The 57,032-nt window shown below is 64.7% G+C and carries 44 protein-coding genes and 1 tRNA gene (1 of these 45 only partly in view); 23 read left to right on the forward strand and 22 right to left on the reverse strand.

Going from position 1 to position 57,032, the window contains the following annotated elements:
• Position 1 precedes the first annotated feature (1 nt).
• Positions 2–78 (forward strand) — tRNA-Asp (locus tag CD932_RS15945).
• Positions 79–423: 345 nt separating this feature from the next.
• On the forward strand, positions 424–2,346 hold the full coding sequence (locus tag CD932_RS15950; RefSeq protein ID WP_176461008.1) for a SurA N-terminal domain-containing protein: 1,923 nt from the start codon (positions 424–426) through the stop codon (positions 2,344–2,346).
• Between the two features lie 142 nt (positions 2,347–2,488).
• Here the strand turns inward: CD932_RS15950 and CD932_RS15955 are convergent, their stop codons facing one another.
• Entirely contained in the window at positions 2,489–3,196 is a 708-nt protein-coding gene (locus CD932_RS15955; RefSeq protein ID WP_094443794.1) for an arylesterase, read from the reverse strand.
• On the opposite strand from CD932_RS15955, the gene CD932_RS15960 reads away from it, so the two are divergent.
• Positions 3,195–3,950, forward strand: a complete 756-nt coding sequence (locus CD932_RS15960) for an ABC transporter ATP-binding protein (RefSeq protein ID WP_094443795.1) — start codon at positions 3,195–3,197, stop codon at positions 3,948–3,950. The two genes, CD932_RS15955 and CD932_RS15960, sit on opposite strands and share 2 nt — an antisense overlap.
• Before the next feature lie 2 nt (positions 3,951–3,952).
• Here CD932_RS15960 and CD932_RS15965 read toward each other — a convergent pair whose 3' ends face one another.
• Positions 3,953–5,494 (reverse strand): NAD(P)H-hydrate dehydratase, encoded by a 1,542-nt coding sequence (locus tag CD932_RS15965; RefSeq protein ID WP_094443796.1) that lies wholly within the window; start codon positions 5,492–5,494, stop codon positions 3,953–3,955.
• 127 nt (positions 5,495–5,621) lie between these two features.
• On the opposite strand from CD932_RS15965, the gene CD932_RS15970 reads away from it, so the two are divergent.
• Positions 5,622–9,206, forward strand: coding sequence for a hydantoinase B/oxoprolinase family protein (locus tag CD932_RS15970; protein WP_094443797.1), 3,585 nt, complete (start codon positions 5,622–5,624; stop codon positions 9,204–9,206).
• Here the strand turns inward: CD932_RS15970 and CD932_RS15975 are convergent.
• Complete coding sequence (locus tag CD932_RS15975; protein ID WP_094443798.1) at positions 9,188–10,117, reverse strand: AraC family transcriptional regulator; 930 nt, start codon at positions 10,115–10,117, stop codon at positions 9,188–9,190. The genes CD932_RS15970 and CD932_RS15975 overlap by 19 nt on opposite strands.
• Before the next feature lie 176 nt (positions 10,118–10,293).
• Between CD932_RS15975 and CD932_RS15980 the strand changes: the two genes are divergently transcribed.
• Both CD932_RS15980 and CD932_RS15985 read left to right on the forward strand, forming a co-directional pair.
• Positions 10,294–11,346, forward strand: a complete 1,053-nt coding sequence (locus CD932_RS15980) for an NAD(P)-dependent alcohol dehydrogenase (protein WP_094443799.1) — start codon at positions 10,294–10,296, stop codon at positions 11,344–11,346.
• 170 nt (positions 11,347–11,516) lie between these two features.
• Complete coding sequence (locus CD932_RS15985; protein WP_254926623.1) at positions 11,517–12,827, forward strand: HD-GYP domain-containing protein; 1,311 nt, start codon at positions 11,517–11,519, stop codon at positions 12,825–12,827.
• Here the strand turns inward: CD932_RS15985 and CD932_RS15990 are convergent.
• Together CD932_RS15990 and CD932_RS15995 are read right to left on the reverse strand one after the other, a co-directional pair.
• Entirely contained in the window at positions 12,822–16,004 is a 3,183-nt protein-coding gene (locus CD932_RS15990; RefSeq protein WP_176461009.1) for an ATP-binding protein, read from the reverse strand. The genes CD932_RS15985 and CD932_RS15990 overlap by 6 nt on opposite strands.
• Before the next feature lie 144 nt (positions 16,005–16,148).
• Entirely contained in the window at positions 16,149–17,828 is a 1,680-nt protein-coding gene (locus CD932_RS15995; protein WP_094443801.1) for an ATP-binding protein, read from the reverse strand.
• Between the two features lie 133 nt (positions 17,829–17,961).
• On the opposite strand from CD932_RS15995, the gene CD932_RS16000 reads away from it, so the two are divergent.
• The gene (locus CD932_RS16000; RefSeq protein WP_094443802.1) at positions 17,962–19,002 is read left to right on the forward strand and encodes an HD domain-containing phosphohydrolase; all 1,041 of its coding nucleotides are present in this window, start codon (positions 17,962–17,964) and stop codon (positions 19,000–19,002) included.
• A gap of 43 nt (positions 19,003–19,045) precedes the next feature.
• On the opposite strand, the gene CD932_RS16005 is transcribed toward CD932_RS16000, so the two are convergent.
• The 4 genes from CD932_RS16005 to CD932_RS28890 form a co-directional block, all read right to left on the reverse strand.
• Entirely contained in the window at positions 19,046–21,238 is a 2,193-nt protein-coding gene (locus tag CD932_RS16005; protein ID WP_094443803.1) for a hybrid sensor histidine kinase/response regulator, read from the reverse strand.
• A complete protein-coding gene (locus tag CD932_RS16010; protein ID WP_094443804.1) occupies positions 21,235–21,597 on the reverse strand; it encodes an Hpt domain-containing protein in 363 nt (120 codons plus the stop codon). Before CD932_RS16010 ends, CD932_RS16005 begins: the two co-directional genes overlap by 4 nt.
• Before the next feature lie 21 nt (positions 21,598–21,618).
• Entirely contained in the window at positions 21,619–22,227 is a 609-nt protein-coding gene (locus CD932_RS16015) for a response regulator (protein WP_094443805.1), read from the reverse strand.
• A gap of 104 nt (positions 22,228–22,331) precedes the next feature.
• A complete protein-coding gene (locus tag CD932_RS28890; RefSeq protein WP_176461010.1) occupies positions 22,332–22,508 on the reverse strand; it encodes a hypothetical protein in 177 nt (58 codons plus the stop codon).
• A 62-nt stretch (positions 22,509–22,570) separates the two neighbouring features.
• Between CD932_RS28890 and purL the strand changes: the two genes are divergently transcribed.
• On the forward strand, positions 22,571–26,608 hold the full coding sequence (purL, locus tag CD932_RS16020; protein ID WP_094443806.1) for a phosphoribosylformylglycinamidine synthase: 4,038 nt from the start codon (positions 22,571–22,573) through the stop codon (positions 26,606–26,608).
• Positions 26,609–27,284: 676 nt separating this feature from the next.
• On the forward strand, positions 27,285–27,740 hold the full coding sequence (locus tag CD932_RS16025) for a tellurite resistance TerB family protein (RefSeq protein WP_094443807.1): 456 nt from the start codon (positions 27,285–27,287) through the stop codon (positions 27,738–27,740).
• A 93-nt stretch (positions 27,741–27,833) separates the two neighbouring features.
• Here CD932_RS16025 and CD932_RS16030 read toward each other — a convergent pair whose 3' ends face one another.
• Positions 27,834–28,574, reverse strand: coding sequence for a hypothetical protein (locus CD932_RS16030; RefSeq protein ID WP_094443808.1), 741 nt, complete (start codon positions 28,572–28,574; stop codon positions 27,834–27,836).
• Here CD932_RS16030 and CD932_RS16035 point away from each other — a divergent pair.
• The gene (locus CD932_RS16035; protein ID WP_141213271.1) at positions 28,569–28,961 is read left to right on the forward strand and encodes a toxin-antitoxin system YwqK family antitoxin; all 393 of its coding nucleotides are present in this window, start codon (positions 28,569–28,571) and stop codon (positions 28,959–28,961) included. The genes CD932_RS16030 and CD932_RS16035 overlap by 6 nt on opposite strands.
• Positions 28,962–28,976: 15 nt before the next feature.
• Here the strand turns inward: CD932_RS16035 and nadB are convergent, their stop codons facing one another.
• The gene (nadB, locus tag CD932_RS16040) at positions 28,977–30,590 is read right to left on the reverse strand and encodes an L-aspartate oxidase (RefSeq protein ID WP_094443810.1); all 1,614 of its coding nucleotides are present in this window, start codon (positions 30,588–30,590) and stop codon (positions 28,977–28,979) included.
• Between the two features lie 205 nt (positions 30,591–30,795).
• On the opposite strand from nadB, the gene CD932_RS16045 reads away from it, so the two are divergent.
• The 6 genes from CD932_RS16045 to CD932_RS16070 all read left to right on the forward strand — a co-directional run bounded on the left by CD932_RS16045 (position 30,796) and on the right by CD932_RS16070 (position 37,920).
• Complete coding sequence (locus CD932_RS16045; RefSeq protein WP_094443811.1) at positions 30,796–32,184, forward strand: TIGR03013 family XrtA/PEP-CTERM system glycosyltransferase; 1,389 nt, start codon at positions 30,796–30,798, stop codon at positions 32,182–32,184.
• A complete protein-coding gene (prsK, locus tag CD932_RS16050) occupies positions 32,181–34,238 on the forward strand; it encodes an XrtA/PEP-CTERM system histidine kinase PrsK (protein WP_254926624.1) in 2,058 nt (685 codons plus the stop codon). The genes CD932_RS16045 and prsK overlap by 4 nt, the downstream gene beginning before the upstream one ends.
• 38 nt (positions 34,239–34,276) lie before the next feature.
• A complete protein-coding gene (gene prsR / locus CD932_RS16055) occupies positions 34,277–35,626 on the forward strand; it encodes a PEP-CTERM-box response regulator transcription factor (protein ID WP_094443812.1) in 1,350 nt (449 codons plus the stop codon).
• Between the two features lie 101 nt (positions 35,627–35,727).
• Complete coding sequence (locus CD932_RS16060) at positions 35,728–36,171, forward strand: hemerythrin domain-containing protein (protein WP_094443813.1); 444 nt, start codon at positions 35,728–35,730, stop codon at positions 36,169–36,171.
• Between the two features lie 27 nt (positions 36,172–36,198).
• Entirely contained in the window at positions 36,199–37,116 is a 918-nt protein-coding gene (locus CD932_RS16065) for a hypothetical protein (protein WP_094443814.1), read from the forward strand.
• Positions 37,117–37,350: 234 nt separating this feature from the next.
• Positions 37,351–37,920, forward strand: coding sequence for a DUF1439 domain-containing protein (locus tag CD932_RS16070; RefSeq protein ID WP_094443815.1), 570 nt, complete (start codon positions 37,351–37,353; stop codon positions 37,918–37,920).
• Positions 37,921–37,970: 50 nt separating this feature from the next.
• Here the strand turns inward: CD932_RS16070 and lpxO are convergent, their stop codons facing one another.
• Positions 37,971–38,870, reverse strand: coding sequence for a lipid A hydroxylase LpxO (gene lpxO / locus CD932_RS16075; RefSeq protein ID WP_094443816.1), 900 nt, complete (start codon positions 38,868–38,870; stop codon positions 37,971–37,973).
• 154 nt (positions 38,871–39,024) lie between these two features.
• Between lpxO and CD932_RS28295 the strand changes: the two genes are divergently transcribed.
• The 3 genes from CD932_RS28295 (at position 39,025) to CD932_RS16085 (ending at position 41,497) form a co-directional block, all read left to right on the forward strand.
• Entirely contained in the window at positions 39,025–39,309 is a 285-nt protein-coding gene (locus tag CD932_RS28295; RefSeq protein WP_141213272.1) for a hypothetical protein, read from the forward strand.
• Positions 39,306–40,886, forward strand: coding sequence for a methyl-accepting chemotaxis protein (locus CD932_RS16080; protein ID WP_094443817.1), 1,581 nt, complete (start codon positions 39,306–39,308; stop codon positions 40,884–40,886). The genes CD932_RS28295 and CD932_RS16080 overlap by 4 nt, the downstream gene beginning before the upstream one ends.
• 77 nt (positions 40,887–40,963) lie before the next feature.
• Positions 40,964–41,497, forward strand: coding sequence for a CPBP family intramembrane metalloprotease (locus CD932_RS16085; RefSeq protein WP_094443818.1), 534 nt, complete (start codon positions 40,964–40,966; stop codon positions 41,495–41,497).
• A gap of 23 nt (positions 41,498–41,520) precedes the next feature.
• Here CD932_RS16085 and CD932_RS16090 read toward each other — a convergent pair whose 3' ends face one another.
• From CD932_RS16090 to CD932_RS16100, 3 genes are all read right to left on the reverse strand, one after another.
• Positions 41,521–43,974, reverse strand: a complete 2,454-nt coding sequence (locus CD932_RS16090) for a TonB-dependent receptor (protein ID WP_094443819.1) — start codon at positions 43,972–43,974, stop codon at positions 41,521–41,523.
• Between the two features lie 65 nt (positions 43,975–44,039).
• On the reverse strand, positions 44,040–44,999 hold the full coding sequence (locus tag CD932_RS16095; protein ID WP_094443820.1) for a FecR domain-containing protein: 960 nt from the start codon (positions 44,997–44,999) through the stop codon (positions 44,040–44,042).
• Positions 44,999–45,505, reverse strand: a complete 507-nt coding sequence (locus tag CD932_RS16100) for a sigma-70 family RNA polymerase sigma factor (protein WP_094443821.1) — start codon at positions 45,503–45,505, stop codon at positions 44,999–45,001. Before CD932_RS16100 ends, CD932_RS16095 begins: the two co-directional genes overlap by 1 nt.
• Before the next feature lie 163 nt (positions 45,506–45,668).
• Between CD932_RS16100 and purT the strand changes: the two genes are divergently transcribed.
• Positions 45,669–46,892: a formate-dependent phosphoribosylglycinamide formyltransferase gene (gene purT, locus CD932_RS16105; RefSeq protein ID WP_094444431.1), complete on the forward strand. Its 1,224-nt coding sequence runs from the start codon at positions 45,669–45,671 to the stop codon at positions 46,890–46,892.
• A gap of 45 nt (positions 46,893–46,937) precedes the next feature.
• Here the strand turns inward: purT and CD932_RS16110 are convergent, their stop codons facing one another.
• From CD932_RS16110 to CD932_RS16135, 6 genes are read right to left on the reverse strand one after another with little or no spacing between them, the layout of a single operon-like run.
• Positions 46,938–47,606 (reverse strand): ABC transporter permease, encoded by a 669-nt coding sequence (locus CD932_RS16110; RefSeq protein ID WP_176461011.1) that lies wholly within the window; start codon positions 47,604–47,606, stop codon positions 46,938–46,940.
• Positions 47,603–48,877, reverse strand: coding sequence for a glycosyltransferase (locus CD932_RS16115; RefSeq protein WP_254926625.1), 1,275 nt, complete (start codon positions 48,875–48,877; stop codon positions 47,603–47,605). The genes CD932_RS16110 and CD932_RS16115 overlap by 4 nt, the downstream gene beginning before the upstream one ends.
• Positions 48,871–49,770 (reverse strand): hydrolase 1, exosortase A system-associated, encoded by a 900-nt coding sequence (locus tag CD932_RS16120; protein ID WP_254926626.1) that lies wholly within the window; start codon positions 49,768–49,770, stop codon positions 48,871–48,873. The genes CD932_RS16115 and CD932_RS16120 overlap by 7 nt, the downstream gene beginning before the upstream one ends.
• On the reverse strand, positions 49,742–50,599 hold the full coding sequence (locus tag CD932_RS16125; RefSeq protein ID WP_094443823.1) for a hydrolase 2, exosortase A system-associated: 858 nt from the start codon (positions 50,597–50,599) through the stop codon (positions 49,742–49,744). The genes CD932_RS16120 and CD932_RS16125 overlap by 29 nt, the downstream gene beginning before the upstream one ends.
• Entirely contained in the window at positions 50,599–50,856 is a 258-nt protein-coding gene (locus tag CD932_RS16130; RefSeq protein WP_094443824.1) for an acyl carrier protein, read from the reverse strand. Before CD932_RS16130 ends, CD932_RS16125 begins: the two co-directional genes overlap by 1 nt.
• 13 nt (positions 50,857–50,869) lie before the next feature.
• On the reverse strand, positions 50,870–51,622 hold the full coding sequence (locus CD932_RS16135) for a hypothetical protein (protein ID WP_254926627.1): 753 nt from the start codon (positions 51,620–51,622) through the stop codon (positions 50,870–50,872).
• Positions 51,623–51,782: 160 nt separating this feature from the next.
• Here CD932_RS16135 and CD932_RS16140 point away from each other — a divergent pair, with 160 nt between their 5' ends.
• The 3 genes from CD932_RS16140 to CD932_RS16150 are packed head-to-tail and all read left to right on the forward strand — an operon-like array spanning position 51,783 to position 56,502.
• Positions 51,783–53,390: an acyl-CoA ligase (AMP-forming), exosortase A system-associated gene (locus CD932_RS16140; RefSeq protein WP_094443825.1), complete on the forward strand. Its 1,608-nt coding sequence runs from the start codon at positions 51,783–51,785 to the stop codon at positions 53,388–53,390.
• Entirely contained in the window at positions 53,387–54,625 is a 1,239-nt protein-coding gene (locus tag CD932_RS16145) for a pyridoxal-dependent decarboxylase, exosortase A system-associated (RefSeq protein WP_094443826.1), read from the forward strand. Before CD932_RS16140 ends, CD932_RS16145 begins: the two co-directional genes overlap by 4 nt.
• Positions 54,622–56,502 carry an asparagine synthetase B gene (locus CD932_RS16150; protein WP_094443827.1) on the forward strand — a complete coding sequence of 627 codons (1,881 nt, stop codon included), beginning with the start codon at positions 54,622–54,624 and terminating at the stop codon, positions 56,500–56,502. Before CD932_RS16145 ends, CD932_RS16150 begins: the two co-directional genes overlap by 4 nt.
• On the opposite strand, the gene CD932_RS16155 is transcribed toward CD932_RS16150, so the two are convergent.
• Positions 56,420–57,032: the 3' portion of a polysaccharide deacetylase family protein gene (locus tag CD932_RS16155; RefSeq protein WP_094443828.1), read on the reverse strand. The gene runs 323 nt beyond the window's last position; 613 of the gene's 936 nt are visible here — the last part of the coding sequence; its start codon lies beyond the right edge, outside the window — the gene reads right to left on this strand; its stop codon occupies positions 56,420–56,422. The genes CD932_RS16150 and CD932_RS16155 overlap by 83 nt on opposite strands.

Genomic DNA, 57,032 nt, shown 5'->3' on the forward strand with positions numbered 1-57,032 from the left:
AGGAGTGGTAGTTCAGTTGGTTAGAATACCGGCCTGTCACGTCGGGGGTCGCGGGTTCGAGTCCCGTCCGCTCCGCCAGAATATGAAAGCCCGCGCTGCATGCATATGCCGCGCGGGTTTTTTGTTTATGCGCCCGATTATCTCCAGGTGCGGCCATGCAATTGGTGCCGCCTGTTTTGATAATCAAATCAGCCTCGTTTTAAATCCGGTTCTAGCTTTGTGCGGTGTAATCGAGGCGCCGCAAAGGCCGCCTGGCGACGGGGCGCGCGTCCCGATTTACCCTTGCTATAGCGCTAGGGGCATTGTAGAATCAGGAAGTAAAGGGGAAGTGGGCTTGTGTCCCGTCCATTCCGCCGAAGAAATCAAGGCGAACGCATGTTCGCCTTTTTTTATAGTGATCCACTCATCCCGAATTGGCTGACCATGTTTGAATTTATTCGTACCCATCGACGCTTGATGCAGTTTCTGCTGATGCTGATCATCGTTCCGTCCTTTGCACTGGTCGGTATCAGCGGCTACCAAAGCTTCGGCGACAGCGCGAACACCATCGCCAAGGTCGGCGACCAGGTCGTGACGCAGCAACAATATGAAGAAGCGCAACGCCAGCAGATCGAGCGCTACCGCCAGATGATGGGCGAGCAGTTCGACCAGAAAATGTTCGATACGCCACAAGCGCGCCAGAGCATCCTCGACAACCTGATCGCCGAGCGCGCGGTCGCTGCCGAAGTCGGTCGCAGCAAGCTGGTCATCAGCGACGCCGTGCTGCAAAAGGAAGTCCTGGAAATTCCCGGCCTGACCCTGCCGGACGGTAAATTCGACCTGGAACGCTACAAGGCCATGCTGGCCGCCCAGGGCATGACGCCGCAGATGTACGATGCGCGCCGCCGCAGCGACCTGGCCCTGCAGCAACTTGCCGGCGCCGTGCAGAACAGCGCGTTTGCGCCGAACACCGTCTCGCAGCGCCTGTCGGACATCACCGCGCAAGAGCGCGAAGTGCAGGAACTGCTGCTGCCAGTGGCCCAGTTCGTGCCGCAAGTCAAAGTGACCGACGCGATGGTCAAGGATTTCTACGACAAGAACGGCAAGTTCTTTGAAGTCCCCGAGCAGGCGAAAATCGAATACGTGGTGCTCGACGGCGCCGCCGTGGGCGATCAGGTCGATGTCAGCGACGCCGACGTCAAAAGCTACTACGACAAGAACCAGAAGGCCTACACCAGCGCGGAAACGCGCAACGCCAGCCATATCCTGATCACGGTCAAGAAAGACGCGTCCGCCGCCGACAAGGCAGCCGCCAAGGCCAAGGCCGAAGCGATCCTGGCCGAGGTGCGCAAGGCGCCGGCAACGTTCGCCGCCGTGGCCAAGGCCAAGTCGCAAGATCCGGCCTCGGCCGAGTTGGGCGGCGACCTCGGTCCGGTCGTCAAGGATGCACTGCCGAAACCGCTGGAAGAAGCCGCCAACAAGCTCAAGCAGGGCGAAATCGGCGACGTCATCACCTCGGACTACGGCTATCATGTGTTGACGGTCACCAGCATACAGCCGCAGCACGTCAAGACCCTGGACGAAGTGAAGGGCCAGATCACGGCCGACCTGCGCAAGCAATTCGCCGCGAAAAAATACTCGGAAATGGCCGAGCAATTCACCAACACCGTGTACGAGCAATCGGACAGCCTGAAACCGGTGGCAGACAAGCTGAAGCTGAAAGTGGAAACCGTCGCCAACCTGTCGCGCACCCCATCGCCAGCCCTGGGCGCCGCGCCGTACAACAACGCCAAGTTCCTGGCCGCCATCTTCTCGAACGACTCGCTGAAAGACAAGCGCAATACGGAAGCGGTGACTGTGTCGCCGAACACCCTGATCGCCGGCCGCGTGGTGGAATTCAAGCCAGCGACCAGGCGCCCCCTGGCCGAAGTTGACGCCATGATCCGCCAGCGCGTGACACTGGAAGAAGCGGCCAAGCTGGCTAAAAAAGCCGGCGAAACCAGGCTGGCGGCGTTGAAGACCTCAGGTGACGCCACCGGTTTTGGCGCCGCGCAGTGGGTCTCGCGCAGCAAGCAGGGCGGCGTGAACCGCGCCGCGATTGCGCAAGTGATGAAAGCTGACACCAGCAAGTTGCCAGCCTATGTGGGTGTGGAACTGCCGGCCCTGGGCTATGGCATCTACCGCGTTGGCAAGGTGCAGCAGCCAGCCGAAGTGGACGCCGCCCGCCGCCAGCAAGAGAAAGACCAGATCAGCGGCATCCTGGCGCAACAGGAAATGTTTGATTACGTCGAGTACCTGAAACACAAGGCGAAGGTGAAGATCGTCAAGCCGGTCGCCGCCGCAGCGCCGGTTGCCGAAGCGCCGTAAGCTTCAGCTGCCACAAAAAAATAGCCGCTTTCGAGCGGCTATTTTTTATTAAAACGTCGTTGGCGTTACTGGCTACGCAGACATAAAACTGGGGTCTGACCCCAGATCTCTGCTGCGTGCCGGAATAAAGCCAACAACCTGCTTATTTCGCGCCCAACAACGGCGACAACTGCGGCCATATATTTTTCAAGATGGTCGGATGCGCCTCGGCATTCGGATGCAGGCGGTCGGCCTGGAACCATTGCGGCTTGTCCGCGATGCCTTCGAACATGAAAGGCACCAGCGGCGCCTTCCATTCTTTCGCCAGCTTGCCGTAGAGGCCATAGAACTTGTCGGCGTAGTCGCGGCCGTAGTTCGGCGGCATGCGCATGCCGACCAGCACCACCTGTGCGCCGGTTTTCCTGGCCGCGTCGCCCATGGCGCGCAGGTTGGCCTCTGCGGCCGCCACCGGCAGGCCGCGCAGGCCGTCGTTGGCGCCCAGTTCGATCAGCACCACGTCGGGCTGGTGCCTGGCCAGCAAGGCCGGCAGGCGCGCGCGCCCGCCGCTGGTGGTCTCGCCGCTGATGCTGGCGTTGACGATGCGCGTGTCGTTCTTTTGCGCTTTCAGGCGCTGTTCCAGCAGCGCCACCCAGCCCGTGCCGCGCGCCAGTCCATACTCGGCAGAGAGGCTGTCGCCGAGCACCAGCAGCGTTTTTGGTGCAGAATAGGCGTTCGTCACGGTCGACGCCAGCAGCAGGGCTGCCGCAGGAAGCCAGGCCAGGGTGCGCCGCCGCGTGCGGTTCGTTGCAACCCCCGACCTCCTGGTTTGCTCACTTATTTGTTCACGAAATTTTTTAAGATAGATCAGCATGCCCGAATTCCCTAAAGCGACTTCCACCAATTTCATTCCCCATGCAGCTTCCGGCCTGCGGCCGGCGGCGTCCACAGCGAACCAGAGCGGCCAGCAAGCCATCAAGGTGGTGGGGCTGGCCAAGCGCGTACCCGATGCCGATGGTGAGCTCACGATCCTGCATCAACTTGATTTTACCGTGCAAACGGCCGAGACGCTGGCCATCGTCGGCGCCTCCGGTTCCGGCAAGTCCACCTTGCTGGGCTTGCTGGCCGGCCTTGACACTCCCAGCGCCGGCAAGGTGATCCTCGACGGCACCGATATCTTCGCCCTCGACGAAGACGGCCGCGCCGGCTTTCGCAAGGAAAAACTCGGTTTCGTGTTCCAGTCGTTCCAGCTGCTGGCGCACCTGACGGCGCTGGAAAACGTCATGCTGCCGCTGGAACTGCGCGGCGACCCGCACGCAAAGGACAAGGCGCAAGCCATGCTGGGACGGGTCAACCTGGGCAGCCGGCTGAAACACTACCCGAAATACCTGTCCGGCGGCGAGCAGCAGCGCGTGGCGCTGGCGCGCGCGTTCGTCACGCAGCCGCCGCTGCTGTTTGCCGACGAACCTACGGGCAGCCTGGACGCGGCTACCGGCGAAGCGGTGATCCAGCTGATGTTCGAACTCAATCGCGAGCGCGGCTCGACCCTGGTGCTGGTCACGCACGACACCTCGATTGCGGCGCGTTGCGGACGCACCATCACCATCGCGGCGGGACGACTGGTATAAAGTCAGGCTGACAGCGCGTTGATCAACTTGCGTATCGCCGGTATCAACTCGCCAGCCGTCAGGCCGATCGGCCCCGTGCCCGACGCCACCAGCGCATCGGCCGCCGCGCCATGCAGCCACACGGCGCCGAGCGCCGCTTCCCATTCGGGCCAGCCTTGCGCCAGCAGGCTGCCGCACAGGCCCGCCAGCACGTCGCCGGTGCCGGCCGTGGCCAGCGCAGGGCTGCCGGTGACATTGATCACCACGCTGCCATCCTGGGCCGCGATCACGGTGCCCGAGCCTTTCAATACGACGATCACGCCCAGTTGCGCCGCCAGTTGCCGCGCCGAGGCCAGGCGGTCGGCCTGCACCTCGGCCACCGTCATGTCGAGCAAACGCGCCGCTTCCAGCGGGTGCGGCGTCAAGATGGTGGCGCCGGCGCCGCTGCGCGTGGCCAGCGCCGATTGCAGCTCCGGTTCGGCCGCCATCAGGTTCAGCGCGTCGGCATCAAACAGCAGTGGGCTGTCGCTGTCGATGGCGCGCTGCAGCAGCTCGACGCTGTCGCTATCGCTGCCCAAACCGGGGCCGGCCACCAGTGCGCCGAACGCCAGGCCCATGAAATCCATGTCCTGCGCGCGCCGGCACATCAGTTCGGGCTGGCCGCCGTCATACGCCAGCGGCGTGTCGGGAAAACCGATGGTGACGCGGCCCGCGCCCGCATGCAGGGCCGTGCGCGCCGCCAGGATCGGTGCGCCCGACATGCCGGTGGCGCCGCCCAGCACGGCCACGCTGCCGTAGCTGCCCTTGTGCGTGTTTTGCCGGCGCGGCTGCAGGTGGCGCGCGAACAGGTGCAAGCCGTTCAGTTGTGCGCTCGCCTGTGGCAGCAGGGCTGGCGCGATGGCCAGCGCCGCCACTTCCACTTCGCCCGCATGGTCGCGGCCATCGGCCGTGTGCAGGCCCGGCTTGTCGCCGATAAAGGTGATGGTGTGGCTGGCGCGGATGGCCATGCCGTCCACGACCCCCGTATCGGCATGCAGGCCGCTCGGCACGTCGAGCGCCAGCACCGGACAATTTTGCTGGTTGACCAGCTGCGCCATCTCGCGGCACACGCCAGCCAGCGGGCGCGTGGAACCGATGCCGAACAGGCCGTCGACGATCAGATTCCACGGCGCGGCGTTGATGGCGGCGGTGGCCATGCTGGTGGCGCCGTCGATAAAGCGCGCGGCGCTGTTGCGCGCGCGCGCGGCGGCCTGCGCCCGTTCGGGAGAAGTCGATGCTGCTTCCGGCGCCAGCCACACCAGCACTTCGATGCCGCTGCCGGCCAGGTGGGCCGCCGCTTCCAGCGCATCGCCGCCGTTGTTGCCGGGGCCGGCCAGCACCAGCACGCGTCTGTGGGCAGTGTCGCCGTCCGACAAGTGGTTCAGTATTGTCAAGGCGGCGCTGGCGGCGGCCTGGCCGGCGCGCGCCATCAGGGTGCCTGGCGGCAGCGTGGTGGCGGCGGCCGCTTCAATCGCGCGGATCTCGGCGATGCTGTAGAGCGCAGTGGCGGTGGCAAACAGGGTCATGGGGAACTTTCCTAAGTCAATATCAAGTCAACATAAGGCCGATTGGCGCGCAATGCAAGGCGCACGCGTGCAAAACGCCAGGCAAGCTTGCCGCTACAATAGGCTTCTCTCATGGTGGAGGCAACATATGGACTGGCAATTCTGGATCGATCGCGGCGGCACTTTTACCGATATCGTGGCGCGCCGCCCCGACGGCAGCCTGGCCACGCACAAGCTGCTGTCCGAGCAACCGGGGCAGTATCTCGGCCAACCGCGCGACGCCGCCCTTGCCGGCATGCGCCAGCTGATGGGCGTGGCAGCCGGCGCGCCGCTACCGGTGGAGCGTATCGCCTCGATCAAGATGGGCACCACGGTGGCCACCAATGCGCTGCTCGAACGCAAGGGCGAAGCGACGGTGCTGGCGATCACGCGCGGCTTTCGCGACGCGCTGCGCATCGCCTACCAGAACCGTCCCAAACTGTTTGCACGCCATATTGTGCTGCCCGAACTGCTGTACCGCGAGGTGATCGAAATCGATGAGCGCATCGGCGCCCATGGCGAGGTGGTGATGGCACTCGACGAGGCGCAAGCGCGCGCCGCCCTGGCAGTGGCGCATGGCCGCGGCCTGCGCTCGCTTGCCATCGTGCTGATGCACGGCTACCGCCATGGTGCGCACGAAGTGGCGCTGGCGCGCATCGCGCGTGAAACGGGCTACACCCAGGTGTCGGTGTCGCATGAGGTGAGCCCCTTGACCAAGCTGGTGGCGCGCGGCGACACCACCGTGGTCGATGCCTATCTGTCGCCGATCCTGCGCCGCTATGTCGACCAGCTGGCCGAGGAACTGCCCGGCGTGCACCTGCAGTTCATGCAGTCGAACGGCGGCCTGACGGACGCGCGCGCCTTCCAGGGCAAGGACAGCATCCTGTCCGGGCCGGCAGGCGGCATCGTCGGCATGGTGCGCGCCAGCGCGCTGGCCGGCTTCGATAACGTCATCGGCTTCGACATGGGCGGCACCTCGACCGATGTGTCGCACTACGCGGGCCAGTTCGAGCGCGTGTTCGAGACCCAGGTGGCTGGCGTGCGCATGCGCGCGCCGATGATGAACATCCATACGGTGGCCGCCGGCGGCGGCTCGATCCTGCACTTCGACGGCGCGCGCTACCGCGTCGGCCCGGACAGCGCGGGCGCCGATCCGGGACCGGCCAGCTACCGGCGCGGCGGGCCGCTGGCCGTCACCGACTGCAACGTCATGCTGGGCAAGCTGCAGCCCGCGCATTTCCCGAGCCTGTTTGGCCCGGGTGGCGACGAAGCGCTGGACCTGGCCGGCGTGCGCGCGCAATTCGAAGCACTGGCGCGTACCGTGAACAGCACGCCCGAAGCAGTGGCGCAGGGCTGTATCGCGATTGCCGTGGGCAATATGGCCAATGCCATCAAGCAGATCTCGGTGCAGCGCGGCCACGACGTCACCGGCTATACCCTCACCAGCTTTGGCGGCGCCGGCGGCCAGCACGCCTGCCTGGTGGCCGATGCGCTGGGCATGAAGACCATTTTCATCCACCGCCTGGCCGGCGTGATGTCGGCCTATGGCATGGGCCTGGCCGACCAGAGCGCCATGCGCGAGCGGGCCATCGAAGCGAAGCTGGGCGTGGACTTGCAGGCGCCGCTGGCGCAACTGTGCGAGCAGGCGCAGGACGAGCTGCTGCGCCAGGGCGTGGAGCCTGCGCGCATCACCGTGATGCGGCGCGCACACCTGCGCTACGAAGGAACCGACTCGGCGCTGGTGGTGCGGTTCGACACCGAGCAGGGCATGCGGGCACAGTTCGAAGCGGCCTACCAACAGCGCTTTTCCTTCCTGATGCCGGCACGGGCCCTGATCGTCGAGGCGATTTCCGTTGAAGCCATCGGCGCTTCGGACGCACCGGCGCAAATGCCGCCGGCGTGGCAGCAACGCATGGAGCCGCTGGCGCCGACCGCCACCGTGTCCATGTATTGCGACGGCCAGTGGCGCTCAAGCGGTCTGTATGCCCTGGAGTCGCTGCGCCCTGGCGACGAGGTCAACGGCCCGGCCATCATTACCGACGCCAACGCCACCACCGTGATCGAGCCGGGCTGGCGCCTTGATGTGACCAGCCAGGGGCACCTGGTATTGCGGCGCGTCTCGACGCTGCCGGCGCGCCGGGCCATCGGCACCGAGGCCGACCCGGTGATGCTGGAAATTTTCAATAATCTCTTCATGTCGATCGCCGAGCAGATGGGCTTGCGCCTGCAGAACACGGCGCACTCCGTCAATATCAAGGAGCGGCTCGACTTCAGCTGTGCCATTTTTGACGCCGGTGGCAACTTGATCGCCAACGCGCCGCATATGCCGGTGCACCTGGGATCGATGGGCGAGAGCATCCGTACCGTCATGACCCGCAACGCCGGCAGCATGCGGCCGGGCGACGTCTATATGCTCAACGACCCCTATCATGGCGGCACGCATCTGCCCGACGTGACGGTGATCTCGCCCGTGTTCGACATGGCCGGCGACACCATCCTGTTCTATGTCGGCTCGCGTGGCCACCATGCCGATATCGGGGGCACCACGCCGGGGTCGATGCCGCCGGACTCGACGCGCATCGAGCAGGAGGGCGTGCTGATCGATAATTTCAAGCTGGTCGATGGCGCAACGGGCCAACTGCGCGAAGCGGCAACGCTGGCCTTGCTGGAGGGCGCCGCCTGGCCGGCGCGCAATGCGCAGCAGAACCTGGCCGACCTGCGCGCCCAGGTGGCGGCCAACCGGAAAGGGGCCGAGGAACTGCACAAGATGGTCGCGCATTTCGGCCTGGCGGTGGTGCAAGCCTATATGGGCCATGTGCAGGACAATGCCGAGGAGGCCGTGCGCCGCGTGATCGAGACTCTCGTCGACGGCGCTTATACGCTGGAACTGGACAACGGCGCGCGCATCGAGGTGGCGCTGCGCGTCGATGCCGCCACGCGCAGCGCCACCATCGACTTTACCGGGACGTCAAGCCAGCTGCCGAACAATTTCAATGCGCCGTCGGCTGTCTGCATGGCGGCGGTGCTGTACGTGTTTCGCACCCTGGTCGACGACGAGATACCGCTCAATGCCGGCTGCCTCAAGCCGCTCACCGTGATCATCCCGCCCGGCTCCATGCTCAATCCGCAATATCCGGCCGCCGTCGTGTCGGGCAATGTGGAAACCTCGACCTGCATTACCAATGCGCTGTATGGCGCGCTGGGGGCGATGGCGGCCTCGCAGGGAACCATGAACAATTTCACGTTCGGCAACGAACGCCACCAGTATTACGAAACCATTTCGGGTGGCTCCGGCGCCGGCCCCGGTTTTGATGGCGCCAGCGTGGTGCAGACCAATATGACCAATTCGCGCCTGACCGACCCGGAGATCCTCGAATGGCGCTTTCCCGTGCGCCTGGAAAGCTATGCCATCCGCGAAGGCTCGGGGGGCGCGGGGCGCTGGCGCGGCGGCAATGGGGCAGTGCGGCGCGTGCGGTTTCTCGAAGCGATGACGGCGGCAATCCTGTCGAACAACCGTATTTATCCGCCGTTCGGCATGGCCGGCGGCGCACCAGGCGCGCTGGGACGCAATTATGTGGAACGGCTCGATGGCGCGGTTGAAGAACTTCCCCATATCGGCAAGGCGCAGATGTGGCCGGGCGATGTGTTCGTGATCGAGACGCCGGGCGGTGGCGGTTACGGCATGCCGGAGTAAGCGCCTTGCGCGCCTGTCAGCTGCGAGCGCAATTGCCCCACGTCGCGCATCGGCGCGCGGCCGAACTGGCGGCTGTATTCGCGGCTGAACTGCGATTCGCTGGCGTAGCCGACCCGGTAGCCGGCCGTGCCGGCGTCGATTTGTTCCACCAGCAGCAGCCGGCGCGCTTCCTGCAAGCGCAAGGTTTTCTGGTATTGCATCGGCGTCATGGCGGTAATCGACTTGAAATGGTGGTGCAGCGACGACACGCTCATGTTGGCCACGCCCGCCAGGTGCTCGATGCGCAGCGGCTCGCAGTAATTGTGCTGTATCCATTTGATCGCCTGCCCGACCTGGTGCGACTGGCTGCTGGTCAAAGCCATATGGCGCAGCCGCGCGCCGACCGGCCCTTTGAGCAGGCGGTAGGTCAGCTCGCGCCGGATCAATGGCGCCAGCGCGGCGATATCGGATGGCTGATCGAGCAGGCGCAGCAGGCGTAGCATGGCGTCGAGCAACTCGCTGCCTACATCGCTGACGGAAATGCCGCGTGTGACCGGGATCTGGCGCGAGAACGCCGCGTCGTCGCCGGCCGTCAGCGCGGCCACGTCGGCGATATCGATGCCCAGCACCACGCACAGATGCGGCGACTGTTCGCTCGCCTCCACCACGCGCGCCTGCACCGGCAGGTCGACCGAGGTCAACAGATATTGCATGCGGCGGTAGTGAAATACCTCGCTGCCCAGAGTCACTTCTTTCGCCCCCTGGGCGATGATCGCCACGCTCGGGCGCGCCGCATGGCACAGCGAATCGGTCGGCGCGTCGCGGCAGTGGAGCGACAGGCTGTCGATGGCCGTCATGTAGTCGCCGCCGCCTGGCGCATGGCGGCTGATCAGGGCGGCGAGTTCATCTTGTGGTAACAGGGAAGGTTTCATGGTGGCGCCAGTGTAGCAGGGTGGCGCTGGCAGCGTAGCGGGTTCCCGGTCACATTCGGACTATTGTGCAAAGTTCTTGCAGGATCGCGGTAACGCGCGCCGGCCAGTTGGGGCAAACTTTGGACTGTCGCATGCAAGCCATGCACAACCCCGCAACCAGACCACAGGAGTGTTCAATGACCACCACCGCCAAAGGCTATGCCGCCCTCAGCCCGACCAGCAAACTGCAACCGTTCAGCTTTGAGCGCCGCGCCCCGCGCGAAGACGACGTCGCCATCTCGATCAAATACTGCGGCGTCTGCCATTCCGATATCCACCAGGCCCGCGACGAATGGGGCAACGCCGCCTTCCCGATGGTGCCCGGCCATGAAATTGCCGGCGTCGTCACGGCCGTCGGCGCCAATGTGAGCAAGTTCAAGGTGGGCGACCATGTGGGCGTCGGCTGTTTCGTCGATTCCTGCACCACCTGCAAGACGCGCAACGTCGACCTGGAGCAATACATGCCCGGCCTGGTGCAAACTTACAACAGCGTCGAAGCCGATGGCAAAACGGCTACCCACGGCGGTTATTCGGACAGCATCGTCGTCAAGCAAGGCTATGTGCTGGCGATCCCCGACAACCTGCCGCTCGACGCTGCGGCGCCCCTGCTGTGCGCCGGCATCACCCTGTATTCGCCGCTGAACCACTGGAAAGCCGGCCCCGGCAAGCAGGTCGCCATCGTGGGTCTGGGGGGCCTCGGCCACATGGGCGTGAAAATCGCCCACGCCATGGGCGCCGAAGTGACGGTGCTGAGCCAGACCCTGTCGAAGCGCGAGGACGGCCTGCGCCTGGGCGCGTCGCACTATCACGCCACCAGCGACGCCGACACCTTCACCAGGCTGGCCGGCACCTTTGACCTGATCATCTGCACCGTCGGCGCGGCCATCGACTGGAACCAGTACATCAACCTGCTGAAAGTCGATGGCAGCATGGTCATCGTCGGCATTCCGGACGGCGCCGTGCCACCGGTCAGCGCGTTCGGCCTGGTGGGCGCGCGCCGCAGCCTGTCGGGCTCGATGATCGGCTCGATCAAGGAAACCCAGGAGATGCTCGATTTCTGCGGCAAGCACAATATCGTCTCCGATATCGAAGTGATCCGCATCCAGGACATCAACGAGGCCTTCGATCGGGTAGTGAAAAGCGATGTGCGTTACCGCTTCGTGATCGACATGGCGAGCCTGGCGCAATAAGGCCGCGTTGGCGGGCCGGCATGGCGCGCGTTCGCGGTATGCCGGCCCGTTATCGGGAATGCCAAATATCTCAAAAATACCTTAAAAATGTTAAAAGTAATTTTATTTGTTGTTTTTAGTTGCCGGTCGTGACACAATTAGTCCTGTGAACTATATTTACAGGACGTCAGATGGCGCAGGCAAGCAAACCGGTCATGCAGGCCGACGGCAATTCGGGCTCGTTGAAAAAGATATCCGCGCAGCAATTGCGCCTCGGCATGTACGTGCATAAACTGTGCTGCTCCTGGCTGACTACGCCTTTCTGGCAAACTGCTTTTCCCGTCGAAGCGGCGCAGACGATAGCCCAGATCCATGCCAGCGGCGTGACGCAATTATGGATCGATCTGGCGAAGGGCGTTGACGTTGATGTCGCTGCCGATGTGGCGGTCCTGGGGGATGAGTCCGCCGGCTTGCCGGCCGCCCTTGACGACTGTCCTGCGGCGTCGTTTCGCTTCGCGCCGGTGACGCCGGCGCCGATGGCCGACGAAATGCGGCGCGCGGCGGCGCTGATCGACCGCTCGAGGGACGCCGTGGTGTCGATGTTCCAGGATGCGCGCATGGGACGCGCCGTCGACCTGCAAGGCGCCATGCCGCTCGTTGACGAAATTGCCGGTTCGGTGATGCGCAACGCGAGCGCGCTGATCGGCCTGGCCAGGCTGAAGACCGCCGATAACTATACGTATATGCATTCGGTTGCCGTGTGCGCGCTGATGATCGCGCTGGCGCGCCAGCTTGGCCTGGACGACGCCGTCACGCGCGAGCTGGGACTGGCCGGGCTGCTGCACGATGTGGGCAAGATGACGGTGTCGCCGGCCATCCTCAACAAGCCCGGCAAGCTGACCGCAGAAGAATTTGACAGCGTCAAGCTGCATGCCGGCGCCGGCCACGAATTGCTGTGCGCTGCCGGCGGCATCGGCGCCATCGCGCTCGACGTGTGCCTGCACCACCATGAAAAATACGACGGCAGCGGTTATCCGCACGGCTTGAAAGGCGAGGAGATCAGTCTTTACGCGCGCATGGGCGCCGTCTGTGACGTGTATGACGCCGTCAGCTCGAACCGTCCCTACAAGACGGGCTGGGGACCGGCCGAATCGCTGCGCCAGATGGCCGAATGGAGTCGTGGCGGTCATTTCGACGAAAAAGTCTTTGCCGCCTTTGTCAAATGCCTCGGCATTTATCCGGTCGGCACCCTGGTGCGGCTCAAATCGGGCAGGCTGGGCGTGGTGGCGGAGCAGAAGTCGCAGGGCTCGCTGCTGATGCCCAAGGTAAGGGTCTTTTTTTCAACCAGGTCACAGACCTATATCGTGCCGCAATTGCTGGACCTGGCGCAGCCGGGCGTGGGCGACGCCATCGTCTGCTGCGAGCAGGAGCGCAAATGGGGGCTGTCCGATCTCGACCGCTTCTGGCGCGATGTCCCGTCCGCCTGCCGCGCCGGCTCATGACGGATACTCGGCGTGCGCAAGGTGCTGCGCGGCCAGCACGCGCACGGCGCTGCGCGCGGCACGGAAATCGAAACTGGACAGCGCCGTCGTCACCGGCTCGAGCGCCGCGCAAGGCAGCCAGGCGCGCAGCTGGTCGAGCAGCGGTTCGGCCGGTGCCGGATCGTCATCATCGAGCGCCGCCAGCAGTTGCTCAAGCAGTGCGGACAGTGGCGCCGGCGCCTCTTGCGCCGCAGGGCGCGGTGGCGGCGGCGCGCCGAGGTGGACGGCGATGGCGCGCTGCGCCCGCGCCAGCTCGCGCTCCAGCACGTCCAGCCCCGCATTGACCTCATGCGCGCCTTCCTTGTCCAGCACCAGCCGCTCTACGCCGCGCGCCGCAAGCCATACGCCCGGCAGCGCCAGGTTGGCGGCGATGCCGGACAAGGTGTGCGCCAGCGCCAGCGTGGCGCCGGTGTCCCCGGCGTTGAGGTGCTGGCGCATGCGCAAGGCGCTGTCGGCATGACTGGCGCTGAACCGTCCGAGATGATAACGGTAGGGCGCGTCGTCCAGCCATTGCGCCATGCCGCGCGCCAGGTCGAGCGCCTGGTCGAGCAGCCGCACCTCGGCCCGCAGCGCGTCCGGCGCGAGCGTCGCCGGCGCCACGGCTGGCGTCGCGCCGCCCTGGCGCAGGTGCAGCCGGGCGATCAGGGCGATGGCCAGCGGCACGTCGAACGGTTTGCTGATGAAGTCGTTCATGCCCGCCTGCAGCGCCGCCGTCCGCTGTTCCTGGAAGGCGCCGGCCGTCAGCGCGATGATGGGCAGCGTGTCGAATTGCGGCATGGCGCGCAGGCGCCGCGTCGCTTCGATGCCATCCATGACCGGCATCTGCACGTCCATCAGCACGATGTCGACTTGTGCCGGGTGCGCGCACAGCCAGTCGAGCGCCTCTTTGCCGTCGCTGGCGAAGACTGGCTGCGCGCCCTGGTCGCGCAGTATCTGGCCCGCCACGTCCCGGTTGATGTCGTTGTCGTCGACCACCAGCACGCGGATATCCTGCAGCGCGCGTCCGGCGTGCGCCGCAGGGGGCGCTTCGTCGGCACTGGCCGGCTCCTCCGGCAGCAGGCGCAGCGGTATCGTGAAGCGAAACGCGCTGCCCGCGCCCAGGCGGCTTTCGACGCTCAGTTCACCGCCCATCAGATGCACCAGCTGGCGGCAGATCGATAGTCCCAGTCCGGTGCCGCCGAAGCGCCGCGTGGTCGAATCGTCCGCTTGCGTAAACGGCGAAAAGATCGCTTCGCGCATATCGTCGGCGATGCCGATGCCGCTGTCGCGCACGCAAAAGCGCAGGTGCACCTGTTCGCCTTCGCAGCCGGCGACCTCGATCCGCAGTTCGACCTTGCCGGCGGCGGTGAACTTGACCGCATTGCCGGTCAGGTTGACCAGCACCTGCTCCAGGCGCAGCGCGTCGCCAACCAACCGCACCACGCCGACCGGCGGCGCGTCGACCAGCAGTTCCAGCGCTTTGCCGGTGGCGCCCACGGCCATGCCGGCGGCGACGGTGCCCAACACGTCCGCCAGGCGAAAGGGCGCCTGCTCGATCTGCATGTGGCCGGCCTCGATCTTCGACATGTCGAGCACATCGTTGACGATGGACAACAGGGACTGGCCAGCGGCGCGGATCTTGCGCACCATGTCCTGCGGCTCGGCTTCGAGCCGTGCCCGTTCCAGCAGCCACGTCATGCCGAGGATGGCATTGAGCGGCGAACGGATCTCGTGGCTCATGTTGGCCAGGAACTGGGCCTTGGTGCGGCTGGCGGCCTGCGCGGCGTCGCGCGCCAGCCGCATTTCTTCCTCCGCATGTTTTTGCGCCGAGATATCCTGGGCAAACACCAGCGTTGCCGGCCCGTCGGCCAGCAGCACCCTGGCGGTGGTCTTGAGCATGGGCACCATGCTGCCCAGCTTGCCCAAGCCCAGTGCTTCGAAGCGTTGTTCGTCGGGCGAGTCCGCTTCGATCATGGCCGCGTTGGCGGCCAGGCTGGCGCGCGACTGCGGCGCGATCATGTTCTGCCATGGCAGGCCGGCCAGATCGTCGTGCTCCGCGTAGCCGTGCAGTGCCCGATAGCGCGGGTTGGAGTAGATGAAATGGCCGCCGCGCAAGATGGCGATGGCCAGAGGCGCGTCTTCGATCAAGGTGCGCAGCCGCGCTTCGCTGCTGGTAATGGCCAGCAAGGCCTGGCGCTCGGCATCGCGCTTGTCCTGCAATGCGGCAAGGTGGGCGCGTCGCCGCTGCAGCCAGTACAACAGTGCGCCACTGGCCAGCGTCAGCATGCCGCTGGCCAGCAGCCAGACCTGCGCCTGGCGCGCCAGCGGCGCCGCGATCGCCGCTTCGCTGCGGCTCATGCCGATCATCAGGGCGCGATCCATGTGCAGCGCTTCCGGCCGTATCGTGTTGATCGCCATCACGCGCGCTTCGCCGTTGTCGTGCAGCGTACCGCGCAGGATGTTCGCTGGCATGGTGCTGTCGCGGTGCCGGCGGAAAAACGAGCCTGGCCGGTCCAGGTTGTCGCCATCGACGGCGCTGCTGACCGGATAACTGAGAATCTGCCGGCCGTCGCCATGGATCAGCAGGCCCCACACATCGGGCGCGTACATGGCCGTATGAAATTTCGCCTTGAAATAGTCCGGGTCCAGGGTGGCCACCACCACGCCGTCAAAATTGCCGCCGGCATTCGGCACCATCCGTGCCACCGAGATCACCAGGTCGCCCCTGAACGAGCGATACGGCGCCGCTACATACAAGGTGCGGGTATCGGGTGCCCGCCGCAACACCTGGAAATAGGCACGGTTCGAAAAGTTCTTGCCGATGGCCTTGGGTGCGCTGGATGCGGTCGCCACGCCCGATTTGTCCAGTATTGCCAGCGTGCGCACCCCCGGCATCGCGGCCACGATCGCGTTCAGGCGACGCGCCAGTTCCACGCTGTTATCGACGGCGGCAGCTCCTGCCAGATAGTCGTCGATGATGCCGGCAAGCGCCGCGTTGGTTGCCGCCAGGTCCTCTTCGATATTGTTGGCCATCAGGGCCGACAGCACGCCCAGCCTGTCGCGCTCCGCGCCGTACTGGCGCGCCTGTTCCGCGAGGTGCGACATGAACAGAGCGGTCCCTGCCAGCAGCAGGATGGCGGTCAGCCCGAGCCATTCCATCACGTTCCTGCGCCTGCCTGTCACTGGTTTTTTTAGCATGCATTCATGCTATACCTCTTGTCTCTTATCAACAATGACAGCGCTCACTTTCAGCATGGTAGTGTTGTTCAAAAGCATGAAGTGGCGCCAGTTGGGGCTTGACTTTCAGCCGATTGTTGTGCCGGCGTCGGCCGCCGGCCCGAGCGGCAGGCGCAGGCCGAAGACCGACCCCTTGCCCGGCGCCGATTGCAAGGTGATGGCGGTGTTCATCACCGCGGCCAGCCGGGCGGCGGTGGCCAGCCCCAGACCGGCCCCCGAGCGGGCGCGGCTGGGGCCATCGTCGGCCTGGGAAAATTTGTCGAAGATACCGGCTTGTAATGCGGTAGTGATCCCCGGGCCGCTGTCGGCCACCTCGAAGCGGCAGGCGCCGGTTTCCTGGCTCACCCTGAGCGTGACGTGGCCGACGTGGGTGAACTCGATCGCGTTTCCAATCAGAATGTCCAGCACACGCACGAGCTTGCTTCGATCGCATGGCAACAGCGCCGGCAGACCGTCCTGCAACACCAGCGCCAGCACGATATCCTTGGCCGCCGCCTGGGCGCGGTGGGGCGCCAGCGCCTGTTCCAGCAACTCGTCGAGCGGTGACAGGGCGATGACCAGTTGCCGGCTGCCCGATTCGAGCGCGCTCAGTTCCAGCACCGCCTCGATCATGCCAAGCAGCTTGCGCCCGCTGGCGACGACCGCCTCGGCGCATTCGATCTGCCCGGGCTGGTCGAGCTGCTCGAGCAGCAGTTCGGAAAATCCGAGGATGCCGTTGAGCGGCGTGCGCAGTTCATGCGACATGTTCGACAGGAAGCGGGACTTGGCCAGGTTGGCCTCGATGGCGCGCTGGCGGCTGGCGATCAGGCGACCGATCAGCAGGATCAGCGCACCGCAAAACAGCACGATCACGGCGCTGCTGATGCCGGCCAGCAGCAGCGACTGCTTGCGTTGCGACATGTAATCCGCCAGCACGGTCGCACTGTCGAGCCCGACCAGCATGTACAGCGGGTAGTTGACCAGCTTTTCAAACGCATAATAGCGCAGCACGCCGTCGATCGGACTGCGTTCGACAAAGCTGCCGCGCGCGCGCCCTTGCATCTGCGCGAATACGGGGCTGGCGCTGACGTCCTGGCCGACCGAATCGACACTGCCCACGCGCCGCGCGCGCACCACGCCGTCGGTGCCGATCATGGCGATCGAACTGCGCTGGCCCAGGTCGACCTCGTGATACAGGCGCGTGAAATAAAACGGGTCCATCGAGACCACCACCACGCCCTTGAAGGTGCCGTCGGCGTGATTGATGCGCCGGGTCATCTGGATCGACCATTTTTTCGAGACCCGCCCCAGTACCGGTTTGCTGATGAACAGCGTGCCAGTGTCCTGCAGCGCGTGCACGCGGAAGTGTTCGCGGTCGCTCAGGTTGGTGGGTTTGAACGGCTGGCTCGACAGCACCATGTCGCCGTGCGCGTCGACGATGGTAAACAGATTGTAGAGATTGCCCGGATTCAGGCCTTGCCTGAGGTCGCGCACGATATCGAGCGCGGCGCCGACCGTGTTGTAACGATGGCGCAGATAAGTGACGGTCTGATCGGCCGCCTCGATGGTGCGTATCGCATGCTCGTCGAACACCCGAGCCAGTCCCCGCACTTCGCGCTCGGCGTCGGCGATGGCGCCGTCGCGCGCCTGGCGCAGTTGCAGCAGGGTCGCGCTCCAGAGGCCCGCCGTCAATAGCACCACGAATACGCACAGCAGCATGCGTGCATCGATGCGCTCCCACCCCCGGCGTTTGATGATGGACCACATGGCAGCTCCGGAGGACGAGGTGAATGAAGTACCCAGTATAGCAAAAATCTAACGAAAAAAATAAATAAAATGTTTTTAATTTTAAATTCGATATAATCATTAAAAAACGTAGACGCTCTTTCAGGGGAAAAGTATGGACGTGTTGCTGCTCGATGATGATCAAATGAATCTCAAGTTGTTTTCCCGCCTGCTCGACGGCATGCCGGGCGTGACGACCGTGGCGCTGTCGATGCCGCTGCAGGCGCTCGAGTACTGTCGCGAACGGCGGCCCGATCTGGTGCTGATCGACTACATGATGCCGGAGATGGACGGCCTGGCGTTTCTGCAGGCCTTGCGCGCCCTGTATCCGGGCGACCCGGTGGCCGTGATCATGATCACGGCGGCGATCGACAAGGATATCCGCTACCGTGCCTTGCAACTCGGTGCCAATGACTTCCTGACCAAGCCGATCGACAATATCGAGTTCCGGGCGCGGGTGGGCAATCTGCTGACGCTGCGCCGTGCCCAGCGTGAACTGAGCTTGCGCGCCGAATCGCTGGCGCTGGCGGTCGCCGCCGCCACGCGCGCCATCGCGGCAGGCGAACTCGATGCCATCCACCGGCTCTCGCGCATGGCCGAGTACCGCGATCCCGAGACCGGCAGCCATTTGCTGCGCATGGCCAGCTACGCAAAGGTGCTGGCCGCCAGCCTCGGACTCGACCATGCACAGCAGGAGCTCATTTATGCCGCTGCGCCCATGCATGACATCGGCAAGATCGGCATTGCCGACCATATCCTGCTCAAGCCGGGCCGCCTCGATGGCGACGAGATGGCGATCATGCGCACCCACCCGAAGATCGGCGCGGCCATCCTGCACGGCAGCGCGTCGCCCTTGCTGCAGGCGGCCGAGGTGATCGCGCTGCATCACCATGAGCGATACGACGGCAGTGGCTACCCTTCCGGCCTGGCCGGCGAGGCCATTCCCCTGTTCGGGCGCATCATCGCCGTCGCCGACGTGTTCGATGCGCTGACCTCGGTGCGGCCGTACAAGCGTGCCTGGGAGTGCGGCGCGGCGTTTGATTTCCTGGAAGAGGGCGCGGGCAGCCATTTCGATCCCGCTTGCGTACAGGCCTTCCTGCGCCAGCGCGAGGTCGTGCTGGCGATCCACGACACCCATCGCGACCCGCCCTGTTGAACGGCTGCCGCTGCCCGTCGCGCCAGGCCAGCGCTGGTGCAGCTCAGGCCCGCCAGCGCGCCACCACGGCGTTGAGCTGGGCGGCGCTGAACGGCTTGGACAGATAGTCGTCCATCCCCGCCTGCTGGCAATGCAGGCGGTCATCGTCGGTGGCGCCGGCCGTCAGCGCGATCACCGGCGTGCGCGCCAGCGCCAGCCGCGCCTCCTTCTCGCGCAGCGCGCGGCAGGCCTGGTAGCCATCCATCACCGGCATCATGCAGTCCATCAGCACCAGGTCGTACGGCTGGCGCTCCAGCGCCGCCAGCGCCTGTGCGCCATTTTCGGCAATATCGATCTGGTGGCCATGGCGGCGTAACTGCAGCGTCACCAGTTGCCGGTTCATTTCGGTATCGTCAACCAGCAGGATGCGCGCCGGCGCCGGCGGCGTGAGGTCAGCTCCGGCGGCACGCTCAACCGGCGCGGCGGCGCCGGCGGCGCCGGCGGGCGCGCAGACGATGCGAAAGGCGAAGCGCGAACCGCCGCCGCCGGCGCTGGTGCAGCTGATATCGCCGCCCATCAGGCCGACCAGCTGCTTGCAGATGGCCAGTCCCAGGCCGGTGCCGCCGTAAGCGGCGGCGATGCTGTCGTCGACCTGGGAATAGGGCAGGAACAGACGCTCCTGCTGGCGCAGCGTGATGCCGATGCCGCTGTCGCACACGGCGAAATCGAGGCAGGGCAAGCCCTGGTCGATGCCGCCGGACAGGCGCACCGTGACCTCGCCGGCCGGGGTGAACTTGATCGCGTTGCTGACGAGGTTGCCCAGCACCTGGGCGATGCGGGCGCGGTCGGAGCAGGCCAGGGGCGCGACGGCGGCGTCGATCTCGGCGCGGATTCGCACGTCCTTGGCGTCGGCAAGCGGGCGGTGCAGCGCGATCACGTCGCGCACCAGGGCGCGCGGGTCGAACGGCGCGGTGGTGATCGTCATCTGGCCCGCTTCGACCTTGGACAGGTCGAGGATATCGTTGACGATGCGCGTCAGGTCGCGCACGCCGTCGCTGACATGGCGCGCATAGCGGCGTTGGCTCTCGTCGAGCGGGGTCTCGGCCAGCAGCTCGGCCATGCCGGCGATGCCGCCCAGCGGCGTGCGGATCTCATGGCTCATCAGTGCCAGGAAGCGCGATTTGGCGATATTGGCCTGTTCCGCCTCGGCTTTCAGCGCGCGCGCCAGCGCCGCATCGCTTTCCTGGCGGCGCAACAGCCGCGCCATCAGCCACAGCGCCACCGACAATGCGGCCAGGCTCAGCACCACCGAGCCGCCCATCGCCCCCAGCATGCGCCGCCAGTCGGCCAGGAACACCTGTTCGGTGACGGTCACGTTGACCAGCAAGGGATAGTCGCGCACCGCGCGCGCCGCGCCCAGGCGGTGCACCGGCACGCCGCCCTCGGCGGCGCGCGGGCCGCGCGTTTCAAGCACGCCGTGATCGGCCCCCTGCCCGATGATCTGGCGCGTGGTGCCGCCGAGGTTCTGCCGGCCCATCTGTTGCGGCGCCGCCGGCCAGCGCGCCAGCAGGGTATAGTCGTCGCGGTACAGCGACACTGCGGCGGAATCGCCGATGCTGGTGCGGCGGAAAAAATCGCTGAAAAAATCGGAGGAAAGACCGACCAGCACCACGCCGATAAATTCGCCGCGGGCGTTGTCGATGCGCCGGCTCAGGTAAAACGTCCATTTGCCGTCGACCTTGTTGCGTACCGGGGCGCTGACATGCTGCCCGGCGCCGCTGTGCTGGCGGTGATAGGCGACGTAATCGCGCTCGGCCAGCTTGATCGACGGCGCCGGGTAGGCGCGCGTCGAGGCGATCAGCGCGCCGTCCGTGCCGACGATGCTGGCCACGTCGATCTGCGGCACGCCGCTGATCTTGTGGCGCAGCATCTGGTGGGTATACCAGGTGGCGTAGGACGCCTGCAGCGCCCGCGCGTCCTGCGGCGCGCCGTCGGCCACTTCGCCCGCCACGCTGTCGAGCACCAGGCTGGCCGCAGTCATGCTTTGCGCCGTGTTTTCCGCTACCAGCAGCGACAGATTGCTCAGGTCACGGCGCCAGTCATCGACCGCTTCCTGTCGCAGCACCCAGGCCGATGCCAGGCCGCGCACGGCCAGCGCGCCGATCAGCACGGCGCCGATCAAGGTCAGGGTGGCGCGTGGACGATAACGGCCAGCAACACGCCGCAGTAACTGGCGGATGCAGGCCTGGGCTCTCATTGGATGTCTTGAAAGTTGGCGATGCTCAGCCGCACTTCTTCGCAGGTCAGCGCGAACAGCCGCGCCACCTGCTGCAACGGCGCCGCGCCGGGCGGCTCGCCGCGCCGCGCCTGGCGTTCCAGTTCGGCCAGCAGCGCGCTCAGTTCGTGCCCGCCGAGCAGCATGGTGGTGCCGCGCAGGGTGTGGCAGGCGTGCACGAAGGCGGTCAGGGCACCGGCGCCGGCGGCCTGTTCGAGGCGCGCCAGCAGCGCTGGCGCGGTGTCGAGGAAGGTCTGCGACAGGCTGCAAAACAGTTCGCGGTCATCGCCGGTGGCCGCCAGCAGGACCGGCGGAGCTATCATCAGATAAGACTGCGTCATGGCTGCGGTGCAGGCGACGAATCAGGCCGCAGGCGCCGCGCGTCGTGCGTGGCTGGCGCAGCAGGCGCGCAGATAGCCGCGCAATTCGTCGTAATTGACGGGCTTGGAGAAGAACACCACGCCGGACGGGATGCCGCCCCGTTCGGCCAGGTCCTCCGGCGTCAGGCTCGACAGCATGGCGATATGCATTTCGGCCAGTTGCGGGTCGCGCATGATGGTGCGGATGACCTCGTAGCCATCGATGCCCTCCATGACGATGTCCGCCAGCAGAATGTCGGGTTTATGGCGCGTGATCTCGATCAGCGCCTGGTAGCCGTTTTCGCAGAAGCGCAAATTGGCCTGCAGCCCCCAGGAGTTGATCTGCTTGTCGTATAACTGGCGCTGCATCGGATTGTCTTCGATGACCAGGATGGCCGGAATGGCGTTGACGCCCTGGCGCGGCTGGCCGGTCGCGTCCGGCGCGGGCGCGCCCCGGTAGGCATGGACTGCCGCCAGCGGGATGCGGCGGTGTCCGCCCTTGGTCTTCCAGGCTTCGATCACGCCCGCCTCGACCAGTTGTTGAACCGAGGTAACCGAGATGCCGAGAATCTCGGCAGCTTTTTGCGTGGTGCAGACGTCAGCGCTTTGCATGGGTGGCAATTCAGACAGAGGAAAACTCCATCATACCTATTCGAAGGAAATAAATCAAATTCACTAAAATTTAATGAATTTGATTCGGATCAAGCCGGTCCGCATCAGGCGGCGATGCCGGATTTGTGCTGCGTGGCAACTAAGGTTGTATCAGCATACTGCAAAACTGCTTGCCGATGCGTGCGGGCCGTCGCCTGCGTCCATGCCAGCGGGCCAACTTCAGGCAAAAAGAGGGGCTGAAAAGCGGGTATAATGCGCGCAAAGGAAATTTGCCACACCATGATCTTGTCTTGTCATACCTACCTTTAACCCGCAGCCACGCTGCATCAACCACCTTCCAACCATGTTGATACTGCCGGGTTCCAATGCCCTGTCCGCCTTCCGTAGCACCCGTTTGCTCACCCAACTGCAAGCCGTTTCGCCTGCCATTGTTGCCGTGCAAGCACGTTATGTCCATTTCATCGATGCCAGTGCGCCGCTGTCTGCCGACGACAGCGCGCGCCTGGGCGCCTTGCTGACGTATGGCGAGCCGGCGCAGCCCGATAATACCGATGGCGCTGTCGAAGAGTTCTTCGTCATTCCCCGTTTCGGCACGATTTCGCCGTGGGCCTCGAAAGCCACCGACATCGCCCATAACTGCGGCATGGCGCACATCAAGCGCGTCGAGCGCGGCGTCGCCTTCCGCATCAACCTGAAACCGGGCATCCTGGGCAGCACCATCGGCGCCGGCAAGCTGGCCGTCGAGCAGGTCCAGGCCGTGGCCGACCTGCTGCACGACCGCATGACCGAATCGGTGCTGCGCAGCGCCGGGCAGGCGCAAGACCTGTTCCGCACCCTCGAGGCGCGCCCGCTCGAAGCGATCGATTTGCTGGGGCAGGGCAAGGCCGCGCTGGAAACGGCCAACGTGGAACTGGGCCTGGCCATGTCGGAAGATGAAATCGACTACCTCGACGCCGCTTTTACCAAGGCCGGCCGCAACCCGACCGACGTGGAACTGATGATGTTCGCGCAGGCCAACAGTGAACACTGCCGCCACAAGATCTTCAACGCCGACTGGACCATCGACGGCGTGGCGCAGGGCAAGTCGCTGTTCGGCATGATCAAGAACACCCACGAACTGCAGCCCAGGGGCACGGTCGTCGCCTACAGCGACAACTCGTCCATCATGGAAGGTGCTACCGTCTCGCGCTTCTATCCGCGCGGCGATGCTCACGAATACGCCGCCTCGGAAGAACTGACGCACACCCTGATGAAGGTGGAAACGCACAACCACCCGACCGCCATTTCGCCGTTTCCCGGCGCCTCGACGGGCGCGGGCGGCGAGATCCGCGACGAAGGTGCGACCGGCCGCGGCGCCAAGCCAAAGGCCGGCCTGACCGGCTTTACCGTGTCGAACCTGTCGCTGCCGGGCGCCGTGCGCAGCTGGGAGACGGCCGCTTCCGTCACCGCGCCGCTGGCCGGCCGCCAGCAAGCCGCACAGTATGGCAAGCCCGAGCGTATCGCCTCGCCCTTGCAGATCATGATCGAAGGCCCGCTGGGCGGCGCCGCGTTCTCGAACGAATTCGGCCGCCCGGTCCTCGGTGGCTATTTCCGTACCTACGAGCAGAACGTGGGTGTCGATAACGATGCGGTGTTCGGCTACCACAAGCCGATCATGATCGCCGGCGGCATCGGCAATATCTCGGCGCAGCACACGCATAAAAACGATATCCCGGTCGGCAGCCTGCTGGTGCAGCTGGGCGGCCCCGGCATGCGCATCGGCATGGGTGGCAGCGCCGCCTCGTCGATGACCACCGGCAGCAACACGGCCGACCTCGATTTTGATTCGGTCCAGCGCGGCAACCCGGAAATGGAACGCCGCGCCCAGGAAGTGATCAACGCCTGCTGGCAGATGGGCGCGGATAATCCGATCATCTCGATCCACGACGTGGGTGCCGGCGGCTTGTCGAACGCTTTCCCGGAAATTACCAACGACGCCAAACGCGGCGCGATTTTCGACCTGCGCAAGGTGCCTCTGGAAGAATCGGGCATGGCGCCAAAGGAAATCTGGAGCAATGAGTCGCAGGAACGCTATGTGCTGGCGATTGCGCCGGAAAGCCTGCCGCTGTTCAAAGCCATGTGCGAACGCGAGCGCTGCCTGTTCGCCGCCGTCGGCGTGGCCACCGAAGAGCGTCAGCTCAAACTGATCGACACGGAACTGGGCAACGAGCCGGTCGACATGCCGATGGACGTCTTGCTGGGCAAGCCGCCGAAGATGCAGCGCGACGTGGTGCACGTGGCCAACGACTTCCCGGCGATCGACCTGACCGGCATCGACCTGGTGGACGCGGCGCAAAAAGTGCTGCTGCTGCCAACCGTGGCCGACAAATCGTTCCTGATCACGATAGGCGACCGCAGCGTGGGCGGCATGACCGTGCGCGACCAGATGGTGGGACCATGGCAGGTGCCGGTGGCCGATTGCGCCGTCACCACCATGAGCTTCGAGGGTTATCTGGGCGAAGCGATGGCCATGGGCGAACGCACGCCGCTGGCGGTGATCGACGCCGCCGCTTCCGGCCGCATGGCCGTTGGCGAAGCCGTCACCAATATCGCCGCCGCCGCCATTGCCGACATCTCGGACATCAAATTGTCGGCCAACTGGATGGCCGCCTGCGGCCAGCCTGGCCAGGACGCGGCCCTGTACGACACCGTCAAAGCGGTCGGCATGGAACTGTGCCCGGCGCTGGGCATCAGCATCCCGGTCGGCAAGGATTCGCTGTCGATGCGCACCACCTGGAACGACGAAGGCAATGGCGGGGCCAAGTCGGTCACCTCGCCAGTGTCCCTGATCGTGTCCTCGTTCGCACCGGTCACGGACGTGCGCAAGTCGCTCACGCCACAGCTGGAAACCAATCTGGGTGACACCTCGCTGATTCTGATCGATCTGGGGCGCGGCAAGAACCGCCTGGGCGCCTCGGCCCTGGCGCAGGTGTTGCAGCAACTGGGCAACGAAACGCCGGATGTGGACAGCGCCGAAGACCTGAAAGCCTTCTTCGCCGCCATTCAGCAATTGAACAGCGATGGCAAGCTCCTGGCCTACCACGACCGTTCGGACGGCGGCCTGTACGCGACCCTGGCCGAAATGGCGTTTGCCGGCCACACCGGCATGTCGGTCAACCTCGACATGCTGACCATGGAAAGCGAACACGCCAGCGACTGGGGCGACGCCAAGAACTGGACCGGCCAGGTGGCCGAGCGCCGCAACGAACTGACTTTGCGCGCCCTGTTTTCCGAAGAGCTGGGTGCCGTGATCCAGGTGCGCGCCGAAGAAAAATCGATCGTCATGGACGTGCTGCGCACCTTCAACCTGGGCGCCTGCAGCCATATCATCGGCAAACTCAACGACCGCGACGTGCTCGAATTCACGCGCGACGCCAAGCTTGTCTACACCCAGCCGCGCGCGGACCTGCATCGCCTGTGGAGCGAAACGAGCTGGCGCATCGCCCGCCTGCGCGACAACCCGGCCTGCGCCGACGCCGAATACGACCGCCTGCTGGACCTGCAAGACCCGGGCATGCTGCCTATCGTCACGTTTGACCAGAACGAGAACATCGCCGCACCGTTCATCGCCACCGGCGTGCGCCCGCGCGTGGCCATCCTGCGCGAGCAGGGCGTCAACTCGCATGTCGAAACGGCTTACGTGATGCACCAGGCGGGCTTTGCGGCCGTCGACGTGCACATGAGCGACCTGATCGCCGGCCGCGTGAAACTGGACGACTTCCAGGGCGTGATTGCGGTGGGCGGCTTCTCGTACGGCGACGTGCTGGGCGCCGGCGAGGGCTGGGCCAAGACCATTTTGTTCAACGCCAGCCTGGCCGACCAGTTCGCGCGCTTCTTCGCCCGCAGCGACAGCTTTGGCCTGGGCATCTGCAACGGCTGCCAGATGATGAGCAATTTGAAATCCATCATCCCCGGCGCCCACGCCTGGCCGAAGTTCACGCGCAACAAGTCGGAAAAATTCGAAGGCCGCTTTGCCATGGTCGAAGTGATGGATTCCCCCTCGATCTTCTTCAACGGCATGGCCGGCACCCAGGCCGGCATCGCGATTGCCCACGGCGAAGGCTACGCCGACTTCTCGCAAACGGGCGACATCGCGCAAGTCCACAAAGCCATGCGCTTTGTCGACAACAAGGGCGCCGCCACAGTAGCGTATCCGTACAACCCGAATGGCTCGCCGGAAGGCATCACCTCGGTGACCACGCCGGATGGCCGCTTTACGGTGCTGATGCCGCATGCGGAGCGGGTGTTCCGGTCAGTGCAGCAGTCGTATCACCCTGAGGCTTGGGGTGAGGATTCGCCGTGGATGCGGATGTTCAGGAATGCGCGGAAGTTTGTGGGGTGATTTAACTGCTGACAGGGCGGCGCTTTGAGATTAATGCGCTGCTGCTCGGGCAGGAATGAAAAAGCCGCTAATCGGGCGATAGCGGCTTTTTTATATAGAACATTCTCATGTTCGCCAGGCTATAACAAAAATCTCTGTTGGTATGGATAGGCTGCATGGGTTCAATGGATACACACGTTATCCAAACCGGCTTGGAAAACCTATGCTGCTAATAGCCCACCCCTTGCCATCCGCGAGGTTGTCGACAGGGATGAAGTCAGCATGATGTGCAACCTCAGCTGGAGCCATCGCGCAAAGTAACTTGATCTCCGGGCGGCGCTCATATGAATGTTTGCTAGTAACTATTCAGCCGTTACGAATCAATGAGTTACGTGACTTTTACATCTGAAATGTACTCGATTTACGCGATTTTTATACAAAAAAGTGATTTTTTGTACTTTTTCACTGTTTTTTAAAAATTGTAACTCATTGATTTTAAATGGATTTTTAAGGCCGCCCTAGAGGCTGAATAGTCACAAAAATGGTGCGCCATGCTGCCATGAAGTTGGCTATTTTTCAACTGCAATCGGATGGCGCTTGCACGCATGCTTGTTTGTATTTCAAGCTAGCGCCCCCAGCTGAGTTCTGGTGGTAGTGTTTATCGCTGCTCAAGTCCAACCAACCCGGAGATCCCCCCATGAGTTTCGATTCCTTTCTGTCCAAACTGAAGACCAAGGCAAGTGAACTGAAGACCGAAGCGCTGAAGTACAAGAACAAGGATTTCCTGAACGCCGCGATGGCCGGCTCGTCCCTGATCGCGATGGCAGACGGCAATGTGAGCGCGGAAGAGAAACAGAAGATGGTCAAGTTCATCGAGAGCAACGATGCGCTGTCGGTGTTTACCACCACCGATGTGATCAAGGCGTTCCAGGATTTTGTCAGCCAGCTGGAGTTCGACAAGGATATCGGCGAGGCCAAGGCCTACCAGGCGCTGGGCAAGATGAAGTCGAACGTGGAAGCGTCGCGCCTGCTGGTGCGCATGATTATCGCGGTCGCTTCGTCGGATGGCAATTTCGACGCCAATGAGCAGCGGGTGGCCAGCAAGATTGCCAAGGAGCTGAATCTGAATCCGGCGGAGTTCGAGTTGCAGTAAGTGCCAGTTTGGCTGGCGTCCTGGCGTCCTGGTGTTCGCCGGGGCGCCAGGTAGCTTTTGCCTGGCGATGGCGTGGCTGCGGACTGTAGCAGCTCAGCTTAATATTGTCGTAGTGGCGATCGCCAGTACGGCTAATGGCCAGTTGATATGTCTTCTGATCGGATCTGATTCCTGCCAAGCCCCTCCAGTCAAGGAGATCGCAAAACCTGTCATTGCCTTTTTTATCAGATTTGCCAGCATAATGCCCGGTATCGCAATCAAGGCTGTGCAAAAGCTTGCTCCTAACAGCAGAAACGTAAATTTCGCATCGATGTTGTCAGCCAGATGCTCATTGCCAAATAATCCTCGCAATACTGGTTCCCAGGGCAGCTGTAGCACGGCGGAAAGCAGGAAAAACAGGGCCGGCCAGATGGCGTTGACCAGGTTTCCTTTCCAGCCTTTGCCTGAAGGTTGTATCAGTAACGCTGAGGTGAGCAGGAACAGGCCGTAGATGATTACGGCGTTGGCTATATGCCCTTGCTGTCTTGCAATTGCAAATGTGAAAAAGAAGGCAAAGATGCAGCTGACCCCGATACCAATGATTTCTTCCGGAGGGCGTGGCAGATGCTGGCTTTTTGTTTCTGCCGAAGTCCAGCGATGCTTGCTCATGACGGCGTAGACGTGCGAACAAAAGCTGAGGAACGACAGGTAAAACGCGATTCTGCTCAGGATGCCGATATAGCCATCTAGTCGATGAAAGTGCTGCAAGTTCAATAATCCCGACATCATATCCAGGATGCTGCTGATAGCCAGGACGCTCCCTGATATGGATAAAACGATAAATGATTTTTGCATGCTGTCGACTCCCACTCGTTGCGACCATCATTACAGGTCCAAAGGCTATGGAAGCATATTCGCTTTGTTGTCGTCGTGTTCAACTTCAAGGTTGCCGTTGAGCTGGCGCATGGCAGATTCAGTTTCAACTGGCATGTAACGGCGAAGCGATGCAGCGAACGCCAGTACAACACCGCAGGCGTGCTGGTCGCGCAAGGGCAGTGGGACGCACAACGGCGCAAGCAGGGCCGCTTCAAGTCATGGCATGACAACGGCCAACCGAAAGAAGTTGCCGACTATTTCGATGACGAGCGCGAGGGCTGGAGCCGGATCTGGCACCAGGATGGAGGTCTGGAGAAAGAGTGCCGGTTTGTAAAGGATGAGGGGCAGGGGCGCCATATCAATTAACCCCCGCCCCGGCGCCTACCGATGCGGCGGCGTCAGCACGCTGGCGATCGCCTTCGGCAAGGTTTCCGGATAGTCGCGGCTGAAGTGCAAACCGCGGCTTTCGCGGCGCGACAGGGCGCTGTTGACGATCATCGAGGCAACGTCGACCAGGTTGCGCAGTTCCAGCAAATCGTGGGTGATGCGGAAATTGCGGTAATACTCGTCGATTTCTTCCTTGAGCAGGGCGATGCGGTGCTGGGCCCGCTCCAGGCGCTTGGTGGTGCGCACGATGCCGACATAGTTCCACATGAAGCGGCGCAGTTCGTCCCAGTTATGGGCAATCACCACTTCCTCGTCGGCGTCGGTAACGCGGCTTTCATCCCAGTCGGGCAAGTAAGGGGTGCCCAGCTTTTCTTTGCTTTCGATATCCTGGGCGCAGGCGCGGCCGATGACGATGCATTCGAGCAGCGAGTTCGATGCCAGGCGATTGGCGCCATGCAGGCCGGTGCAGGCCGTCTCGCCCACCGCGTACAGGCCGGGCAGGTCGGCGCGGCCGGCCAGGTCCGTCACCACGCCGCCGCAGGTGTAATGGGCGGCCGGCACGATGGGAATCGGCTGTTTGGTGATGTCGATGCCCAGCTCCAGGCAGCGCGCGTAAATTGTCGGGAAATGTTCGATCAGGAAGTCGGCCGGCTTGTGGCTGATGTCCAGGTGCACATAATCGAGGCCGCGCTTCTTGATCTCGAAGTCGATGGCGCGCGCCACCACGTCGCGCGGCGCCAGTTCGGCCCGCTCGTCGTGCGCCAGCATAAAGCGCTGGCCGGCCGCCGCGCCCGCTTCAGGCGGCAGTTTCAACAGGCCGCCTTCGCCGCGGATCGCTTCGGTGATCAGGAACGATTTGGCATACGGGTGATACAGGCAGGTCGGGTGGAACTGGATGAATTCCATGTTCGACACGCGGCAGCCGGCGCGCCAGGCCATGGCGATGCCGTCGCCGCTGGCGGTGTCCGGGTTGGTGGTATATAAATACACCTTGCCGGCGCCGCCCGTGGCCAGCACGGTATGCTCGGCGGCAAAGGTCAATACTTTACCGGTCTGCTCGTCCTGCACATACAGGCCGTGGCAATGCGGCTGCGCATTGCGCTGCACCGGTTTCATGCCCAGCTTGTCGGAGGTAATCAGGTCGATCGCGCAGTGGTGTTCGAACAGGCTGATGTTGGGATGCGCGCGGACTTTTTCTTCCAGCGTCACTTGCACGGCGTGGCCGGTGGCGTCGGCTGCGTGGATGATGCGGCGCTGGCTGTGGCCGCCTTCGCGCGTCAGGTGGAAACCCAGTTCGGCCGACGCGTCGCGTGTAAACGGCACGCCTTGCTCGATCAGCCATTCGATCGCTTCGCGGCCGTGCTCGACGATATAGCGCGTGGCGCTCTCGTCGCACAGGCCGCCGCCGGCGATCAGGGTGTCTTCGATATGCTGCTGGTGGCTGTCGCCCGAGTCGAGCACGGCGGCGATGCCGCCCTGCGCCCAATTGCTGGCGCCATCGAGCAGCGCGCGTTTTGAAATGATCGCGACCGTGCGCGTCTCTGCCAAATGCAGTGCAACCGATAAACCCGCCAGGCCACTGCCAACAATCGCTACATCAAATTTCATGACATTTATCTTTTTTTAGGGGAAGCATACTATAGTCCATTTCACATCAAACGGACATGTGTTGAGATAAATTCTGTAAATCAAAGAAAGCTGAGGTTGCGGTTTGCGGCTCGTCAAGGCTTGCGTTGAACAGTTCGCCATGATGGGAAGACCGGTTCCAGTTCGCCATTTTCCCGGCAGCATGGGCCTAGCCGCAGGGGGAGAGATGATCCGCATATTCAGCCATTACGTGTCGAAAACAGCGTTTGTCCTGCTGTTGCTGGAAATTTTGATCCTGCTGTTTTCGGCGACATTTACCTCCCTGATCGGGCTGGCCGACAGCCGTGGCGTGCTGCGCGCCGGTGAAATCTACCTCGCCTCGTCGATCTTTGCGCTGGTGATCGTGCTGTCGATGAGTGCGCTGGGCATGTACCAGCACCGCTCGCGCGAGGATATCCGCAACACCCTGCTGCGTATCCTGCCCGCTTTTGCGCTCGGTTTTGCCGTGATCAGCCTGCTGGTGCGCTTTGTGCCTGCCCTGCATTTCGGCCGCGGCAGCGTGATGATCTTCGGCCTGGGCGCCATCGGCGTGCTGCTGGCGCGGCTGGTGGTGTTCAAGTCCTCGCAGTCGGCGCTGATGGAAGGGCGCTTGATCCTGGTCGGCGGCGGTGCGCTGGCCCGGGAATGCATGGATCTGGCGACCAGCAAGATCGGCTTTCATCAGTTCACGGTGGTCGGTTGCATCGATGTACCGGGCGAGCAGTGCTGCGTACCGGCCTCGTCGATGTTGCCGCCGGGCTTGACCTTGCTGGCGATGGCGCGCCGCTACGACGCGCATGAAATTGTTGTCTCCGTCACCGACCGCCGCAACGGCGCCTTTCCCGCGCGGCAATTGCTCGAATGCGCGCTGGGCGGCGTGCGCGTGATTGATGCCGCTACCTTTTTCGAGCGTGAAACCTGCCAGATCCGCATCGATTCCCTGCAGCCCAGCTATCTGATCTATGGCGGCGGCTTCGACCAGAGTTTTTTCCGTGCCGCCTCCAAGCGCTTGTTTGACCTGGCCGCCAGCGCCGCCATTTTCGTCGCCTCGCTGCCCGTGATGCTGGCGACCATGCTGTGCATCCGCCTGGAAGACGGCGGCCCCGTGTTTTATGAGCAGGAAAGGGTAGGGCGCGACGGCGTGGCCTTCAACGTGCTGAAATTTCGCAGCATGCGCTGTGACGCCGAGCGCGACGGCACGCCCACCTGGGCCCAGGCCAACGACAGCCGCGTCACCCGTGTCGGTCACTGGATACGCAAGCTGCGCATCGACGAGTTGCCGCAAATGCTCAATGTGTTTCGCGGTGAAATGAGTTTCGTGGGACCGCGCCCCGAGCGTGCCTATTTTGTCGACCAGCTCAAGGAGCAGGTGCCTTATTACAATATCCGGCACAGCATCAAGCCCGGCATCACTGGCCTGGCCCAGGTGCGCTACCAATACGGCGCCTCGGTCGACGATGCCGTCAAGAAGCTGCAATACGATCTGTATTATGTGAAAAACAACAGCCTGTTCCTCGACTTGCTGATCCTGCTGGAAACGGTGCAAGTAGTTCTGTTTGGTAAGGGTAGCCGGTGAGCGCAGGGCCGATCCTGTTGGCCGTGGCCGACGCGGCCGCGCTCAGCCACGCAGTCGCTTCGCTGGCGTTTTTCCTGCTTTCCCTTTTATTGATCAGCAACTGGCGCGCGCGCCGCCAGGCTCGCGCCTTGCTGGCCGCCTGCCTGGTGACGGGCTTGTGGGCCACCGGCATCGTCATGCTGGTGCTGCTGGAGCGGCGCTGGTCGCTGGTTGCCGATGGCCTGGAACTGCTGCGCACCCTGGCCTGGCTGGTCTTCCTGTTGTTGTTGATCGCACCGTCGCGCGCGCGCCTGCTGGCGCTGGTGGCGGGTGGCGCCGGCGTGACGGCCATCGGCATGGTGCTGTGGTGGTCGGTCTTGCCGCAGCTGGCAGCCGAACAGGCCGCGTTTGCCCGTACCGCCGCCATCGCTTGCCGGCTCCTGCTGGCGGTGCTCGGCATGCTGCTGGTGGAGCAGTGGTACCGCAACACGCCGCCGCTCAAGCGCTGGGGCATCAAGTTTGCCTGCCTGGGCGTGGGCGGCCTGTTTGCCTATGATTTTTACCTGTACAGCGACGCCTTGCTGTTTCGCGAGATCAATGACGACATCTGGGCCGCGCGCGGCGTCGTCGATGCGCTGTGCGCGCCGCTGCTGGGCGTGTCGGCGGCGCGCAATACCGGCTGGGCGCTGGGTTTGTCGGTGTCGCGCCAGATGCTGTTCCGTTCGGCCGCATTGCTCGGTTCGGCCATCTATCTGCTGGCGATGGCGGCCAGCGCCTATTATTTGCGCTATTTCGGCGGCGCCTGGGGTTCCCTGATGCAGATGGCCTACCTGGGTGGCGCCGTGTTGCTGCTGGCCGGCGTGCTGTTTTCTGGCGCGCTGCGCGCCAAGCTCAAGGTGTTTATTAATAAACATTTTTACAAGGCAATTTTTGATTATCGCGAAGAATGGCTGCGCTTTACGCGCGCCTTGTCCGACGATGGCCCGGACCTGGGCGAGCGCACCATACAGGCCGTGGCGCAGCTGGTGGAAAGCCCGGCCGGCGGGCTGTGGATCGCGCGCGAGGCGGGTAGCTTGAGTCCGGTAGCCAGCTGGAACTGGCCGCCGCAGTTGCCAGCGCAAGCAGCGGACGGCGCCTTGTACCGCTTCCTGGAGGCGCGGCAGTGGGTGATCGAGGTGGCCGACTGCCAACAAATGCCGCAACACTACGGCGAGCTGGTATTGCCGCCGGCGCTGCTGGCGCTGCCCGCCATCTGGCTGCTGGTGCCCTTGATGCTGCATGGGAAACTGTTCGGCGTGGTGGCGCTGGCGCGGCCGCGCGCGCGCATCGGCCTGAACTGGGAGATTCGCGACGTGCTGAAAATTGCCGGTAGCCAGGCCGCCAGCTATCTGGCGCACCGCGAATCGCTCGATTCCCTGATGGTGTCGCGCCAGTTCGAGTCGTTCAACCGCATGTCGACCTTTATCGTGCACGACCTGAAGAACCTGGTGTTTCAGTTGTCGCTGCTGCTCAGCAACGCCGAGAAACACCGCGCCAATCCGGCCTTCCAGCAAGATATGCTGGCCACGCTGGACCATTCCGTGCAGAAAATGAAGACCTTGCTGCAAAAGCTGGCGCGCGGTGAAACCCCGGATCTCGCGGCCCCCCTGCGGCTCGACGGCTTGCTGCAGCAGGCGGTGGCGGCCAAGGCCAGCCTGGAACCAAAGCCGCAGCTGGAAATTGTCGATGGCGAACTGACGGTGCTGGCCAACCGCGCGCGCCTCGAGCGCGTGCTGGGCCATTTGATCCAGAACGCCATCGAGGCCACCGCCAGCAGCGGCCAGGTGGCCGTGCGCCTGCGCCGCGAACAGCGCACGGCGGTGGTGGAACTGAACGATACGGGCGCCGGCATGAGCGAGCAGTTCATCCGCGAGCGCCTGTTCAAGCCGTTCGACACCACCAAGACGGCAGGCATGGGCATCGGCGTGTTCGAAAGCCGCGAATATATCCGCGAAGTGGGCGGTAGCCTGGAAGTACGCAGCGAGCCGCAGGTGGGCACCACGTTTCGCGTGATCCTGCCGCTGCATCCCGCCTGAAAAAATCTTGAAAAACCCGCAAGCGCAGAGGAAACCGCATGGGCAAGCAGAAACTGCTGGTGATCGAAGACGATCCCGGCCTGCAAAAGCAGTTGCAATGGAGTTTTGACGGCTACGAGGTGCTGCTGGCGGGTGAGCGCGAGGCGGCGCTGGCGCAGGTGCGGCGCCACCAGCCTGCCGTCGTGACGATGGACCTGGGGCTGCCGCCCGATCCGGACGGCGCCACCGAAGGGCTGGCCACCTTGCAGCAGATCCTGGCGCTGGCGCCCGACACCAAGGTGATCGTGTTGTCGGGCAACCAGGAGCGCGCCCATGCGTTGAAGGCCATCGCGCTGGGCGCCTATGATTTTCACCAGAAGCCGTTCGACGCCGACATGCTGGGCCTGGTGATCGCGCGCGCCTTTTATCTGCACGCGATGCAGCAGGAAAACCGGCGCATGCTGCAGACCCAGGCTGACTCGCCGCTGGCCGGCATCGTCAGCCGCGATCCCGGCATGCTCAAACTGTGCCGCAGCGTGGAAAAAGTGGCACCCTCGTCGGCCAGCGTGATGCTGCTGGGCGACTCGGGCAGCGGCAAGGAGCTGATCGCGCGCGGTCTGCATGCGCTCAGCAGCCGGAGCAGCCAGCGCTTTGTCGCCATCAACTGCGCGGCGATCCCTGAACACCTGCTCGAAAGCGAGCTGTTCGGCTACGAACGCGGCGCGTTTACGGGCGCCGCGCGCCAAACCCTGGGCAAGATCGAACTGGCCCACGGCGGCACGTTTTTTCTCGATGAAATCGGCGACATGCCGCTGGCGCTGCAGGCCAAATTGCTGCGCTTTTTGCAGGAGCGCGTGATCGAGCGCGTTGGCGGACGTGGCGAAATCGCCGTCGACGTGCGCATCGTCTGCGCCACCCACCAGGACCTGAAAGCGCTGGCCGGGCAGGGACGTTTCCGCGAAGACCTGTATTACCGCCTCAGTGAAATCGTGCTGCGCATTCCGCCGCTGCGCGAACGGGCCGGCGACTGCGCCTTGCTGGCCCACCATTTCAAGAACAAGTTCTGCGCCAGCGAAGGGCGTGCCAGCCTGCATTTCAGCAATGACGCGCTGCAGGCGATCGAAGCGTATGACTGGCCCGGCAATGTGCGCGAGGTGGAAAATTGCATCAAGCGGGCCGTCATCATGTGCGACGGCCCGCAGATCATGGTCGACGATCTGGGCCTGCCCGACCACGCGGCACCGCTCGAGGACAGCGTCAACCTGCGCCAGGCGCGCGACGCGGCCGAATACAAGGTGATGGTGCGCGCGCTGGCGCGCTCCGACGGCAATATCGTCAAGGCCGCCGAACTGCTGGGCGTGAGCCGGCCCACCCTGTACGACCTGATGAATCACCATGGCATCAAGTAGCTGTTTCTGAACTGTATCAAATGCTATTTTGTGTATGACGTCGCACATACGCTCGCGGCACGGCGCGGCATCCTTGTTCTCATCAACGACAAGGAGGTGTCATGAATGCAATCAGCTTGTTAATGAAGGACCACAAGGACGTCAAGGCGCTGTTTGCCCAGTACCAAGGCCTGAGCGACCGTTCGTTTGCCACCAAGAAAAAACTGGCCGAGCAGATCTGCCACCAGCTGACCGTGCACACCCAGCTGGAAGAAGAAATCTTCTATCCGGCCGTGCGCCGTCCCATCCATGACGGCGATTTGATGGACGAAGCAGTGGTCGAACACGCCAGCGCCAAGGAACTGATCGCGCAAATCCTTGCCATGGACCCCACCGAAGACCTGTATGACGCCAAGCTCACCGTGCTGTCCGAGCAGATCCAACACCATGTCAAGGAAGAAGAAGGCGACATGTTTCCCAAGGTACGCAAGACCGGCCTAGACCTCGATGCGCTGGGCGAGCAAATGGCGGCCCGCAAGCAACAACTGGCCGCCGCCGGCACCTGAACCACACAATTTTTACAGGGGAACCTTATGCAAACGACGCAATTGTCCGTCCCGGACCTCAATCAACCTGGTGTCTCCTGGGGCGCCGTCCTGGCCGGCGCCGCCGCAGCCGCCGCACTGTCCTTCATCCTGCTGATCCTCGGCGTCGGCCTGGGCCTGTCCGCCGTTTCGCCATGGTCGTTCAACGCCACGGCGATCGGCGTATCGACCATTGTCTGGCTCGCTTTCATGCAACTGGCCGCGTCCGGCATCGGTGGCTACATGGCCGGCCGCCTGCGGGTCAAATGGAGCTCTGTGCATACCGATGAAGTGCATTTTCGCGATACCGCCCACGGCTTGCTGGCGTGGGCCGTGGCGACCCTGGTGACGGTGGCCCTGCTGGCCGGCGGCACGCGCGCCGTGCTGAGCGGTGCCCTCGATGCGGGGACGGGCGTGGCGGCGGCGGTCGCGCCAGCGGCCGCAGCCAAGGCCGGCGAAGGCGGCAGTGGCGCCAATGGCGTCAATCCGCTCGACTACTTCTCGGACATGCTGCTGCGCTCTGCTCCCGCACCAGCCGCGACCACCGGGGCGCCGGCCATGCCAGCGGTGAACGCACCCGACCAAGGCGTTGAAATCGGCCGCATCTTTGCCGCCAGCATGTCGAACGGCACCCTGGCGCCCGACGACCGCGCCTACCTGGGCCAGCTCGTTGCCAGGCGCACCGGCGCGACGCAAGCCGCGGCCGAAACCCGTGTCGACGCCGTCTACGGCCGCGCCGCCAAGGCCGCCGCCGACGCCAGGGCCAAGGCCAGGGAAGCCGCCGATACGGCCCGCAAGGCTGGTGCCCATACGGCCCTGTGGATGTTTGTCGCCCTGTTGCTCGGCGCCTTTGTCGCCGCGCTGGCAGCGACGTTTGGCGGCCGCCAGCGCGACCACGAGCGTGTGCTGCGCCACGTGACGATTTGATTATTCACCTTATTACAGGAGATACTCCATGCGTTCCATCCTCTTGCTGTTGCTGGGCATCCCGCTGCCGATCGTGATCCTGATCGCCATCTTCGTCCACTAAATTCTGCTGGGCGGGCAATGAACCATCAGGCGCGGCCCGCAAGGTCCGCGCCTGATTTGTTTTGTGCTGTATTTTTTGTGCTGTATCAATCGGCTGTGTAAGATAGCCAGACCTATTTTTCGAGAGCTGTCATGACTGCCACTTCCAAGCGTTCCTTCCTGAAAACCGCTTCCATTGCCACGCTGGCCTGCGCCATGCTCGCTTCCTGCTCGACCCTGATCGGTCCGCGCGACGTGACCGTGCCGCTGGCCAGGATGCAGCAGGGGCTGGAGCGCCGCTTTCCGATCGACAAGCGCGTACTGTCGGTGATCGACGTGAAGGTCACCAATCCGCAACTGTCGCTGCAGCCGGAAAGGGAGCGGGTGGCGTTATCGGTCGACGCGGTCGTCACGCCGCCGTTTATCCGCCAGCACTGGCGCGGCACTCTGGCGATCTCGGGCCGGCTGCGGCTCGATGCGCAGCGCAATGCCGTCTATCTGGTCGACGCCAGCGTGGACAGGGTCAATATCGATGGCATGGATGAAGCGCAGCAGCGCCAATTTGCCAAGGTGGCCAGCCTGGTGGGCGACCAGCTGATGCATGAAACGCCGATCTATACCTTCAAGCCCGAAGAGCTGCGCTATGCCGGCGTGCAGTTTGTGCCGACGCAGCTGCGCACCACCGCTGACGCTCTGGTGGTGACGTTTGAACCGGCCAGATGAACGCCCATGAAAAAATCGCCCGAAGGCGATTTATTTGAGTCTGATACGTCTTAAATATAATAAAGCAGCGCAACCACGGCGACCACCAGCGCAATGCGCGCCAGGTTGTAGGCCGGCTTGCTCCAGGCCTTGAAGCGGCGGCGGTACTGGCCCATGGCCCAGGAGATGCGGAACAGCTTGCTGATGCCGCCGGCCTGGTCGCCCAGTTCGTTGGGCGAGGCGGCGGCCGTCATCAGGGTGCGGCCCAGCCAGCGGTTCAGCGCCTGTGCCCAGCGGAAACGCATCGGGCGTTCTATATCGCAGAAAAGAATGATGCGGTCGCTGCCGGCGTCATTGCGGGCCCAGTGGATATAGGTTTCATCGAACATCACGGCCTGGCCGTCGCGCCAGCTGTGGCGTTCGCCATCGACATCGATAAAGCAGCGGTCGTCGTTCGGCGTCTGCAGGCCCAGATGGTAGCGCAGCGAACCGGCAAACGGGTCGCGGTGGGGGTTGAGCTTGCCGCCGGACGGCAGTTCCGCAAACATGGCCGCCTTGATCGAGGGAATCGATTGCAGCAGGGCATAGGTCTGCGGGCACATCTGCTGCGCCGACGGGTGGCTGGCGTCATACCACTTCAGGTAAAAGCGCTTCCAGCCATATTTAAAGAAGGAATTGAACCCGACGTCGTCGTTCTTTTCCGCCGCCTTGATCTTTTTCAGCTCCTGCAAGCGCAGCGCCTCATCGCGGATGATGTGCCAGTTCTGCTGCAGCGGCGCCAGCTCGGGAAAGTCGGACACGGCCAGATAGGGCGTGGCCGGCACTTTCGAAAACGTGTGCATGAACAGGTTCAGCGGCGCCATGAACGACGAGTGGTCGAAGAGCTGGCGGCGGAACGGCAGGCGCACCTTGCCCCGAAAATGGATATGTAAAACAGAAAACGCAAAAATGCCCAGCAAGGCCCACTTCATACACAACCTCGATTTGAAAGAATGGCCCAATTATAACCAGTTAATGGTCACGCCTACGGGCGGGGCAAGCAAGGGTGATGGCGGCGCTTGATGAGGGAAAAGCCGCTGGCGGGACGGGGCGTTAAGTTAACTGGCGCACATTATGGAAAAATAATTGAAAAAAAGTGCACAAAAGGAAATATATAGTGCTTTTAAACATCAAAAACAGGTTTCTGAAGATCCTTTTTTATTGCTCATGAGTTATAGTTTCGCCCATAGAGAACGCCGGCCAGGAGCCGCGCTTTTCCTGCAGGAACACCTCCGACGGCCCAAAAAACGCCAGTCGCCGGCCTGCGTCCCGCCACAGGATGCGGCCTGTATTGCAGCAACGATTGCACAAGCTATCTCATTAACGCTGCCGTTTCTGGCAAGCATGTTCAAAAAACAGGAGCGATCATGAAGTCACAACGTAGTCTTACCATCGGCATGCGCCTGACCCTCGGTTTTGCCGCCCTGGTGGCGCTGATGCTGGTGCTGGCCGCCTTTGCCCTGCTGCGCATCGGCGCCGTCTCAAACGCCATGCGCGCCCAGGATAATGTGCAGCAGCAAAAACTTGAACCGCTGTATGTGGCGCGCGAAGCGCTCGACCAGACCGGCCTGGCCGCGCGCAATGCCTATATTTTCCACGACGACGCAGCCGCCGCGCGCGAACTGGCCATCGTCGACCAGCAAAAGGCGCTGTACCTCGATGCACTGTCCAAACTGACACCCGTGTTCCAGGGCGACGCGCAGTTCGAGAAAGTCAGCGCCGGCCTGAACGCCATGGCGCAGGAGCTGCTGCGCCCGCGCCAGTTGCGCGAGGCGGGCAAGATGGAGGAATATGGCGCCTTTCTGGTCAATGACTGCAGTCCCTTGCGCCGCCGGATCGTCGCCGATATCGATACGGTGTTGAAATCGGTGCAGCGCGAGTCGACGCTGGCCAGCGATGAGGCCCACGCCATCTACGGCCATTCGGTGCGCTGGATCGCCGCGCTGGCGGCCATCAGCGTGCTCGTCTGCGTGGTGGTGGCCACCGTCATCACGCGCCGCCTGCTGGGCCAGCTCGGTGGCGAGCCCGATTATGCGGCAGCGATCGCCGGCCGGATCGCCCATGGCGAACTGGCGATCGACGTGGTCACGCGCCCCGGCGACGACAGCAGCATGCTGTTTGCCATGAAAACCATGCGCGACAATCTGTCGGCCATCGTCGGCAAGGTGCGTCATGGGACTGAAAACATCACCTCTGCCTCGACCGAGATCGCGTCGGGCAACCGCGACCTGTCGCAGCGCACCGAGCAGCAGGCCGGCTCGCTGGAAGAAGTCGCCTCGTCAATGGAGGAAATGATCGCCACCGTGCGCCAGAATGCGGAAAACGCCCAGCAGGCGAACCACCTGGCGCACGCAGCGTCGAAGGTGTCGGAGCAGGGTGGCAAGGCGGTGGCCGAAGTGGTGCAGACCATGAACCTGATCAACGCCTCGTCGAACAGGATCGTCGACATTATCGGCGTGATCGACGGCATCGCCTTCCAGACGAATATTTTGGCGCTCAACGCCGCCGTGGAAGCGGCGCGCGCCGGCGAACAGGGACGCGGCTTTGCGGTCGTCGCCACCGAAGTGCGCAGCCTGGCCCAGCGCTCGGCCGCCGCCGCACAGGAAATCAAGGCATTGATCCACGATTCGGTCAGCAAGGTCGGCACCGGCACCGTGCTGGTCGAAAAAGCCGGCGCCACCATGCAGGAGGTGGTGGCCGGCATCGGCCGCGTGACGGGCATCATGGCCGAAATCAGCCATGCTACCCAGGAGCAGGGCGCCGGCATCGAGCAGATCAACCGCGCCATCGTCGACATGGATAAAGTGACGCAGCAGAACGCGGCGCTGGTCGAGCAGGCGGCCGCCGCCGCCCTGCAATTGCAGCAGCAGGCCGAACAGCTGGAGCAGGAAGTGGGTATCTTCAAGCTGGCCGGGGCGCATGGCCAGTCGCTGCCGCTGGCCGCATAAGCATTCGTCCTGGGGGACGCGCAAGCGCGGTTTTACGCGCTACAATGGAAGCCGGACCAGCGCCCCCAGGATCGCATATGCAGCTGCACGGAAGTCACGATGTGGACCGCCCGGAGATGGCGCTGAAGGCGCCGCTGTTGCGCCATGTCGGCGGCGCGCTGGGCTGGGCAGTGCTGACCTGCCTGCTCTGCTTCGCCATCCTGGCCGTCACCCAGGCCTTGTTGCCGCCGCAATACTGGGGCGCACGCACGGGCCTGGCGCGTTTCCAGCGCGAAATGTCGCTGCCGCTGCTGCTGTTCTGGGTCGTCATCTATTCCCCCATTCTTGAAACCTTCCTCGGCCAGTTGCTGCCGCTGGAGATACTGCGGCGTGTTGGCGTGGGCCAGCCTTGGTGCATCTTTAGCGGCGCCATCCTGTGGGGCATCGTCCATTATCTGAGCGGCGGCTTGCTGCATGCGATAGTCGCGCTCGGTTCAGGCGCCATGTTCAGCTTTATCTACCTGCGCTACCGCCAACCGGGCGTGGCCGCTGCCTATGCCACCACGGCGCTGGCGCGCGCATTTAACAATGCACTGCTGCTGATCGCCGTCGCTTACGGTGTTGATGCCTGACGGTGTCAACACCTGAAAGCGGCCTAAAAGCTCGCGCGCACCGTCAGCTGGGCATTGCGCGGGTCGCCGTAGTGGCTGCTGCCGTACAGGCCATAGCCGCTGTAATACGTCTTGTCGAACACATTATTGATGTTCAGCACGGCGCTGAGCCTGCTGTTGAAGACGTAGCGCGCCATCAGGCCGGCCACGGCAAAACTGCCTTCGTCGGCGCGCGCCGGCACGTCGCCCGCCAGCGTGGTGGCGTACCAGGTGCGCCCTTGCCAGTTCAGGTTGGCGCCGACGGTCAGTTGCCGCCAGGCACCGGGCAGGCGATAACTGGTGGCCAGCTTGGCGCTGCGTTCCGGGCGCGTGGTGTCGATGCGCTGGCCGTCCTTGTCGCGCGGGCGGCTCCAGGTGGCGCCCGCCATGATCTGCCAGTCCGGCCGCAGCTGGCCCGATACTTCGGCTTCGATGCCGCGCGTGGTGGTGCCGTCGATGGCGCGGTACACGTCGCGCTCGTTGGCGTCCGTAGCGACGTAATCGGCCAGGTTATCTTGCCTTATTTGAAACAGCGCGACGCTGGCGTTGAGCTTGCGGTCGAAGAATTCTCCCTTGAGACCACTTTCCCAGGACGCGCCCGTGGTGGACGGCAGCACCCTGGCGTTGGCGTCGCTGACCGACTGCGGCTCGAAAATGCTGGCATGGCTGAGGTAGGCGGACCAGCTGGCATTGAGGTCGTAGACGGCGCCCGCATACGGCACCAGCTTGTGTTTTTCCTTGGCGTCATCGCGCCCCGTGCCGCCCGAGCCATACACCAGGTCGCCCGTGCGTTCGTATGCGTTCAGGCGGCTGCCGACGATCAGCGACAGGCCGTCGGCCGGCTTGAAGCGCGCCGCGCCATAGGCGGCATATTCCTTGAATGCATAGGTTTGCGTCTGGCTGACCCGCAGCGTCGATGGCTGCGGCGCGGCGTTGTTCCAGCGGCGATAGTCGATGGCCAGATTGCCGCCGCTGGCGGCGACGTAGTTGGAATCGCGGTGGCTGGCGTTGATGCCGAACACCAGTTCATGCTGGTGCCCCAGCCACTGGAATGGCCCGGCCGCATAGGCATCGAGCGAATTGCTGTCGATGGCGTAGGTCTTGGTGCCGCGCTGCAAGGTGGCCAGGCCCGTCGTTTGGTCGGGATACGGACCCCAACTGATGATATTGGCTTGCCGCTGGTCCGTGTCGCCTTTCCAGTGGCTCGCTTCGGCCCGCAGCTGCCAGCCATTGTCGAACAGGTGTTCGGCAGCGGCAAACACGCGCGTGCTGCTGCTGTCCGCATTGGTCCAGCGCGCGGCCGGATTGAAGGAGCGGTCAAAGCGGGTGCGGCTGCCGTCGCTGTAGAACAGCGGATTCTGGCCGAACGATGAGCCTTGCGAACCGATCTTCTGGTAGTCGAGGCCGGCCAGCAGGCGCGTGCGCGGCGTGACGTCGGCTTCGATGACGCCATACGCCACGCGCTTGTCCTGGCGATAGTAGGCGATATGCGCGCCATGATCCTGATAGGCCGCCACCAGCCGCGCGCGCACCGAGCCGTCGGCATTGAGCGGGCCGGACAGGTCGGTCTCGGCGCGGTAACGGTCTTCGCTGCCGACGCTGGCCTGCGCATAGGCCTGGAACTGGCGCGTCGGTTTCTTGCGCACCAGGTTGACGGCGCCGGCGGGGCTACCCGCACCACTCATCAGGCCATTGGCGCCGCGCACCACTTCCACCCGGTCATAGATGGCCATGTCGCGCATGCCCAGGCCGTTCGAGTTGGTGCCAAAATCAAAGGTGGGTACGCCGTCATACTGAAAACTGTTCAGGCTGAAGCCGCGCGCATAGTAGTTGTAGCGCTCGGAATCGTCATGCGAGACGGTCACGCCGGGCGTTTGCTGCAGCACGTCGGCCAATGTGACGCTACCCTGGTCGTCCATCTGCTGGCGCGTGATGACGGTCAGCGACTGCGGCGTCTCGCGCGGCGACAGCACGAAACGCGTCGCCGTGCCGGCCAGCGCGGCCGCATAAGCGCCACTGTTTTCCGTTTCCGTCACCGCCGCATTGCCGGCTGTGACGGTGATCTCGGCCAGTTTCTGCTCGCCGCCTTGTGCCGCGTCGCCCGTCCTGGGCAGCGCGCGCAAGGCAAAGGCGCCTGGCCCCAGAGGCACCGCCGTCAGGCCGCTGCCGGCCAGCAGCAGGCGCAGCGCCGTTTCGGCGTCGTGGCTGCCTGCCAGACCGGCGCTGTGCAGGCCGCGCAGCTCGCCGGCCTGGTAGGTGAGCGTCAGGCCGGCCTTGCGGGCCAGCTGTTCCAGCGCCGCATCGAGCGGGCCGGCGGCGATCTGCAGCACATGGATGGCGCTGGCGTCGGGCGCAGCGGCCTGTTGGGCCATCGCCGGTGCGGCAAGCAGCAGCAGGGCGGCGGCCACCGCGCTGGCCAGGGTGGAACGGGCAGGATGGGGTTGCATCGAATAGGTCATGGCGCTTTCAAGGTGAGTGGTGTCTGACTGTATGCCGCGCCGCCGGCCAGATCCCCTCAATTTTTTTACGCTTTTTTCAAGGTGATCCAGAAACGCGTGCGATAGACGGCGACGATGGCCTGCGTCTGCAGCAGCACGCGCAAGGCGCGTTCCGGGTCGCCGAGCTGGAACACGCCGGATACCGGCCGCTGCGCGATATCGGCGTCGCACAGCAGCATGCCGTGGCGGTGGCGCGCCAGTTCCGCCACCAGCTGTCCCAGCGGCATGTCGCGCGCCACGATCACGCCATCGAGCCAGGCGGCAGGATCGTCGTGCAGGTCGGTGTCGCGCCAGATGCGCACGCCGTCGGTGAGCACGCAATCGCCCGCCCGCGCCAGCACGGCCGCCGCGCCACTTTCTGTTGTCTGTATCTGCACCGCATCTTGCTGTACCGCCAGGCGCAATATCGGGCGGTCGCCCTCATCAAACCGGCGCACGGTAAAGCGCGTGCCGAGCGCCTGCATGCGGGCCAGGCCGGCATGCACCCGGAATGGCCTTTGCTGCGGATCGACGCCAGTGGCAATGGCGATCTCGCCACGCAAGAGCGTCAGCAGCCGGCGCGCGCCATCGTATTGCACGTTCACGGCGGTGCCCGCATTGAGATGGAGCACGCTGCCATCGGGCAGGGTGACAGCCAGGCGCTGGCCGGTGCCGGTATGGTAGTCGGCGCGCGTGTCCATCACCAGCCAGCTGCCCGTGCCGGCCAGGCCGAAGGCGGCGGCCAGCTTGAGCGACTGGCGGCGCTGGCGCCGGCGCGCCAGGCTGGCGTCCAGCGTGGCGCGGCTCGCGTCCGGCGGCAGGATCGATAGCTGGCCGCGCATGGCTGCGATGCGCTGCCACGCTGCTTCATGGCGGCCATCGGCATCGCGCCATTGCTGCAGCGCTTGCAAGGTGGCGGGCAGCGGGCCGTGCATCTGCAGGCGCACGGCCCAGGCGATGGCTTGCTCGACCGCATCGGCCGGCTCATGGCGCGAGGAACGCGGCATCAGGGGAAGTACACGCGGTAGCAGGCGCGCCAGGCGCTGGCCAGGTCGCGTTCGACGGTAGCGAGCGAGACATCGAGCCGGGCGGCGATGGCCGGTCCGGTCAGTCCTTCGAGCTGGGCCAGCAAAAACGCCTGGCGTGCGCGCGGCTTGAGCGCATCGAGGGCCGTGTCCAGGCGCAGCAGTGTTTCGATGATCAGCAAGCGTTGTTCGGGTGACGGCGCGGTGTGTTCTGGATGAAAGGCCAGCGCCTGCAGGTACGCTTGCTCGACGTCGCGGCGACGGTAATGGTCGATCACCAACCCTTGCGCGATGCGCGTCAGGTAGGCGCGCGGCGTGCGCAGCGCCGCTTGCGGACAGTCGCGGCGTTGCAGCAGGCGCAGGAAGGTGTCTTGCGCCACGTCGGCCGCATCGTTACCGCTGCCCAGCTTGTGCCGCAGCCAGCCTTGCAGCCAGCCGTGATGGGCGCTGTACAAGGCGGACAAATCGGGTGGCGCGGCAGGATTCATGGCTGGTCGGAAAGTGCAATAAGTGAGAATCATTCTCATTATTGCATTGACAGCAAGCGCTGGCAAGTGCCGCTTGGGCGACGCACGGCAGGATGCGCTGTCCAAGCGTGCCGGCATTTGTTATAGTCCAGCCATCTTTCCTGACACTGACACGTTCCTGCCCATGACCACTGCACTCAACACGCCGCGCACCTTCGGTACGCCTTTATCTTCCACCGCCATCAAGGTGATGCTGCTCGGTTCCGGTGAACTGGGCAAGGAAGTCATCATTTCGCTGCAGCGCCTTGGCGTGGAGGTGATTGCGGTGGACCGTTATCCGAACGCGCCCGGCCATCCGGTGGCGCACCGCTCGCATGTGATCGACATGAGCGACGGGGTGGCGCTGGCGGCCCTGATCGAGCTGGAAAAGCCGGATCTGATCGTGCCGGAAATCGAGGCGATCGCCACCGACACCCTGGCCGCGCTGGAGGCGGCCGGGCAGATTACCTGCATTCCGACCGCGCGCGCGGCGCAACTGACCATGAACCGCGAGGGCATACGCCGCCTGGCGGCCGAGGAGCTTGGGGTGGCGACTTCACCCTACCGTTTTGCCAGCAGCTTGCAGGAGTTGCAGGCCGCTTGCCAGGAGATCGGTTTTCCCTGCGTCGTCAAACCGGTCATGTCGTCGTCGGGCAAGGGGCAGTCCAAACTCGATGGCCCGCAGGACGTGGAAAACGCCTGGGCCCATGCGGCCAGCGGCGGGCGCGTCGATACGGGGCGGGTGATCGTCGAAGGCTTTATCGATTTCGATTACGAGATCACCTTGCTGACGGTGCGCGCCGTAGGCAGCTCGGGCCAGATCGAGACGCAGTTTTGCGAGCCGATCGGCCACTTGCAGGTGCAGGGCGACTATGTGGAATCGTGGCAGCCGGCGCGCATGGCGCCGCTGGCGCTTGAACGCTCGCGCGCGATCGCGCGCAAGGTGACCGATGATTTGGGCGGCCTGGGCCTGTTCGGCGTCGAGCTGTTCGTCAAGGGCGACATGGTGTGGTTCTCGGAAGTGAGCCCGCGCCCGCACGATACCGGCATGGTGACCATGGCCAGCCAGGTGCAGAGCGAATTCGAGCTGCATGCGAAAGCCATTCTGGGCCTGCCCGTCAACGTGGCGCTGCGCTCGCCGGGTGCCTCGGCCGTCATCTATGGCCAGGTGGACGCCAGGGGCATTGCGTTTGAAGGCGTGGCCGAGGCCCTCGCCGTGCCGGGCGCCGACTTGCGCCTGTTCGGCAAGCCCGAATCGTTTGCGCGCCGCCGCATGGGCGTGGCGCTGGCCACGGCCGACGATATCGACACGGCACGCCAGCGCGCCGTGCTGGCCGCCTCGAAAGTGCAACCGGTAGAGAAAAGATGAACGAAGAAGCGATCCCCGGCCTGAGCGTGGCGGATCGCCTGGCCGTCATTGCGCCGTAGCGCTATCTTCGGCATCCTTGGCCTGGGCCGGCGGCTCCTGCCACTGGCCGGCTTTCTTCAGCTGGTTTTTCAAGCCCTGCAAAGGGAAACCCAGGGCATAGGCTTTTGCCGCATGCTCGCGCGCCTGCGCGTAGTCCTTGCGTTTCACGTAAAGCAGGCCCAGGTTGTATTGCAAGGTGGCGTGTTGCGGCTCCCTGCGCGCCGCTTCCTGCAACTGCTCCAGCGCCGCCGCATCCTGCCTGGTGGCCAGCAGGTAGTTGCCGAACACCATGCGCGCCGTCGTGTCGTGCGGTGCGTAGGCGATGGCGCGCTCGAAATAGCAGCTGACCGTGTACCGCGCGCCGACCGGTTGCACGCGCTTGTCGCGCAGGCCCAGCTTGGCCATGGCTGCCAGCGCCCGGTGATGGTTGGGGAAGTGCTCCAGGGTGTAGCTGATGTCGCCACCCAGGCTGCCCGTCATGCCCTGTTTGAGCGTTTCCACGTTGCGCGAAAAATGGTATTGCTCGACCACCGCCAGGCCGGCGCGGTCGTCCGAGTTGGTGTAGTCGCCGCCCGGATCGTGTTTCACATAGGGCGGGCAGCTCGCTTGCGCGGTGGCGGTGGCGGTGGTGGCGCTGCCGGCGAGGAAGGCACACAGCATCAGCAGGGTTTTCATGGTGAACTCCGGTAGGTGACCTGGTCGAGCAGCTCGGCCAGCGCGCCGCTGCGCGCCTGGCGCGATTGCAGCACGATGGCGCCCTGGCTGGCCAGAGGCGCGCGGCCCTGGCGCGCCAGGGCCAGAAAGCGCAGCAGCGCACGCGCGCAGTCGCTGGTCGAGGCCAACTGGCCGATGGTGTCGATGCCGCACAGGCGCAGCTTGGCCGCGCTGTCGCCGGCCAGGTCGGTCAGCGCCAGCACCGGCCGGCGGCAGCGCAGGTATTCATACAGCTTGGCGGGGATTTGCGCATTGCAGTTGGCCGCCTGCAGCAGCAGCAAGCCATCGGCCGACTGCATTTCACGCAATGCCTGCTGGTGCGCCAGCAAAGGGGCGATGGTGACCAGGTCGGCGATGCCGTATTTGGCCAGCAGGCCGGCCAGCCAGGCGTCGTGACCGGTGGCGCGCAGCAGCAGCTGGAAATTGTGCGCAGTGAGCACGCCACCCTGGCGCAGCCTGGCCAGGGCGGCAAACAGCGCCTGCGGATCGCGCTCGGACGGATAGATTACGCCGCTGTGCAGCAGCAAAAAGCGGCTGCGATGCCTGTCCTGCGCCTGGCCGGCGCTGTTCATGAAACCTTCTTCGTCATAGCCGTTTTCGATCAGGCAAAAGCGTTCGGCAGTCACCTGCGACAGGCGCCGGCGGTGGGCGCTGATGGCGCCTGGCGTGGTGCAGACGATGGCCGCGCTGCGCGCCGCAATGCGCTGTTCGATCCAGCCGTGCAGGCGGTGCAGGCGGGTGTTGGCGGGATACGGCGCTTGCGGGTCGCTGTCGTCGATCATCGGGTCGCGCTGATCGGCGATCCACGGCAGCCCCGTCAATTTATGCAAGGTCAGGCCGATCAGGTGGGCGGTGGCGATCGGGTAGGTGGACCAGATTGCCTCGGGCCGGTAGCGCCGTATCATGGCCAGGCCGGCCGGCACGGCGCTGAGCCACCAGGAGCTCCAGCGGTCCGGCAAGGCCAGGCAGGCCGGATAGCGTCCGCGCAGCGACAGGTGGCGCGCCGCATCGAGCGCTGCGCTGCGCCGCACCGTCAGTTCGCCATCGCCAGGATAGTCATCGCTGGTGTGGACATGGGCGCGCGCGCTGGCGGTGAGCACCAGCGGCTGCCAGCCCGCTGCGGGCAGGTAGCGCGCAAAACCCTGGGTGCGCAGCACGCCGCTGCCGCCTTGCAGCGGAGGGAAATGGTAGGCCACCATCAGCACGCGGCGCGGGCGCGTCGGGTTCAGCATGAGCGTATCCAGTCGGCGCACAGACGTTCGACCTGGCCGCGCGCCTGCGCGCTGGAAAACGTATGAGTGGCGCCCATGACTTCTTCCTGGCGCCAGCTGCGGCTGGCCGCCAGTTCGCGCCAGGCGCGGTCGCGCGCGATCATCGTGGTCCATTCGCGCGCGCCCAGGTCGTCGCCACTGAGAATGAGCAGCACCTTGCCGCGATAGCGGCGCAGCGCCTGGAACAGCAAGGTGGCCGGCGCATCGGCCTCCGGCTGCGCGTTCTGGCTGGCGGCGGCCGCCTGGCACAGCGAGGTCAGGCTGTCACCGAAGCGCAGGCCGCCGCCGGCGAGTTTACGCCAGAAGGCCGCCTGCATCAGGCGCGGCAGATAATAGTGAAGCAGGGTGGCGTGCGCCAGGCCGGTCGCGCTGCGCACCCAGGGGTTCAGCAGGATCAGGCCAGTGATGCGCGGGTCGCGCGGCGCATGGCAGGCGGCGGCCGTGGCGCCGTCGCACAAGCCCCACAGCACCACCTCGCGCAGGGCCGGCACGGCGGCGAAAAACTGCGTCAGCGCGGCGGCGATATCGGCGTCGACGGTGCGGTAGTCGCGCGGCGCGCCTTCGCTGTCGCCCATGCCGCGGTAGTCGAAGCGCAGCACGGCCATGCCGCGCGCGGCCAGGAAGCGCGCCAGCAGCACGAACTGGCGGTGGCTGCCGGCCCGGTACTGCGGCCCGCCCGTGACGATCAATACGCCGCGCGGGCCTGGCGCGGGCGGCAGGGTCAGGATGCCGATCAGGCGCGCCTGCTTGTCGTCGATATCGTCGGCGCAGCGAAAGCGCAGCGCCAGTTGTCGCACGGTGGTCACGCTGGCCGTGGTGGTCGCTTCATCGAGCATGCTGTCGGTCTCCGTCATCAAGCCAGTCGTGGCAGACGCTGGCGGTGGCGTCCAGCAGTTGCGGACACTCCAGCAATTGCGCACTGTTCCAGAAGGCGCCGTCGCCAAAGCCGGCGATCCGCAGCGTCACGCCCTCGCCGCGCCATTGCGCGGCCAGCCTGGCGGCCGATGCCGGCAGCATCGACGTGTCGCCGGCCACGTATTCCAGCCAGTAGACGGGGCTGGCGGGGCGCAAGGTGGCCGCGGCCATGGTATCGATGGCCTGCGCCAGCTCCGGCGCCAGCAGGTAGCCGGCCACCTCGATGGCGCGCCCGGCCGCCAGTTCGGCGCGTGCGTGGCCGGGCGCGTCGGCATCACCGGCCAGCATGCGGCCGGCGATGCGCAGGCGCAGGAAACGGTCGATGGCGCGCCGGCCATCGAGTTCCGGCTGCCACAGCAGCAGCCGCGCGCATGGCACCGGCGCGTGCGCGGCCAGTTCCAGCGCCAGCAGCGCGCCCAGGCGCAAGCCCCACAAGGTCAAGGGACCATCGACCCTTTGCGCCAGCCAGGCGCAGGCCAGGTGCAGGTCGTTGCGCCAGATGGCCCAGCGCGCCTCGCCGAAGTCGCCGCTGCTGTCGCCGCAGCCGTACAGGTCCAGCTGCAGCACGCTGTAGCCGGCGGCGGCAAAGGCGCGCGCCTGCAGGGCGGCGACATGGCGGCTTTTGTTGAGTTCTTCGGCAAACGGGTGGATGTAGACGATGCCGCCACGCGCCGGCTGGCCGGGCGCCGGCAGGTGCAGCAGGCAGTAGCGCTGGCCGCCCTGGGCCGGCAGGAAGAATGGCAGCAGGCCGGTGGTGGCGTTCAACATCAGCGCAAGTCCGCTTGCGCCAGCTTGGCGTCGACAAACGCCTGCAAAGTGCCGAGGGTGGCGAAGTGGCGCGCGTGCAGTTCGTCGTCCTCGATGGCAAAGCCGAAATGGTCTTCCAGCGCGGCGATCACGCCGATCACGGCCATTGAATCGAGTTCCGGCAAGCTGCCCAACAGCGGCGTATCGTGCGCCAGCGGCTGCGGGCCCAGGCCCAAGGTGGCGCGCAGGATGGCGGTGATGGTGTGAAGTGGCGGCATGGTGGCTCCAGGGTCAATGATCAAAGTGAAAACGCGGGAAGCTGGCGGGGTGGCGCGACAGGTGAAAAAAGGGCGGCAGGCTGGCGAGCGTCCATTGCCAGCGGCCGCAGCGCACAAACGTTGCCGTGCCAAGATTGACGGCGCCCAGGCGCGCATGCGCCGCCAGCGAAGCGGGGTTGAAACGCGAGATACGGCTGCATGACCAGCGCACGCCCTGCGCATGCAGCACGGCGTTGGCTTCCTCCCACAGGCGTGCAAACACCAGCGCGCCGCGCTGCTCGGGGTGCACCCATACGTCCAGGTCCCATGACAACTGCGGTGCGAGCAGGTAGCGCGCGCGCACCTCGTCTTCCTGGCAGGCGCCGCGCAGCAGCCACAGCCAGCCGGCGATGGGCTGGCCGGCGCCATCGGCGCGCGTGGCGTGCGCCACCAGGCATTGCGCGCCCTGGCGATAGCGCTCACTGAGCACCTCGAACGGCCGCGCAGGGCCGGGCGGCAGCGCTTCGGCGGCCGGGCAGGGCGTGACGGCGATCGCCTTGCCGCGCCCCCGGCACAGGGAACCGGGCGCCACCGGCTGGGCCACGAACTGATAGCGGTGCAGTGCGCAACGCCCGCCTGACACCGCCTGCAGCAGGCGCGCACACGCATGCCAGGCGGCGTCCAGCCAACCGAGCTGGCGCGCGGTGGCGGCGATGCGGCGAATACGGTTCAGTGACCAGGCCATGGCGAACAGGGATGGGACGGCTATGCCGCCAACGTTGTCCATTAGAGCGCAGCGGCATCGCTCAGTATTGCGCGGCCTCAAGTTATGCCTCCGGGCCGTGTTAGTTGATAAAAGTCAAGAACCGCAGCGCCGTTTGTCCCAATCATAGGGGATGCATGAAATGCATCATGCCTGTAGCGGGTTTGACCATGAAGGGAAGACGATGGCAACACTGATCCATGACTTGATCTTCGAGACGGCGCGCCGTCTGCCCGCCGCGCCGGCGCTGTCGTACCAGGGCGCGCAGCTGACTTACGGCGAACTGGCGCAAGGCGTGCGCGACTGCGCCGGCGCGCTCCTGCAGCTGGGCTTGCAGCGCGCGCAGCGGGTCGCCGTCTACCTGGAAAAGCGCGAAGAAAATGTGCTCGCCATGTTCGGCGCGGCGGCGGCCGGCGGCGTGTTCGTGCCCGTCAATCCGCTGCTCAAATCCGCGCAGGTCGCCTATATACTGAGCGATTGCGCCGTGGCGATGCTGGTCACCTCGCGCGAACGCCTGGCGCAGCTGGCGCCGGTGCTGGAGCAATGCCCCGCCTTGCACACCGTGATCGTCACCGGCGAACGTGGCCCGGATACCGCCCTGGGCGGCGTGCGGATACTGTCCTGGGCCTCGGTGCTGGAGCTCGGTTCCGACCTGCCGATGACGGCACAGGCCATGATCGACCAAGACATGGCGGCCATTTTATACACCTCGGGCAGCACCGGCCGGCCCAAGGGCGTGGTGCTGTCGCATCGCAATATGGTGGCCGGCGCGCTCAGCGTCTCGAGCTACTTGCGCAATACGCCGCAAGACCGTCTGCTGTGCGTGCTGCCGCTCAGCTTTGACTATGGGCTGAGCCAGCTGACCACGGCCTTTGCCAGCGGCGCCTGCGCCGTGCTGATGAATTATCTGATGCTGCGCGATATCGTCGAAACGGTGGAGCAGGAAGCCATCACGGGCCTGGCAGCGGTGCCGCCGCTGTGGATACAGCTATCGCAGCTGAGCTGGCCCTTGTCGGCATCCTTGCGCTATATCACCAATTCGGGCGGCGTGATGCAGCCGGGCACCGTCGACAAGCTGCGCGCGCAACTGCCGCGCACGCAAATCTTTTTGATGTATGGCCTGACGGAAGCGTTTCGCTCGACTTACCTGCCGCCGGAACAGCTGGAAACGCGCCCCGACTCCATCGGCAAGGCGATCCCGAACGCCGAGGTGCTGGTGCTGCGTCCCGATGGCAGCGTCTGCGACGACGAGGAGCCCGGTGAGCTGGTGCACCGTGGCGCGCTGGTAGCGCTCGGCTACTGGAACGATGCCGCGCGCACTGCCGAACGCTTCAAGCCGCTGCCGCCCCGGGCGGATGGCCTGGTACTGCCCGAACTGGCCGTCTGGTCGGGCGACACGGTGCGCCGCGACGCCGACGGTTATCTGTATTTCGTGGGCCGCAATGACGAAATGATCAAGACCTCGGGCTACCGGGTCAGTCCGGCCGAGATCGAGGAAGTGGCCTATGCCAGCGGCCTGGTCGGCGAGGCGGCTGCGCTCGGCGTGCCGCATCCGCTGCTGGGCGCGGCGATTGCCCTGCTGGTGACCGCCGCGCCTGGCGTGGCCCTGGGGCGCGAGGCGCTGCTGGCGGCCTGCCGGCAGCGCCTGCCTGCCTACATGATGCCGCTGTGGCTCGAGATCCGCGGCGAGCCGCTGCCGCGCAATCCGAATGGCAAGATCGACCGGGCGCTGCTGGCGCGCGAGATGACGGAGCTGGCCGAGGTGTTGAGCACGACCGGAGAACGGCCATGAACGCGCGCGGCCTGCCCGTGCATGCGGCCCTGCAACAACTGGCGTCGGACGGCGATGTCTTGCGCTTCGGCGGCCTGCCGCTGACGCGCCTTGCCCAGCGCATCGGCAGCACGCCGTTCTATGCCTATGACCGCGCGCGGATCGCACAGCGGGTGGCCAGCCTGCGCGCTGCGCTGCCGCCGGGCGTGCACCTGCATTACGCCATGAAAGCCAATCCCATGCCGGCCGTGGTGCAGTGGCTGGCCGGCCTGGTCGATGGCATCGACGTGGCCTCGGGCGGCGAGCTGGCCACCGCGCTCGACACCAGCATGGCGCCGGGCGCCATCAGCTTTGCGGGGCCAGGCAAAAGCGAGAGCGAACTGGCGCGCGCGGTGGCGGCGGGTGTGCTGGTCAATGTCGAGTCGGGCATGGAGCTGGAAAAGCTGGCGCTGGCCAGCGAGCGGCTGGGCGTGCCGGCGCGCGTAGCCGTGCGGGTCAACCCCGACTTTGCGCTGCGCCGTGCCGGCATGCGCATGGGCGGCGGCGCCCAGCCCTTCGGCGTCGATGCGGCGCTGGTACCGGCACTGTTGGCGCGCATCGGCCAGCTGCAGCTGGATTTTCACGGTTTTCACTTGTTTTCCGGTTCGCAAAACCTGTCGGCTGCGGCCCTGGCCGAAGCCCAGGCGGCCAGCGTTGCGCTGGCGCTGCAGCTGGCCCAGGCGGCGCCGGGACCCTTGCGCGTGCTTAATATCGGTGGCGGTTTTGGCGTGCCGTATTTTCCCGGCGACACGCCACTGGAGCTGGCGCCGCTGGCCGACAATTTGCAACGGCAACTCGACAAGCTGGCCGAGGCGGCGCCCGATGCGCGCCTGAATATCGAACTGGGCCGCTATCTGGTGGCCGAAGCCGGCATCTATGTGTGCAAGGTCATCGAACGCAAGCTGTCGCATGGCCAGGTGTTTCTGATCACCGATGGCGGCTTGCACCATCACCTGGCCGCCTCCGGCAATTTTGGCCAGCTGATCCGCAAGAACTATCCGGTGGCGATCGGCAACCGCCTGCACGGCGGCGAGCGCGAAGTGGTCTCGGTGGTGGGGCCGCTGTGTACGCCGCTGGACTTGCTGGCCGACCAGATGGAGATGGCGCGCGCCAGCGAGGGCGACCTGGTGGTGGTGTTCCAGTCGGGCGCCTATGGCTTGACGGCCAGCCCGAGCGCCTTTCTCGGCCATCCGCTGCCGGCCGAGGTGCTGGTATGAGCGGCCTGTGCGGTTGGCTGGGCGCCAGTCCCGCATCGATGCAGGTCATGGCCGCGCCCCTGTCGCGCTTTGATCAGGCGCCATTGCAGCAGCACACGGGTGAGAAAGGTGCGCTGGCGGTGGCCGCTGGCGAGGGCGCCGCGCATCTTTATCAGCACGAGGAGTTATTGATCGCGCTCTGGGGCCGGCCCATGCTCGGGGAATCGACTGTCGCCGTGGCGCAGCGGCTGGCGCCGCTCTGGCTGGCGCGTGGCGCCGCAGCCTGCGCCGCCTTGTCCGGCGAATTTGCGCTGGCCATCGTTGATGGCGCAGCAGGCGAGCTGCTGCTGGCGGTGGACCGGGCCGGCACTTATCCGCTCAGCCATGTGTCCAATGAACAAGGCGTCTTTTTTTCTTCCTCGCACGATGCGCTGCTGGCCCATCCTGCCATCCGCGGTGCGCTCGATCCGCAGGCCCTGTATCACTACCTGTTTTTCCATATGGTGCCGGCGCCTGGCACGGCGTATCTGGGCTGGCAGCGGCTGTTGCCGGGCGAATACCTGCATGTGCGCTCCGGCAGGCAGTGCAAGGGCAGTTACTGGTCGCTGGTCTTCCAGGAAAACACCCGCGCCACCTTTGCCCGCCGCCAGCAGGCGTTCCTGAACACCTTGCGCCTGGCGGTGGAATGCAGCCTGGGCGATACGGCGGAGCGCACCGGAGCTTTTCTCAGCGGCGGTACCGACAGCTCCACCATTGCCGCCATCGTCGGCCAGGTAACGGGCTCGGGCGCGCGCACTTATTCCATCGGCTTTGACGCACCCGGCTACGATGAAATGGATTACGCCAGGCTGGCCGCCAGGCACGCCGGCTGCGTGCACCATGAATACTATGTGACGGCCGACGATGTGCTGGCGGCGATTCCTTCCATGGCGGCCGTGTTCGACCAGCCGTTCGGCAATGCCTCGGCGATTCCCGCTTATTATTGCGCCAGGATGGCCCGCGAGGACGGCATGACGCGCATGCTGGGTGGCGATGGCGGCGACGAATTGTTTGGTGGCAACGAGCGCTATGCGCGCCAGGCCTTGCTCTCCAGCTATGAATGCCTGCCGGCCATGCTGCGCCAGGGGCTCATCGAGCCGCTGCTGTTTCGTGCAGGCTTGAGCCGGCCATCGCGTCTGGGCAACAAGGCGCGCAGCTATATCAAGCAGGCCACGATGGCGCTGCCGGCGCGGCTGGAAAGCTATAACCTGCTGCAGCGCTATGGCCATCGCACGGTGCTGGAAGATGCTTTCCTGGAGACCATCGACCCAGGCATGGCCCTGGATTGCCTGAACAGCGCCTGGTGGCAGCGGCCTGAATGCAAGCTGAGCCAGATCAACGCCTTGCTGGCGCTCGACATGCGCTTTACCCTGGCCGACAACGACTTGCCCAAGGTGCGCAAGGCCTGCGAACTGGCCGGCGTGGAGGCGGCTTTTCCCTTCCTGCACGATGCGATGGTGGCGTTTGCCGCCAGCCTGCCGCCCGGCGACAAGCTCAAGGGCATGCGGCTGCGGCCGTTTTTCAAGCAGGCCCTTGCCGGTATCTTGCCACCGGCCATCGTGCGCAAGAAAAAGCACGGTTTCGGCCTGCCGTTCGGCCTGTGGCTGCAAAGCCATGCGCCGCTGCGCGAGTTTGCCTTTGACAGTCTGGCCCAGCTGCGCCGGCGCGGCATCGTGCGCCCCGGCTTTATCGATGATCTGCAAGGGCGCTTGCTGCTGGAACATCCCGCCTATCACGGCACCATGGTGTGGATACTGATGATGCTGGAGCAATGGCTCAGCGCCCATGCACGGGGCTTTGCCGCCGGTTCTGGCGCAACCGCCACAGAAACGCCAGGCGTCCTCGATCCCACGGCGTAAAGCGGGGCAACTGGAACAGGTCCAGCCCGGGGGCTGACCGTGCCACGCCCCAATCTGTGGCCACGGCCGCCGTAAAACCGAGGCTTTTGACGATCTCGACATGGGCCGGCCCGTAATCGCGGCCGGCCTTGCCGTTCGGATAGGCAAACAGGGTCACCGGTGCTTGCAGCAGCAGCTCGAGCTCGCGCTTGCCGTTGGCAATGTCAATGCGCGCGGCGCGGTTGGACATGGCGGCCAGGATGGGGTGGCTGACCGTGTGTGCGCCGATGCCCATGCCGGCGCCATGCAGCCGCTGCAGTTGAGAAGTGCTCAGCATCGCATGGTCATTGCCGCACGTGGCGCTGCCGGCGCGCCGGCCGATATCGACCGCCAGGCGCTGGCGCTGTTCGAAAGGCAGGTATTTCAAGCGCCCCAGCACATGCCCGATGGCGGCGCGGCGCTGCTCCAGGCCGGCCAGCGGCAGGCTGCCCAGGCCCAGGTCGCGCAAGTCCAGCGTATCGCCCGGCGCATGGCGCACGGCGGCGATCACC

The organism is Janthinobacterium sp. PC23-8 (assembly GCF_002250505.1).
Classification (GTDB): domain Bacteria; phylum Pseudomonadota; class Gammaproteobacteria; order Burkholderiales; family Burkholderiaceae_D; genus Janthinobacterium.

What these genes read in the sequence shown, in the direction of transcription:
- purT (WP_094444431.1), top strand. Translation starts at nt 45,669, where the DNA reads ATGACCACTGCACTCAACACGCCGCGCACCTTCGGTACGCCTTTATCT.
- CD932_RS16010 (WP_094443804.1), bottom strand. Translation starts at nt 21,597, where the DNA reads ATGACGCAGTCTTATCTGATGATAGCTCCGCCGGTCCTGCTGGCGGCC.
- CD932_RS16045 (WP_094443811.1), top strand. Translation starts at nt 30,796, where the DNA reads ATGATCCGCATATTCAGCCATTACGTGTCGAAAACAGCGTTTGTCCTG.
- lpxO (WP_094443816.1), bottom strand. Translation starts at nt 38,870, where the DNA reads ATGAAGTGGGCCTTGCTGGGCATTTTTGCGTTTTCTGTTTTACATATC.
- CD932_RS16145 (WP_094443826.1), top strand. Translation starts at nt 53,387, where the DNA reads ATGAACGCGCGCGGCCTGCCCGTGCATGCGGCCCTGCAACAACTGGCG.
- CD932_RS16025 (WP_094443807.1), top strand. Translation starts at nt 27,285, where the DNA reads ATGAGTTTCGATTCCTTTCTGTCCAAACTGAAGACCAAGGCAAGTGAA.
- prsR (WP_094443812.1), top strand. Translation starts at nt 34,277, where the DNA reads ATGGGCAAGCAGAAACTGCTGGTGATCGAAGACGATCCCGGCCTGCAA.
- CD932_RS28890 (WP_176461010.1), bottom strand. Translation starts at nt 22,508, where the DNA reads ATGGTGTGGCAAATTTCCTTTGCGCGCATTATACCCGCTTTTCAGCCC.
- CD932_RS16000 (WP_094443802.1), top strand. Translation starts at nt 17,962, where the DNA reads ATGGACGTGTTGCTGCTCGATGATGATCAAATGAATCTCAAGTTGTTT.
- CD932_RS15955 (WP_094443794.1), bottom strand. Translation starts at nt 3,196, where the DNA reads ATGCTGATCTATCTTAAAAAATTTCGTGAACAAATAAGTGAGCAAACC.
- CD932_RS16080 (WP_094443817.1), top strand. Translation starts at nt 39,306, where the DNA reads ATGAAGTCACAACGTAGTCTTACCATCGGCATGCGCCTGACCCTCGGT.
- CD932_RS16070 (WP_094443815.1), top strand. Translation starts at nt 37,351, where the DNA reads ATGACTGCCACTTCCAAGCGTTCCTTCCTGAAAACCGCTTCCATTGCC.
- CD932_RS16110 (WP_176461011.1), bottom strand. Translation starts at nt 47,606, where the DNA reads ATGAAAACCCTGCTGATGCTGTGTGCCTTCCTCGCCGGCAGCGCCACC.
- CD932_RS16115 (WP_254926625.1), bottom strand. Translation starts at nt 48,877, where the DNA reads ATGCTGAACCCGACGCGCCCGCGCCGCGTGCTGATGGTGGCCTACCAT.
- CD932_RS16015 (WP_094443805.1), bottom strand. Translation starts at nt 22,227, where the DNA reads ATGCAAAGCGCTGACGTCTGCACCACGCAAAAAGCTGCCGAGATTCTC.
- nadB (WP_094443810.1), bottom strand. Translation starts at nt 30,590, where the DNA reads ATGAAATTTGATGTAGCGATTGTTGGCAGTGGCCTGGCGGGTTTATCG.
- CD932_RS16065 (WP_094443814.1), top strand. Translation starts at nt 36,199, where the DNA reads ATGCAAACGACGCAATTGTCCGTCCCGGACCTCAATCAACCTGGTGTC.
- CD932_RS16125 (WP_094443823.1), bottom strand. Translation starts at nt 50,599, where the DNA reads ATGTTGAACGCCACCACCGGCCTGCTGCCATTCTTCCTGCCGGCCCAG.
- CD932_RS15975 (WP_094443798.1), bottom strand. Translation starts at nt 10,117, where the DNA reads ATGAAACCTTCCCTGTTACCACAAGATGAACTCGCCGCCCTGATCAGC.
- CD932_RS15985 (WP_254926623.1), top strand. Translation starts at nt 11,517, where the DNA reads ATGGCGCAGGCAAGCAAACCGGTCATGCAGGCCGACGGCAATTCGGGC.
- CD932_RS15995 (WP_094443801.1), bottom strand. Translation starts at nt 17,828, where the DNA reads ATGTGGTCCATCATCAAACGCCGGGGGTGGGAGCGCATCGATGCACGC.
- CD932_RS16005 (WP_094443803.1), bottom strand. Translation starts at nt 21,238, where the DNA reads ATGAGAGCCCAGGCCTGCATCCGCCAGTTACTGCGGCGTGTTGCTGGC.
- CD932_RS15950 (WP_176461008.1), top strand. Translation starts at nt 424, where the DNA reads ATGTTTGAATTTATTCGTACCCATCGACGCTTGATGCAGTTTCTGCTG.
- CD932_RS16085 (WP_094443818.1), top strand. Translation starts at nt 40,964, where the DNA reads ATGCAGCTGCACGGAAGTCACGATGTGGACCGCCCGGAGATGGCGCTG.
- CD932_RS16060 (WP_094443813.1), top strand. Translation starts at nt 35,728, where the DNA reads ATGAATGCAATCAGCTTGTTAATGAAGGACCACAAGGACGTCAAGGCG.
- CD932_RS16090 (WP_094443819.1), bottom strand. Translation starts at nt 43,974, where the DNA reads ATGACCTATTCGATGCAACCCCATCCTGCCCGTTCCACCCTGGCCAGC.
- CD932_RS16150 (WP_094443827.1), top strand. Translation starts at nt 54,622, where the DNA reads ATGAGCGGCCTGTGCGGTTGGCTGGGCGCCAGTCCCGCATCGATGCAG.
- purL (WP_094443806.1), top strand. Translation starts at nt 22,571, where the DNA reads ATGTTGATACTGCCGGGTTCCAATGCCCTGTCCGCCTTCCGTAGCACC.
- CD932_RS15960 (WP_094443795.1), top strand. Translation starts at nt 3,195, where the DNA reads ATGCCCGAATTCCCTAAAGCGACTTCCACCAATTTCATTCCCCATGCA.
- CD932_RS16130 (WP_094443824.1), bottom strand. Translation starts at nt 50,856, where the DNA reads ATGCCGCCACTTCACACCATCACCGCCATCCTGCGCGCCACCTTGGGC.
- CD932_RS16120 (WP_254926626.1), bottom strand. Translation starts at nt 49,770, where the DNA reads ATGACGGAGACCGACAGCATGCTCGATGAAGCGACCACCACGGCCAGC.
- CD932_RS16140 (WP_094443825.1), top strand. Translation starts at nt 51,783, where the DNA reads ATGGCAACACTGATCCATGACTTGATCTTCGAGACGGCGCGCCGTCTG.
- CD932_RS15965 (WP_094443796.1), bottom strand. Translation starts at nt 5,494, where the DNA reads ATGACCCTGTTTGCCACCGCCACTGCGCTCTACAGCATCGCCGAGATC.
- CD932_RS16100 (WP_094443821.1), bottom strand. Translation starts at nt 45,505, where the DNA reads ATGAATCCTGCCGCGCCACCCGATTTGTCCGCCTTGTACAGCGCCCAT.
- CD932_RS16030 (WP_094443808.1), bottom strand. Translation starts at nt 28,574, where the DNA reads ATGCAAAAATCATTTATCGTTTTATCCATATCAGGGAGCGTCCTGGCT.
- CD932_RS15990 (WP_176461009.1), bottom strand. Translation starts at nt 16,004, where the DNA reads ATGGAATGGCTCGGGCTGACCGCCATCCTGCTGCTGGCAGGGACCGCT.
- CD932_RS15970 (WP_094443797.1), top strand. Translation starts at nt 5,622, where the DNA reads ATGGACTGGCAATTCTGGATCGATCGCGGCGGCACTTTTACCGATATC.
- CD932_RS16135 (WP_254926627.1), bottom strand. Translation starts at nt 51,622, where the DNA reads ATGGACAACGTTGGCGGCATAGCCGTCCCATCCCTGTTCGCCATGGCC.
- CD932_RS15980 (WP_094443799.1), top strand. Translation starts at nt 10,294, where the DNA reads ATGACCACCACCGCCAAAGGCTATGCCGCCCTCAGCCCGACCAGCAAA.
- CD932_RS16095 (WP_094443820.1), bottom strand. Translation starts at nt 44,999, where the DNA reads ATGCCGCGTTCCTCGCGCCATGAGCCGGCCGATGCGGTCGAGCAAGCC.